This is a genomic window from Paenibacillus sp. SYP-B3998, from assembly GCF_010820665.1.
Taxonomy (GTDB): Bacteria; Bacillota; Bacilli; order Paenibacillales; family NBRC-103111; genus Paenibacillus_E.
On sequence record NZ_JAAIKC010000002.1, the window covers coordinates 460,169 to 517,839 of the forward strand.

Sequence of the window (57,671 nt, forward strand, 5' to 3'; positions counted from 1 at the left end):
TTTTTGTTGCAGCGAGACGATCGAACATTTGATCGACTTCTGCTACAGTTTCAACATAAAATCCAATATGAAATTCATTGGGATACGTTGGAGTCTCTCCTCCAAAAGCCCTTGGATTACTTAGTACAAGAGTGAAGTGATTACTGTCGCTCATAACGGCAATAGCATCTCCCTTTTGCTCTATCAGTTGGAAGTTGAAAAAGGTCTGAAAAAAATCCGTTGCTTCAGATAGGTTATCCACACACAGGTTTAAATGGTTAAGTTGCATAGCTGTCGCCCCCCTTTGATTTGCGAAACTTAGGAATGATTCATTGGGCAACATCCTCATGAAATGTTTCATTAACATAGACATGAATGAACATCGACTTGGTTGCCACATCAATCTAATTATGTTAGATTAAATTTAATATTGTTAGATTAATTCATACTGCTATATTTGTCAAGTGAAAGGAACTCTTCTTTATCGACCTGATCTGTCTTTCCTTCGCCTTAACTGAGATTACACGGAAAATAATACCCAACAGGCCTCCACACGCGTAGGCAGATCAAGGAGAATCATTGGGACCAGCACATCAACTGCTCCAACTCTTAAAAAAACATAAAAACAAAGGAAAATCTGCTTTTAGCAAATATTCCTTTGTTTCAATGATAACTCTCTTTTTTGGATAGAAAACAGCTAATTGCAATCGATGTTTATGACTTATTTACACAAATCCACCATTACTACGTATGGTTTGACCCGTAATCCACTGAGACTCCTCGCTGGCCAAAAACAGCGCAACGCTCTTCATGTAAGCTATTTCGAACGTTGTGTATGCTGTATCTGTTAACGGCCATAGTTGTACAACAGCACACATCTTGAACAAATTGGCGTTAATCCCTCACCAAGTATCTCCCTATGCTTACGGAAATTATCATTTTGAAAAACATCCTTCAACTCCGCACCATTTAGATCGCCTAATGTAAACTCAGGGAAAAACTTGCATGGATTTACTTTGCCATCAGGCATGACATCCAGGCGGTTCGCGATGGACAAGCATTGCTCCCGCTTCATCGCCGGTTTCTCAGAGCCCAGAACAAAGTCTTTGACCTCATCTAGCTCAAGAGCAGGCTGAAAACGGATTCTATTCTGCCATACTCGATCATTAACCCGCTTTATTTCAGAAATTAGCGGCTCGATATTCTCAGGGGAAACTCTGAATGAAAAGGAATGCCAGCTATAACGCTGATGCTGCTCAACCGCTTCAAGCCAAGGAAAGCGGTCTTCAAAGTAATGATCCATCTTTTCAGCAATATTGGTAGGAATGTACCAGGGAAATACGAAGTATACGGTATCCACGCCAAGATTTTCGAAATACTCCATGAAGTCGTACAGCTTCGTTACCATTGAATCACTAATGGTCAGACCGATAGAAATCCTACCCTGATATTCACCTGTCCGCTGTAATTCCAGCAGCATGTTCACTACGTGAATGACTTTCTGGAAGGTACCTTTTCCACGAATAGCATCATTCTCCGTCTCAAACCCATCGAGGCTGATCAACAGTGTCATGTCCTTCGATATTCTCAGAATGGAGTCCAGATGTTTCTCAATAAGCAACGCATTCGTGCAGATTGTCGTATTACGAGGATCTCGGGCTAGCAAATCAGCAAATTCCTCAAATTTGCTGTAAAATAACGGTTCACCGCCCCAAATGAACAGTCTTGATTTTCTGGCGCGAGTTTGTTCAAGGATACTTTCAAGTAAAGAAAAATCGATTTCCTGATTCTTAGTTTCCTTGTCCATATCATGATGAAAGCCATCATTCGCCCATTCAAAACAGTGCTTACAGCGCAGATTACAGCCGTTATTCAGCTTAATGCCGATATCGTCAGGAATATCCAGCGCGAATGTCGGGTCTGCCTTTTGCGCTCTACTCGCCATAGACATATTCTGAATCGTTCGCTTCACATTTTGAAACGTGTTCCGGTCAAATTTTATTTGCGTTTTCGGTTGCATCAGATATCCTCCTGTTCTTAATGAACTACATGGCACATTCATGCTCTCCCATCATACGCATCAGCTAACAGTGACCTTCTCCTTTTCTAGGAAAGTTACCAGTTTCTCAATAGAACTCATATGTTCGTAATCGAACGTCTCGAAGTCTATTTCCAGACCAAAAGTATCTTCTATCGCGAGTACAAAATCTATCATTTGCAATGAATCCAAACCAACTTCCTGAATAATATCCGTCTGCGGCTTTAACGTTGACATCAGCTCTGGGGATGCTTTAATCTCACTTAAAATAGTCATAACGGCTTGAATCATGTAAACTCCTCCTTTTTTTGTACGACACCTTTACTTTCATGTATATCCTTTGATCCATTCCAAATATCGAGCAGACGCTCTTCATTTACATTTTAATGTTAATTCATAAAAAGCATGGCAAGAGGTGACATCTCCTACTGCCAAGTTGTACGGACATAATTATCCTCCTTATCGTTTGGTTCGGGACTTGCCTACTCAGCACAAACTAGCCATTATTCTTGGAACTTGTAATGCACAGCTCGTCCCCCCCACCATCACCTCCCTCACGTAATATCGCTCATCAAATTACCTGCTTTATGCTTTGCATTACAGAGGTTGCGGTGAATATCCTCCAGTACGTTCACTGCGTAATCTTGTTCTTTCCAGGCATCATAGCTTATACCTAATCCAAGAGATTCCCACAGCTGCGCATTGGACCGTTCGTGATCTCCAAAGGGTTCCAGAAAAATTAAAGGCGTTGCAGAAGCCAGTGAATCTAGCAGGGTCGCGCCCCCTGGCTTGCTTATAATACCTAGACTATGCCGTATCAACTCGAATACCTTTGGATAACTGCCCCCACTTTCGAATACAGACGCCTCCCCCTGGCTCACTTCTGCAAAAGGCGGAAAATCAAATTCATCGACTGCATTGCGCTGCCATGGGCTCCATGAGGGATCCATCATAAAATACCTGTGAAACGCAAACTTATGAGACTCATATGCAATATCCTCGTTGTAATAAGCGATAATATTCAGCGCAATATCGCTGTCCGTCAGCTCAGTAATTTTGTCCTTGTATGTACCGATTCCCCAGCCGCCACCATGAATCAGATAGCGTTTCTCCCTCTCCTGAAATGGAACCGGCTCCTCCTGGCTAACCGCAATAGTTTGAATGATTCGATTCTCGCCGACCGGATATAGCCAAACGTTCTTGAACTGGTCACATGCCTCCCCATATACCGAGAATGATGGCGTATCGCTTGCATCCAGACGAATTAGGCGGATGTCTAAATCGACTGAAGCCATGATTTCCTGGTATCGCTGCAGAATCGGAATCCAGAACCCGGTAAGGGCAAGAAACCTTCTTCTGCCTTTAAGCTTCCATTCGTGTAGAAGCGTAGCTACATTATTTTCGTCCAAGCTATTTCTGCTGTCTTTGGCCATTTTGTAGCCCATCTTGGCAACAGTGAAGCTGTCATGGAAGGCCTTACGGTAGCGCGGGATATTCTCCCGCGTCTGCTGATCGTACATATGCTCCAACATAAAGATGTCAGCAGGTACGCCTTGATCGCGGAGCTGCAATTGTAAAAGCTTTGCCGGTACATATACGCCTAGCGAATTGCCTGCGCTGAGAATTGTTACGGTCTCCTTCAAGAACAGATCCCTCCTTATTATATTGGGGGTGTGACGATAAGGAATTATTCTAAGATGATTTTGAAAAATGAGTGAGGGCGTAAATTTCATTAGCTTATAAGGAGGTTTGCATCATCGTAAAGCGCTCAAACTTATTCAGCATATCTGTTAGTTTGGCCGCTTCGTTTCCGTATATCAGGATAAAAATGCGGTATAGATTCGTGTGTGGTTGATTGCAGAAGGAGAATGTGTAGATCGTAAATTGATGTTCCCCATCTGGCTGAAGCTCAGCCTCAAACCTGGATTTAATTTCGTCGAAGGAGACTTTTTCCTCTGTCTCCAAACGAATATAGCGGCTTTCTACATATTTATAGGAAAGAAGTAAAGTTTGGATGAAGGGTAGCAAGTAAGTAACCTGAGTAAATCTTCCGTTAATTTCAATGACCGGATACAGATTATTTTTAACATCAAGAATGGAGTCTATGCCGGCAATTCCTACATAACCAAGCTCTCTAAGACAAGCTCCCAACCGCAACATTTCTGATTGATAGTGCTGCATTAAGGCGGCATCATAGTTAGGTGTATAGTTCGTACCGATGTATACTCCGTAATCGTTTATTCTCTGTTCGGTAACTGCAAGCAGATGAACGGAATCTGGTCCAATCCATAGCTGTGCGTTTAAAGATTGCTTGATTGGATGCCAAGCTTCCAGTAATAATTCAAAGCACGTTGTCCGCTTACGAATAAACGTTGACAATTGCCTAAATTTATCTTCATTCTCGATTATCGTCAGGCCTCTGCCAGAAGATCCGTATGGCTGCTTCAGCACTGCCTTGGCAAATCCGGCAGCCCGTATTTCACTATACACTTCAACCAGCTCTTGCGGATTTGCGCAAAACCTGCCCTGCGTCACCCAAAATCCATTTTCTTCGGCAAGTCTTCTTGTGACATATTTGCTATTCAAATGCTTTACTAACTCCGCATTAGCATGGAGCAAGTTCCATCCATATTGTTTAGCTAGTGCAACATACTCTGAGGTCAACATAAAAGGCATAAAAGTAAGCGTCCCAGAAGAAAACGCGGCTGCTTGTACAGCCACCTGACTCGCATCTGGTGTAACACAGATTTGCGGCAGGTTTTCCCGATAACCCTTCACATACGCCAAAAATTGCGGGTCTGGCTGGTGAAGAAGCCAAACTGTGTCCTGCGGCTCGGCAATCCAGAGCAATTGCTGCTCCTGCTGCTCAATCAACATTTGCTGCTGCGGATTTACAAAAGAAGGGAATAACGCAATCTCGTTCCAGTGCTGATCTTCATTCATGTTCGCATGCCATAGAACGCATCCTTGCCTCGCCTTGCGAAATGGCTCAAAGTGAATGCTGCTGTCCTCCATCAACTCACCTACTCATCATATTCTTACAACTTTTAAGCTATCATCTATGAGATATCCAGGATGTATACCATTTGTTGGTAGGTTATTGCAGATTAAAGATTTGAACTGCTATAGACCTTCAGTGCCCGCCTCCATAGAAGGCGAATCAGCAAGAAAAAGACAATCGGCGCCAGAATACCCCAAACCAGTTCAACCCTGGTTAGTTTATCGAGTACAAGCAGTGGTGCGAAGTTTGTAATGATAAACACCGGTATGATAAATGTGCCAATACGCTGAATCCATTTGTTATAGATCAAGTGCGGCATATTGTTTGCGTCCCATACTGAGGAGAAAATCTCGGTGGCTGCCGATGTATTCACAAACCAGAACGAAAGCAGAGAGGGGATAATCATAATACAGTAAGTCATTATAGTAGCTATGCATACAAAGACAATAAATAAAGCTATGTTGACAAAGGTAAACGGAATTTCAGAAGCAATCCAGCCTATTGTGACCATGACCGACCCTGCGATGATATTCGGGATCGGCATGCCCACCTCAATGTACCTTACGGAGACCAGAAATTGCAGTGAGATGGGCTTGACCATCATTAAATCGAGCATTCCACTACGGACATAGTCGGTTAATCGTTGAAAATTGTTGTAAAAGAACCCCATATAAATGCCTGTCAGTAGAATATGTGTCCCAATAAACATCAGGATAATATCTGGCGTCAATCCATCGATATGTACATTCGTTTTGTACACAACGACCACATACAGAAGTTTGGCCATAAGGAAGGCTGTTTCCACGAATATTCCTGTAATAAAATTAAAGCGGTATTCCATCTGAGAAATGACTGAGTTTTTGGCGAATAATGCAAGGATGTACAAATGTCTTCGCAGTTCGATGACAAAGTTCAATGGTCAGCCTCCTAGCCCTAAATACCTTTTCATCCCCCACTTCCAGACAAGATGACAGATCAGCAGCAGCAGAGCAATCCACACCCCCTGCCCGATAATCCCCTGCCAGATCAACTCCCCGGCTATTTTGCCATTCAATACATTGACAGGGAAGTAAATCATATAATGAAAGGGCATGAAACGAAATACCTGCTGCAGCTTTTCCCCGAAAATTTCCAAAGGAAATATGCCACCGCTCATAATATTAACTAGCAAGCTAGTAACCACGAAGAAGTAGGATATCTCGGATAACCAGAATGCACAGGCACAAATTGCGTATGAAATCATAAAGCTTAAAATAATAGACAGGATCAAGGAAAGGCAAAAGATCATTACTCGTTCTTCTGCAGCATGAAGGTTATACAACATATTTAATGCGTAGGTTAAAACAAGGATGATGAACAGGGAGATGATGAAATAAATTAGGCGTTGTCCAATATAGGAACTGATTCGAAAACCAAAATAATAGATCGGCTGAATCATATATTTGTTCAATCCACCGCTCTTAATATCTTCTGCGATCGTGTATTCAATGTTCGTAATTACAAGTTTAGAAACAACAGCTGCTAGAATAGTGTACATAATCATTTCATGATAAGAATATCCGAATACGACATTCTCCCCGGCACTTGCATATACCGCAGTCCAAATATAATATTGCACAATCATCGGAAAGACCGCACTTAACAGCGAGAGAAAGAAATTAAATCGATACTCCAACGAACTTTGAAAACCGATACGAAAAGCAACAACGTATTTATTCCTGCTCATGCGCTACCTCTATAGAGCCCGACAATTCCATCTTCAATCGTCATATCCTCAACTGTGAAATCAATAACAGGAAACCTTTCCAATAACTGCTGCAAACATATTCGGGCTTCTTCTTTTCCCACCTCGATAACTGCGTAGTAGCCGTCAAACTCTTTCACTTCTCCGAATGCTCTCAATGGTTCTTGTGACATCTGTTCCGAAAAGATAAGCTTGATCTGTTTTCTCTCATTCTGATAGGCATTAATTTTTTTAAGTTCACCATCGTATGAAATGGTTCCTGCGTTAATAACAATGACCCTCGGACAGAGATCCTCAATGTCCTTCATATAATGACTGGTTAAGATAACGGTAGCCTGATATTGCTCATTATAATATTTCAGGAAATTACGGACAGCTCGTTGAGAAATCATATCTAGCCCAATCGTCGGCTCGTCCAAATACAGCAACTTGGGCCTGTGAATTAAGGAGGCAATCAACTCCATCTTCATCCGCTCTCCAAGGGAAAGTCTGCGTACTTGTACACCCAGTAATTCCTTCACATCCAACAATTCAGACAACTCATCAAGCGTTCTTTTATAATCCTCATCAGACACCTGGTAAATACACTTATTCAGGAAAATGGACTCTCCAGCTGGCAAATCAGGCCAAAGCTGGCTTTTCTGTCCCATAACAATTGAAAAAGTTTGTTTAAATTGTTTCTTACGCTCCCATGGCGTATATCCAAATACGTTTACATTACCTGAGGTAGGGTACAGGATACCAGATAAAATTTTGAGAGTAGTCGTCTTTCCCGCTCCATTTGGGCCTAGAAAACCAACCATTTCGCCTTCTTCTATTGAGAACGACACATCATTAACCGCTTCTTTCACCAGCTTTTTGCGAAAGAATAGGTTTTTGAGAGATTGCCTCATTCCAATTTCCTTTTTGTAATACTCAAAGTTTTTCACCAGATGATGGACTTCAATAGCGCTCCTCACGAACATTTCCTCTCTCCGGGAAAAGACTTAATAGTGCCGACATTTTAAGACAAACCATAACTTTCATTCATTGTAATAAAATGTAATAATATTTTCTATAGTCCTATAGTATTATTTTCATCCCATAGAACGATATATATATTGGAATTTTTTAAGATATATTGTCATTATTTGCTGAATTTCAGAAAAAAATAATTCAGCTTTCGCACTCAGAAACAACTAATTTGGCGAAAATCTTCAGTCGTATCCATGTTTATACATGTTTTTTAAGGGCGAAAGTTGAACTCCATTGTTCTGTGGGTTAAATTGTTGTCATCGATGTCATCGATCGAAGCTCATTTATGCTAACTTTCGCGTTCGTTACCACTTGTTTAATCATCTCGATAAAATGAATTTGAATCTGTTCTACGGTTGATAAGTCATAAACATTTGCATTGTATAGCAATATCATCTTCATCTTATCGTGGGGTTTGACGATCAAAGTAAAATCAAAACTATTGTGTTCTGCACACTCTACATTCCTGATTTCGAGAGGTTTTTCGTCATTTTTGCCCAAATTCTCCATTTGCTCTTCTACAGGGAAATTCTGATAGACAACAACATGGTTAATCAAAGCTTGCTTTTGCTTAGTTAAATTTTGAATATCATATAAGGAATACGTATCGTATGCATGAGACTCAAGCGCTTGTGCTTGGGTCCTTTTCATTAATGATCTAAAAGATTCTTCTCCTTTTGATTGAATACGAACAGGGATTGCATTTATAAATAGTCCAATCATGCTTTCTATACCAGGAATAACAGGCGGTCTACCGGATACAATACTACCGAACACAACATCGTTACATTCATTATATTGCTGTAATAAAATACCCCAAGCCGTTTGCACTAACGTGTGAATAGTAACCTGATTCTGCTCCGCTACCTGTTTCATTTGCTGGGCCAGCGCATCATCTAAATAGCAGATTAGAGATTTGGAATCTTGCCTTCCACTCTTCGTTTGGGTTTTTTCCCCAGGTAATTTCGTTTGCTCTACATAACCATCCAAGTACTGATTCCAATATTTGATTGCTCCTTCATTGTTTTGTTGTTCTAACCACTCTATAAATTGGCTGTACGGTGTGAGTAGAGTCACTTCAGGTTTTCTTTTCTCTCTAATAGCAAAGTAATTTTCAAAAATTTCTTTACTTACAAGAGACATGCACCAACCATCCATCAAAATATGATGAAAACTCCAAATGACACGGTATTGTTCATTTTCCGTTCGTAAAACAGACATGCGAATTAAAGAATCTTGTTGTAAATCAAATCCTCTTCCTTTATTTTGTTGGATATACTCGTTAACATACGCCTCACGTTGAAGCTCTTTCCTATCAAGTAAATCTTCATAGTTAAATTCGAATTTCTTCGCTTGATAAACGATTTGCAAAGGGGTGTCCATGAAGTCACAATCAAAATTAGTTCTTAATATAGCATGTCTTTGCATTAAATGATCTAAGCTCAGTTCAAAAGATGCAGCATCGAAATCTCCGCTCATATCAAACATGATTTGCACAAAATAAGCTCCCGAAATTGGATTTCGTACACTTTCAAACAGCATTTCCTTCTGTAACGGCGTTAATGAATACACATTTTCTATTTCACCTATGTGTTGTGTTTGTTTCACTAATTGATCAAGTTGTTCAATGGTTAACGTCTTGCATGAAATATCACTTGGCGTAAGCTCGGTGCGTTCTTTGGTTACGCAATGTACAATTACTTCTTTGAGACTTTCTTTAAAGTAATAAGCCAATTGCTCCATCGTTTCTCGTCGATATTGTCTTCGACTGTAGTTCATTGTGAGCGACAGCCTCCCATCTATAACGATCCCATTTATATTAAGTAAAAACGGCCTTTTGTTGTTTTCACTTACAGACGGGCCACTCACATAAGATGAAAATTTAATTCCCTCATTTTCCGTACCCTGATTCACCTGTCCCATATAGTTGAAACTAATTTCGGGATATTGCTCAAGCGTGTATGCTTCATGAGACTGAGACAAATACCTTATAATCCCGTAACCAATACCTTTGTTAGGTATCTGGCGTAATCCTTCTTTAACCGTCTTAATCCTCTTCGAAATGTCTCTAGCAGCTTCCATTGTAAGTATCACAGGATACATACTCGTAAACCATCCCACTGTGCGCGTGATATCCATATCTGGAATGATTTGCTCTCTACCATGCCCTTCCAAATTCACAACGATTTCTTCCATACCTGTCCAATCATGAATGGCCATCCCAAGTGCCGTTAGTAATATATCATTAATTTCCGTATTATACGTATGATGTGTCTGCTTTAATAATTGCTCGGTTTCCTCATCTGTCCACTGTATGGTTATCGTTTCACTATCTTTCCCTGAAGTGGTATCATAATCATAATCTTTAGGTAGCGGTTTTATTTCTACCTGCTCCTTACAATTCCAATAGTTAATTTCTGGCTCCATTGCAGGGCTATTTGCAAAAATAGACAATTGTTCTGCCCATAGCTTAAACGAAGCCGTTTTCTGTGGAAGTAGAATTTCTTGACCTCGTAAGAGTTGATCATATCCTGTTTGAATATCTTCATATAAAATACGCCATGAAACTCCATCTACGACTAGATGATGAATGACAATTAGTAAATGATCTCCTTCACGACATTGGAACAAGCCTAGTTTCATTAAGGGCCCATGATACAAATCTAAGCTGCTCTGAATTTCTTTCGCTTTATTTTCAATGAATTGTGCAGGGCTATCTTCTTTTTTAAGGTCCATGATTTCGAGACTGAATAATTCTTCGGCATCTATCCCCTGATTCCACGCTTCATACCCGCCTCCAGCCGCCTGGCCGTATACCATACGAAGAGCATCATGATGCTTAACGATCTTATTCATCACCTTGTGAATGAAACTGACTTCAAATCCTTTTTCTCGATAAAACATCATTTCCTGATTGTAATGATGTGCATCCACCATGTTTTGGTCAAAGAACCAGCGCTGAATCGGTGTGAGCATCACTTGCCCCGTAACTTCCCCTTGATCAGAAATTGTGCTTACTGATTTAACGTGTAAACTTAGTTCTGCTACAGTTGGATATGTGAAAAAATGCTTCATTTCAACTTTGTAACCCGCTTGAAACAATCGCGAGGAAACTTGAATGCATTTAATCGAATCGCCTCCGAGCTCAAAGAAATTATCTAATAGGCTAATATTTTGAACGCCAAGCACAGCTTCCCATGCTGAGGTTATCGTTTGTTCTATAAAGGTTCGCGGAGCCAGATACTCTATACCTTTTTGCAAGCTTTCGACTGGAGATGGCAATGCTTTACGGTCAATTTTCCCATTTGATGTTAGTGGTATCTGCTCTAATTGAACAAAATAAGATGGGATCATATAATCCGGGATTTCTTGAGACAGTTCCATTCTGATTTGCTTAGCTGCTAGCAAGCTATCTCCTTTGAAATACGCACACAATTGCTTCGACCCATCCTCATTCTCCCGTGCAATCACCACTGCTTCTTGAATAGAATCTATTTTCAAGAGCGCTGTTTCCACTTCACCAAGCTCAATTCTGTAACCCCGAATTTTGACTTGATGATCCATGCGTCCTAGATATTCTATCGTTCCATCTGACAGCCATCTCGCAGCATCTCCCGTTCTGTACATCTTCCCTTCCCTAACAAATGGGTTATCTACGAATTTCTCTGCTGTTAAATCAGGACGGTTTAAATACCCTCTAGCAAGCCCCTCACCTGCTACATATAACTCTCCCTGCACGCCAATAGGTTGATGTCGTTGTTGTTTATCCAAAATATAAGTCTGCAAAGTTGGGAGCGGTTTTCCAATATTGCTTTTCCCTGCTTGTATTTCTATTTCTGTTATTTCTTTATAGGTAACATGAACCGTCGTTTCGGTTATTCCATACATATTAATCAACTGTGTTAAGGGATATTTCAACCTCCAATTCATTAATAACAATGGACTGAGTGCCTCTCCTCCAAAAATAACTTTTCTTAATTTCAACTCACTTCCACGATCTTGTAATTCCTCTTGAAGGAGATGGTAGAAGTAAGTTGGTGTTTGATTTAATATCGTCACTCGTTCATTTTTTAGCAGCTGTAGAAATTGGTCTGGACTTTTTGCCGTCATTTGCGGAACGACAACTAATTTCCCGCCATAGAGTAAGGCCCCATACATTTCCCATACGGAGAAATCAAAACAAAATGAATGAAACAATGTCCATGTATCTGATGCATGAAAATCAAATAAATTTTGACTATTAAACAATAAGCGAACGACATTTTTATGTTCAATCCACGTACCTTTCGGTTTGCCAGTCGTCCCGGACGTATAAATCACGTACGCTAGTCCCGTTGGCGCAACGGCTAATTCCAAATTCGAATCATCTTCATGATAAAACTCAGGCTGGTCTAGCAAGATAACCTTACCTGCAAATGATATACGTTCTTGTAAATGATTCTGCAATAATAGTACAGGTGCGCCCGAATCCTCAAGCATATAGTGAATACGATCCTCTGGATACTCGGGGTCAATCGGCACATAGGCTCCGCCAGCTTTCATAATCGCGATGATGCCAATGATCATGTCTAACGATCGTTCTGCGATAATCCCGATTAACTGATCGGCTTGCACCCCTTCGAATTGCAGCGTTCTTGCCAATTGATTCGCTTTGTCGTTCAGTTCTTTATACGTCAAAGATTTATCTTCAAATACAACCGCCACTTGTTCAGGAGTTCGTACCACTTGCTCTTCAAAGAGCCCGTGAATCGTCTTCTCTAATGGGTTTTCAACCATGGAATCATTAAACTCTTCTAAAATTTGAGTTTTCTCTTGTGGTGTTATCAATTCAATTTCATTTATACTGATTTGTGGATTTTTGATCACTTGCTCCATGATTTGTAGCAAATGACCTCGAATTCGTTCTACGTTTGCTCGATCATAGACGTTTGCGTTGTAATAGAACAGCCATTTCAGTTCTTCACCTGGTTTTATTATCAGGTTAAAATCATAACTCGTTTGTTCATCCCCTTCTACATTCGTAATCTGAAGAGCTGTCTCTTCACGATCCCCAAATTGTTCCATAATTCCTTGTACGGGATAATTTTCGAACACCAATATATGATCAATCAAACTTTGTTTTTGCTGTGTTATAGCTTGAATGCCATATAAGGGATACGTATCGTAATGATGCGAAGCAACTGCTTGCTCTTGATTCCTCTTCATAACTTCTGTAAATGCTTCATTTCCTTGGGCGTGAATACGTACTGGAATTGTGTTAATAAATAAGCCAATTATGCTTTCAATACCTACTATGGCCGGCGGTCTGCCCGAAACAACACTCCCAAATACAACATCTTCGCTTCCATTATATTTTTGCAGTAAAATTGCCCATAGAGTCTGCATGAATGTATTAAGCGTAACTTGATTCTGACTGGCAACTTGCGCCATTTGCCCTGTCAATTGTTTACTTAGCGTAAAAATGAGATGCTCAGAACGATATTCTTCACGCTTCGTTATTGTATGTTCTTTCGGCAAAGTGGTCTGCTCGTCGTAACCTTCCAAATAGTTACTCCAATATTTCAAAGCTTTTTCATTATCTTGCCTTTCTAGCCATTCGATATATTGTTTGTACGGAATCAATTGCTTTTTCTCAGGTTTTCTTTGTTCTTGTATAGCAAAGTAACCTTCAAAAAGCTCCTTAATAACAAGCGATAGACACCATCCATCCATCAAAATATGATGATAACTCCAAATAAAGCGGTAGGTTTGATCATCTGTACGTAGGATCGATATGCGCATTAGCACGTCTTGAGACAAATCGAAACCTTTTATTTTATCTTCTTCCGTGTAAGATGCCATATACGCTTCGCGGTCTTCCTCATTCATTTCACGCAAATCCTCATAGATAAGTCCATTCTGTTTATTACGATATACGACTTGCAACGGTATATTCTTCCACTTACTATGAAAATTAGTTCTGAAAATGGCATTTCGTTGTATGAGAAGATTCAAGCTCTTCGTAAAAGACTCCATATCTAAAGGCCCATGTAGATCGAGCGTCGTTTGAATAAAATAAGCATTCGAACTTGAATGAAGTAGATGATGGAAAAACATGCCGTTTTGCATTGGCGATAAAGCATATAGATCTTCAATTTCACCAATGTGCGCTGACTGTTGTACAAATCGTTCTAACTCGTCGATGGATATTCCTTTTAACGAAACATCGCTTGGTGTTAGTTCTGACTTCTCTTTTGATACGCAATGCCTAATAATTTCTTGCAGCCGATCTCTGAATAATTTAGTTAAGTGATCTATCGTTTCTTTTCGATATTGCGTGCGGCTATAACGAAGTGAAAGTGACAATTTCCCTTCCATAATAAGACCGTTCATATCAATAAGATGATTTCTTGTATGGTTTCCACTGGCTGTTGCCCCGTTAGCGTACGGGGATATCTGCATCGTACTATTTTGAATATCTTGATCAAATTGTCCCAAATAATTAAAACTAATTTCTGGATTCGCGCTAAATTGAACATCTTCCTCGTTTCCAGTTAAATATCTCAATACCCCATAACCAATACCTTTTCTTGGAATTTGACGAAGATTTTCTTTGATTGTCTTGATGAGGTGGGACATATTTGAGCTTGCTTCCATAGGCAAGACAATCGGATACTGGCTCGTAAACCATCCTATCGTTCGTGAAATATCAAGATCTGGTATAATTTGCTCTCTTCCATGCCCTTCCAGATTTATAAGAACTTTATCAATGCCTGTCCAATCATAAATAGACATGCCTAACGCCGTTAGCAACAAATCGTTGATTTCCGTTTTATAGGCCCGGTTTGCTTGTTTTAATAGTTGTTCGGTTTCTTCAGCTGTCCATTCCATGGTTATTTCTTCACTATCTTTGACTAGCGCATGATCCTGTTCATCATCTTTAGGTAACGGCTTAAACACCACTTGTTCTATTTTATTCCAATATTCAAGCTCTTGCTTCATTGCTTCACTGCCTGCATACAACCCCAATTGCTCGGCCCATAATTGGAATGACCCTGTTTTTTGAGGGAGTTGAATAGGCGCTTCATTCCATAATTGCTCATATCCCACCGAGATATCTTCTATCAAAATTCGCCATGAAACCCCGTCTATGACCAAATGGTGAATAACGATCAATAGATGATCTCCATCTGCACATTGAAACAAAATTAACTTAAGCAAGGGTCCCTTGGACAAATTAATACTGCTTTGAATTTCAGCTGCTTTATTCGCTATCCGTTGAGAAGGATCTGCTACTTGGCTAAGATCCATCACTTCAAAGCTATATAACGGCTCCTCACTCGTCCCTTTATTCCATCCTTCAAAACCACTTTCCGTTTGACGGTATACGATACGGAGCGCATCATGATGCTCGCAAATTTTATTTAATACTCGGTGAAGCGTGCCTACGTGAAACCCTTCTTCCCGATATAACATAACAGATTGATTATAATGATGGGCATCTATCTTGTATTGATCAAAAAACCAAATCTGAATCGGGGTTAACATCACTTCCCCAGTTATAATCCCCTGTTCTGACATCGAGCTAATCGGATTAACATAGGGAATTAAGCTTGCTATCGTTGGATTTTTAAACAAATGTTCCATTTGTACCTGATAGCCCACTTGATATAACCTCGAAGAAACTTGAATGGATTTAATAGAATCCCCACCAAGCTCAAAGAAATTATCCGTAATCCCAATTTTCTCAACTCCCAATACGACTTCCCAGATGGATACGAGTTGTTGTTCTACATAAGTATGTGGTGCTTCGTACTCCGTTCCCTTTAACATATGTTCTTTTGGAGCAGGCAGCGCTTTGCGGTCAATTTTTCCATTTGGCGTAAGTGGCATCTGGTCAAGTTGTACAAAATAGGACGGAATCATGTAGTTTGGCAGCTGCTGGGATAGCTCTTCTCTCAGCTTTCCTATAGTTATTGCATCTGCCCCTACCAGGTAAGCGCATAATTGCTTCGTTCCTTCTTCATTTTCTCTTGCAATGACCACTGCCTCTTGAACAATGTTTATTTTTAAAAGTGCCGTTTCCACTTCACCCAACTCGATCCGGTATCCGCGAATTTTCTCTTGATGATCCATCCGTCCAATATATTCAATATTCCCATCTGGCAACCATCTTGCCGAATCGCCTGTCTTGTACATTTTTGCTCCAGAAACAAACGGATCATCTACAAATTTCTCCGCCGTAAGGTCCGGTCGGTTTAAGTAACCTCTAGAAAGTCCCGCTCCTGTTACACATAATTCCCCCTGGACACCAATCGGCTGCAAGGCGTTTTGCTCCCCTAATATATAGACTCTATGATTGGCAATAGGCTTTCCGATTGAAATGTTTTGATCTGCGTAATGAATAGAAAGAGCCGTTGATACAACACTATTTTCGGTTGGTCCGTACTCATTGCAAATTTCGATGTTCGTATTGATGCGCTTTAATTTGTGTATTAAGGCGGGGAGCAACTTCTCTCCTGCCGCGACGACATTTTTCATCGAAATCCAGTCTTCTGCGTTCACATTTTCTAATAAGGTCATCAAAAAACTAGGAGGACTTTGTATATGCGTGATTCCCTGCTTCTTTACCATGGTGTTGATAGCTACAGCATCTTTACATTGTTGTTGGTTTAACACATATACCGTAGATCCAGAGATAATGGGACCAAAGAAATGAGTAATAAACGAATCAAAAACGAATGGATTCAGCATTAATACCCGATCTTCCCCAGTAAATTTATAAAATTCTGATTTCCATTGAATGGAATTAACAATACTGCGGTGTTCGATCATAACCCCTTTAGGATTCCCAGTTGTTCCCGATGTATAGATCACATAAGCCAGTTCATGCGGACTCATTACGTGCTCCAGATTCAAACGATTGCTATTGTAACTTTCTTCATCATCCAAAAGAATACATGTCCCAGTAAAATTAACGCGCTCCTGTAAATGGCTTTGCAGCAACAACCATTTCACTTTCGAATCCTCTAATGTAAAATGAATGCGTTCTTCTGGATATTCTGGATCAATTGGAACATAAGCTCCGCCAGCTTTCAGAATACCGAACATACCTACGATCATCTCTAACGAGCGTTCTACCATAATGCCAACTAACTGACCAACTTCTACACCTTTGATTCTAAGCGTCCTAGCCAATTGATTCGATTGTTGATTTAATTCTCTGTACGTTAATTGTTTACTCTCAAAAACCACAGCAACATGATCAGGCGTTCGCTCCACCTGATCTTCAAATAACTGATGCATCGTCTTGTTCTGTAAATATCCTGCCGCTGTATCGTTGAAAGCAAATAATAACTTATTTCTATGGATCTCTGAAAGCAAATCCACTTTATTTATCTCCAGATCAGGTTGGTTTAAAACGACTGAAAATAATTTGTCTAGCTGTTCAATAACTTGAATCATAAATTCTTTATCATAACGATTTTCATTATAAAAGAGTTTTAAATGGATGGAATCATCTTCCAGATCAAAGTGAAAAATAGCATCTGAATTTACGCCATTTGCATAATGAAAGGAATGAATTTCATTTAATGAAACCATTGTATGAATAATAGGTAAGTGGTTCGAATCATATTGTAAATTCAAATGTTCAACCATTTTTCTAAAAGGTATTCTTTGATGTTGGATGGCTCCACTTAAACCTACCTTCACTTGATTAAACAAAGTTTTGAATGAAGTAGTACGATTTAGATTGTTTTTTAAAATTAGAAATTTATTTGAAAGCGAAAGGTCATTGTACGTTTCATCAATCGTTGGAATACCAACAATCATATTGGTCTCACTCGTGTATTTATGAAGTAGACAATTAACTCCTGTTAATAAAATCGCGAAGATCGCCATATTAGCTTTTTTGGATATCGACTTAATTTTTTGCGAAACATCGTACGACAAAGGGCTATAAATAAAATTGTGTAGATGACTATCACCCAAATGTTTTAACGTCGTTTTAGAATAAGGCAAGTGAATAAGATAATCCTCATTTCCAAACTGATTCTCCCAAAAAATCTCTTGTTTTCTAAAAACAGACATATAGCACCTCAATTTTCAATAAAATAATAACCCGTAATTAGAAATCCACTTCAATTAAATCTGCTAATGTATCCCTACTTATTAATTCTTCAACCAACTTAATCTTATTGATTTCAATATGCGGGTTCTGTAAAACAGTTGTGAATATTAACAATAAATTTTTTGACATGGCTTCAATCGTTGGCTTTTCAAATAATTTCGAGCTAAATTCAAAAGCCGCTTCCAGTCTAAGATTAGAAACCTTCGCAAATAAGGTTAAATCAAATTTAGCTATCTTATTATTTTGAACGTACGGTTTGCAGGTTACAGCATCCATTTGAATTTCCGTGACATCTGTATTTTGTAACACAAACATCGTGTCAAACAACGGATTCCGATTTGCATTCTTTGTTATATTCACTTTCTTGATTAATTCTTCAAAGGGATAATCTTGATTTTCATATGCGTTTAACATATTTTCTTTGACTTCAAGCAAGTACGCAGTAAACGTTTTTGCACCTATCGGATAATTTCTTAAGGCTAATGTATTCACAAACATGCCAATAATCGGTTCTAACTCTGCATGCGTCCTTCCTGCAATTGGTGTTCCAACTATGATGTCGTCCTGTCCGCTGTATTTGGATAAAAGGACGGTATAGACTGCCAATACAATCATGTAAAGCGTCGTTCCTGTCAGAGCTTCCATTTCTCTTAAACCTTCTAGCATTTGCTCCTCAATTACAAATTCGAATACATCTCCTTCGTAGCTTAGGGATACAGGTCTCTCATAGTCTGTTGGCATATCCAATAGAGGGATACTTCCCCTAAACACATCAAGCCAATATTTTTCCTGCTTTTTCATCTGATCACTTTGAATGAGAGCCTGTTGCCACTCCGTATAATCCTTGTATTGAATCCGAAGAGGTGGCAGTTCGGCTCCCTTATACAACTGACTAATTTCAGTCATTAGAATATTTACAGATAACCCATCTGAAATGATATGATGCATATCTACAAGCAGGATATGACGTTCAGGTTCAAGTTCAATGAACCCCGCTCTCATAAGAGGTGCTTGACTAAGATCAAATACACGAGTAAAACTCCGAATTTGAGCTTCTGCATCTCCTCCCGTTGACACTATACATTCAATTTCAAAGTTTACTTCGGGATGTATAATTTGTTTCGGTTCTCCGTGTATTAATTTAAATGCCGTTCGAAGAGATTCGTGACGACGAATTAATTGTTGAAACGAATCTTCTAACCTCATACGATCAAGCGTTCCTTCTATTATGAATTGGCCAGACATGTTATAAATGAGTTCTTTACCGCCCTTTACGCTCATAATGTACATTCTCATTTGTGCTGAAGAAATAGGGTAGTATTCTTTCTCCACAGCCTCAGGAATGGATACAAATACACTCCGCTCCATAGGATCAATGAACTGAGCCATCTGTTCGATTGTAAGTAATTCAAATACGTTTCTTACAGATATGCCGAGATTCATTTTTTGATTTATTTTAGATACTAACTTTGTTGCTCGTAAGGAATTCCCACCAACATCAAAGAAAGGATCTTTTACGCTTATTTTTTTTACATCAAGCACATCCTGCCAAATGGATAACAACTGTTCTTCCACTAGCGTTCGAGGCTCTACATATTCTCTTCCCGTTTGTATATTTTCTTCTGGAACAGGGAGCGATCTACGATCAATCTTCCCATTCGGTGTTAGCGGCATTTGATCCAATTGTATAAAGTAGGATGGAACCATGTAACTCGGTAAATCACTTGACACTTTTTCTTTAATTTCTTTAACTGTTAGCGTGTACTCCGCTGTGAAGTAGGCACATAACGACTTATCCCCGTTATCAGCCTCTTGTGCAATGACAATGACCTCTTTTACACAGGCTATATGTAACAGCGCTGCTTCTACTTCTCCTATTTCAATTCGATATCCTCGAATTTTTACTTGGTGATCCATTCGTCCTAAATACTCAATGTTTCCATCGGGACGCCATTTTACTAAATCGCCCGTCTTGTACATTTTTTCTCCCTGCACAAACGGGTCGCTTACAAACTTCTCAGCAGTAAGATCCGGTAAATTTAGGTAACCCCTACCTACTCCATCGCCAGAAATGCACAATTCCCCTGCTACTCCCACAGGCTGTAATTGTTCATTTTTATTCAAAACGTACAGACGATTATTTCCTAATGTCCTACCAACAGGGACGTAAGCTCGACTATTCTCTGACTCTAGTTGCTCTGGCACTGCTTTATATGTAGCAGCATCCACACAACATTCTGTTGGACCGTACACATTTATAATCGTTGGCGGCGTTATGTGGTTTATAGCAAATAACGATGTTAATTCAACCACACTTTGCTGAGGAAGAGCCTCTCCTCCAATCAGCATGTATTTTAGCGAAATCCCTTGAACGTCGTAAGATTTTAAAAGTAATTTCAAGTGTGCAGGCGTACCATCTGTTAAATCAATTTGGTTGTTTCGATAGTAATTCAATAAACCTTGTCCATCAAGTATCGTTTCTTGATCCACAATAAACAAAGAGTGACCGGCCAGTAATGCGCCGAAAATTTGCTTAACCGATGCATCGAAATAATAAGGCGCCAGTAACGCGATATGCAAATTTTCATCATGATCATCAATAACTTGGCTGTACAACCCTTTAATTAAGTGATGAACCTGACGGTGCTCAATCATCACACCTTTCGGCTTTCCTGTTGTACCTGAGGTATAAATCACATAAGCCAATTGTTTAGAATTTCTTGCTACCTCCAAGTTTGATAACTCATCTGCGTAGGATTGTTTATCATTTAAATCCACATAAGTTCCATTGAAAGATACAACCTGTTTAAGATGTCCTTGAGTGACTACCAACTTTGCTCCCGAATCATTCAAGATATACTGGATACGCTCTTCAGGAGCATCCGGATCAATCGGCACATAGGCCCCACCCGCTTTCATAATCCCAAAGATGCCGATTATCATCTCTATCGAACGCTCTGTCAGGATACCTACTAATTGATCTGCATCTACACCTTCCGCTTTTAAAGTTCGCGCTATCTGATTCGCTCGTTCATTCAGCTGTCGGTACGTCAATTTCTGCTCCCCAAATACGACTGCCAATTGATCGGGTGTTCGCTTCACCTGCTCTTCGAACAGCTCTTGTATCGTCTTATCTCGTGAATAGTCTAGCTTTGTGTCGTTAAACGCATAGAGAAGATAGTTTTGTTCACTTTGAGACAACATTTGGATGTTTGACAACGAAACGTCTTGATCGATGACAATGCTTCTAAGTATGTTGATAAAATGGGTTTTCATCCTCTCGATTGTGTCTTGTGCAAATAATTCCGTCTTATAATTAAAATGCATATCCATGGACTGGTTGTCATCTTCAACGATTAACATGAAATCATACAACGATACGCCAACATTCAATTCTTTAACCCGAAACGTGCAATCATCTTCTTCTCTTTGATTTAGCGCTGTATTTAAATAGATATACATCGTATTAAAGAGCACTGTCCCCGTTGTATCACGATGTGTATTTAATTTCTCCACAAGCCTATCAAAAAGGTAGTCTTGGTTATCCAATGCATCAAGGGATTGTTTTTTAATTTCTTCGAGATACATTCGAAACGATTTATTCGCAACCGGCTGCGATCTAATCGCTACTGTCTGAATAAATACACCTATCATTTTTTCTACATTTGGGTGATTTCTTCCTGAAGTAGGCGTACCTACAATAATATCTTCCTGGCCCGAATAATTGTGAAGTAACACATTATACGCTGCCAGTAAAACCATAAATAACGTTGTTCCTGTTTGCTTTGCAAGCTTTTCCAACGACGCCTTCAAAGGATTGTCTACCAAGAATGAAAGTCTTGACCCTGTAGAAGTCAAATATGGCGTTCGTACAAAATCAGTAGGCAGATTAAGGTTTGGAATCTCTCCTTTAAATTGATCCAGCCAATATTGTTCTTGCTGCCTAAAAGACTCTTCCGCCATAATATGTTTCTGCCAAGCTACAAAGTCTTTGTAGGTAACCTCAATTTCCGCAATCGTTTTTCCGTCATAATCATCCATAAGTTCATTAGCGAGAATGCTAACGGAATATCCATCTGAAACAATATGATGCATCTCGATGAGCATTTCGACATGATCATGGCCTACTCGAATAAATTCAGCACGAATTAATGGAGCACTTGATAAATCAAATGGTTGTGCAAACTCTTTAACATAATGATCAAATTGACTAGCACTCATTTGAGACCTTTTTACTTCAAAATCAACGGATGGAGCAATCTTTTGGTAAAGTTCTCCGTCTACAAGGTGAAAACTTGTTCGAAATGCTTCATGACGCTGTATCATTTTTTGCAATGATGCAATCAATTTGCGTTCGTCACTATTTCCGGTGATTGTGATATGCCCGCACATGTTTTGAAAAATGCTGTTAGGCTCGAATTCATCTAGAAAGTATATCCGTTGCTGGGCAGGAGATGTTTCATAGAAATCCTTACCTTCTAGTATCTCAATAGGTATGAATTCTTCTTTGTCGCCCCTAATTAAACTAGCAAGTTCCTTCAGATGTTGATTCTTAAAAAATTGCACAATCGAAATTTTATGATTTAACTGTTCATGTACTTTTGCAAGCATAACCGTTGCCTTGAGCGAATTCCCGCCTAAATCGAAGAAATGATCATTTCTCCCCACTTTATCTACGGTTAACAGTTCTCCCCAAATAAGTGCCAACTTTCTCTCCGTATCATTTACTGGCTTTTCAAACAAAGTTATATCATTGGAGATCCGCTCACGCTCATTAACAAAACGGCTGTACTCTTCATGTAAACTCTCTTGTCGTTCACGCGAAAATAACGATAAGGACGAAATTTCAGCCAATGGATTAGTCACCATCTTTTGTAGCAGACCAACAAATCCTTCTGACCACAATTTCATGATCTCATATCCAATGACATCGGTATTGTAATCAAAATCCAAACATAGATCATGGCTAACATCTGTAATATTAAGAAATAGATCATAAGAAACGTGTTTAATGGGATACGCGATAAACTCGGTCTTGATACTTTCAAAATGAAAATTATGAATCGTTCTGTCCATATTAAATAAAATGCGCATATCCGGTATTGGCATATTAGAAAGCTGCTCTGAGACGATTGTCAACGGAACACCCTGATGCTGCATCACACGGGCTAGCGTTTCCTTGATATGAATGATATTGTCCAAAATGGATTGCTCCGTTTGAACAGTCGTGTGAACAGGTAACATGTTGACGCAATTGCCAATAAGCAGATTTTTACTCATATGGGACTGCCCCGCTGTAGGAATACCAATAACAAGCTGAGACTGACCTGTTAGCTGATGCAAATATAAATGAAAAGCTGCAAACATGGTTACAAACAAACTATTCTTATTCTTTATACTTAATGTTCGCAATGATTCTGTTAATTGACGATCCAATTTCAATGAATATCTTTCTCCAGAATATCCTTTATTAACATCATGAGATCGCACCGTGGGTAAATTTAATTGGGGGAATGATAAGGAAAATTGCTCTTTCCAATACTGAAGTCCTTGCGTAAAAGCACCTTTTTCATGTTCAATCTGTTGCCATTTTAAAAACTCACGGAAAGGCGTGGCTTCGGGAAATAAAATAGGAACCCCTCGAATAAGAGCAGAATAGGTTTTTTCTAACTCTTGAATGAATACAGCAATTGACCAACCATCTACAATAATGTGATGAAAGGTAAGCACCATGAGATATTGATTCGTTGCTTTTTTAAGCAAACTGATTCTAAATAGAGGCTCCTCAGACAGTAAATCAAATGCTTTATTTGCATCGTTAGATAACCAATTGGAAATATCCAGTTCTTGATCCACATTACTGTCTTCTGAGAAATCTATGCATGCACACTGAAATTCCATGACGGATCTAACTTGTTGTGTTTCACTCTCTACATGAATCCTCGTTCTCAAAGCATCATGACGATGTACAAGATGGTTCACTGCCTGATTCAATATTGGAGCATCTACATGCCCTGTCATCTTTAAAATAATGCTTTGGTTGAATGAAGCACTAGCATCTTCACCATGTAATGATGTCAGTAAAAGATGCTTTTGCTCTAAAGAAAGCTGATATTCTTGTGGTTCTTTTAACAAAGAAGCAGCCTGAATAGTTTCATTTCCCATCATCCGAGTTTGGATAGGCGTGTCCACGGATATAAATCCAACCTCGCAAAGTTCGTACACCGTTTCTTTCACAATCTTAATGATGGTGTTCATATCATCCATCGTATGCACGGTGGAGACAAAACAGTTACGCCCTTCCCATATATATAAACCTTTATATATTAAATGATAAAAAAACATCTCCAAATCCCCAAACGAAATAAATCTAAAAAGCGATCCATAGTTTACCATATATATGGGTACATTAGACTTTTTGAAAAACTCATTTAGCTCTTTCACAAGATAATCCGTTGTTTCATTTAATTTTTTATATAATTTCTCTCCTTCTGATTGAAGATATTGCAGCACAGTTAACGTTGCTCTCATCGCAAGGGGGTGGGTACAAAATGTGCCACCGACAAAAGTTTTCTTATCCGCAGCTGACGGATAGGACTGATCACCAAAATGCCAGATTCCGCCATCCACCGCATTCATGAATTCGGCTTTGCCTGCAACGATTCCAATAGGCATCCCGCCACCTATCACTTTTCCATACGTAATGAGATCTGCTTGAACGCCGAACCATGCTTGCGCTCCACCTAACGATATTCTAAATCCAGTTATCACCTCATCAAAAATAAGTGCTATTCCAAATCGTTGTGTAATCTCTCTAAGTTCCTGCAAAAATTGTCTTGGCTGCACATCAGGTCTTCGACTTTGCACCGGTTCCACAAGTACAGCAGCCAATTCATCACCAAGTCTTTGAATGATATCTAGTGACTCTGGATGATTATAATTAAGAATAATTAAGTCATCCATGAAGCTTTTTACAATACCTGGAGCCATTGAAAGCGCAGGAGATAAAACATTCTCAGGATTTGCTACACCCAGCACACCGTCATGCGTACCGTGGTATGACCCTGAAAACAATACAATTTTAGAGCGTCCCGTTACTGCTCTCGCTAAGCGTAAAGCAACCATTACAGCCTCTGTACCTGAATTATAAAATGCGACACGTTCTACACCTGTCATATCGCAAATTTTTTCTGCGACGTCTCCTGCTAAGTCTGACATTGGGCCTAATGGAGGCAAATTGTCTTGAATACTTTCTACCATTACACGTTTAATAAATGATGGATTGTGACCGAATAAATTGACACCAAATCCCATCGTTAGATCCAAATACTCGTTCCCATCCATATCCCATATCTTCGAACCATCCGCATTTATAGAAATAATGGGATAAACCATTTCTTTCCAATAAGAACGAAATCCAGCTACATTGCGATTATTAGCATGAGCAAACCGAGTTTGATCTGTTCTTAACTTAGAACCTTTTGTTTTTGCGGTATACTTCGCAATGAACTGTTCTGCATACTGCTTCTGAAGATTTGAAAATCCACTTTCTTCATGAATTTTTAATGATTGATAAGGTATAAATGGCTTGGCTCCCTTAGATTGCGCAGATTGTTTGATTTCTTTGATTTCTTTGCCCTCATTATTTTTAACTTCCAAAAAAGGGGGTTGAATAGCATTTATTTGGTCGCCTACTAGTAAATTCAAACTTTTTAATTGCGATTCCATCAGATGAATGGCAGAAAGAACAATTTGTTCAGAAACATTTGCAGATGCCTGTACAGTCGTATTGTTCACTATTGCATGATTTTCTGTATATTCCTCTTCATTTTTAACATATACATTCTCAGAAACATATTTAACTAACCGATTAATGTTAATCAACGTTTCAAAAAACATATCCATTGGGATATCCAAACCGAACAATTCTACTATATCTGTCCGAATTTGCATGAGAATAATCGAATCTAATCCCATTTGGAGGAAATGAGTATGCTCATCTAAATCATTCAACTTAATTCCAGAAGCATGACTGATACTCGCTTTAATTTTTAATTCAATGCCATTTGTATGCTTCTCCGTTTGAACCCCCTTTTGAACCTCCTTTTTCTCTGCAAGGATGACTGTTGGTATCGGATGTTTAACTTCAATCCAACACCGTGTCTGTTCAAATGGGTACAACGGCAGTGGAATTTTGCGAATGACCGTAGAACCATACAATTTCTCCCAATCCACAACTCTCCCTTGGGTAAACAACTCCGCTAATTGATTTAATGATTCTTTAGTTGCCTGTTTATACAAATGATCGGAAATCAACTTTTTATCTTTTTTTCCATAACCAAAATAAACATCTGTAAGATTACGCTCTCCAAGTTCGATCCGTTTTAATTTTTCATTTAGTTCTTGTGTATGGGTTACAATGATTGCCAAGCGGTAGTCTAAATTAGCTCTTCCTATACTTGCTGTATAACAAATTTGTTGAATTGGTACTTCATTGTGATTGGTTATAAATTGCTGATAACTTCTAACTAGCTCATCAAGTGCCCGTTCATTAGCGGCAGAAAGGACAAACAGATTATGCTCATGAACAGTCAGGTTAGTTTCCGTTTTCAAAGGTACAAATTCTTCTACAACAATATGCGCATTTGTACCACTAAAACCGAAAGAACTAACCCCGCATCTTAAAGGCTTGTCTTCCTCCGTAAACGCCATTAATTTTTGATTAACATAAAAAGGTGAAGCTTCAAATTTAATTAATGGATTAGGTTTATCAAAATGAACCAGCGGAGGAATTTGCTTATTTTGAAGCATGAGTAAAGATTTTATGAATCCAGCTATTCCTGCTGCTTCAAATAAGTGCCCGATGTTTGTTTTTACAGATCCAATCGAACAAAATTGTTTCCTATCCGTATATTTCTCAAAAGCTTTACACAGTCCATTAAACTCAACGGGGTCACCTAGCTTAGTCCCTGTTCCATGGGCTTCAATAAAACTTAGCGTATCAGGAGAAATTCCTGCTTCCTTCCAGGCAAGTTCAATAACATTCGTCTGCGACTCAGGATTAGGTGCAGTAATTCCGACCGTCTTCCCATCTTGATTAATCGCACTTCCCTTAATCACCCCATAAATGTGGTCTCCATCATCCATGGCTTGCTGTAGCGATTTCAGTAATACAGCACCCACACCCTCGCCGAATCCTGTGCCGCTTGCATTTTCGCTAAAGGTTCTTGTTAATCCATCTAGAGATTCCATATCTAATCCAATACTTATAGGTAGCAATGCAGTTCTAATGCCGCCGGCTATTGCCATTTCACAATCACCACCGAGCAATCCTTTACATGCCATATGAATAGCGACAAGTGATGACGAACAAGCGGTATCAATCGTAATTGCAGGACCTTTTAAATTTAAGAAATAAGCGATTCTGCTTGCCAACACTGATGGCAAATTCCCAATAATATAATTTTTAAGCTCCTCGGGATAACTAGCCGTTACTAGCCGTTCATAATCATATCCCACTTTAGAGTAACCCACATATACGCCTACATTTTTTCCATTTATATCTTCACCTGCATATCCTGCGTCTTCAATCGTGTGCCACGCCGTTTGTAAAAACATTCTTTGATTCGGATCCATAAATTGGGCTGTTTTCGGTGTTAAACCAAAAAATGAATAATCAAATTGATCAATTTGATCTAAATAACCACCCTTGATAAACTGACTTTTATTTATTTCACTATTAATGGATTGTACATAATCCATTGCGTCCTTTACCCTTATCTTTGGATAATCTTGAATGCGATTCGCACCTTTTTCTAAAATACCCCAAAACTCATTCACATTGGATGCTCCGGGGACATTTAGTGCCATGCCAATAATGGCAATATCTTTTGATGATGTTTTTGATGGCGGATGCTCCCCCACGACGTTATTTACATGTTTGATTTCATCATAATTTCTAGCCAGATAGCTTGCTAATTCGGATATGGACGGATAGGTAAAGAGGTCAGTAATAGCAATCTCCTTTCCATATTTTCGTTCTATACGTTCAGCAATTTGAGCCAGTTGTAAGGAAGTTGCCCCCATTTCAAAATAACTATCTTCAATATCGATCTTCTTCCCTACCAGCACTTCAGAAAATATTGAAATTAATTCGGTCTCTATACTAAGAGCTGCTATAGGAGCCATTTGCTTTGTTTTATCATTCGCTAAGCTATCATTAATTAATGAGGACTCTGTTAAAAATATCCCATCTTCATATTGCTTGGCTAACTGATATCGCTGTACTTTCCCGCTCGTTGTTTTTGGTAACTTTTTAATGGGAATGATTTCTTTGATACTCCAGCCACCGTGTATAGATAAGTGTTTTTTAATTTCTTTAATTAGGGGTACAAATTGTTCAATCGGTTTTTTATAAACCACAAACACGACAATTTCTTCACTATTGCTGTTAGAATCATAGACACCACAAGCGGCAACTCTTCCTAATTCGATACCATCCAATTGAATCGCTACACGTTCAATGTCATGGGGGTATACATTTTTACCATTGATGAAAATAATGTCTTTTTCCCGCCCTGTTACAACGAGATTACCATTCATTATAAAACCTAGATCCCCTGTATTGACCCAACCATCTTGAGTCAACAAGGTCTCCGTTGCTTGTGGATTATTATAGTAACCTTGGGTAACGTTATCCCCTTTGATTTGAATTTTTCCAATAACATGATCTGGAACAATTGCATCTTCTTCATTACTGATTCTTAATTGACAATAATCAATCGCCTTCCCAACTGCAACAAAAGATGCTACCTGCTTTGCATCTTTTTCTATTTCAACCACATGCTCACCGAAGTTCAGATGTTCTCTGTGTACATACACAGAAGTAAATTCTTCATCTACGTTTGGAAAAGCAACCGCTACAGAAGCTTCCGCTAATCCATATACGGTAAACATAACCGTGTTCTTTAATTGATATTTGGATAATACGTTTAAAAACTCGTGGCATACGTCAGGTAATATAGGTTCGGCACCATTATAGATGACTCTGACACAAGACAAATCCCACCCAATGGTTTTTTCTTCTCGAAAGAAATTCAAGAAATACTTATAACCAAAATTAGGTGAGGATAGTATTGTTGCTTTGTGTTCATTTACTTTTTTCATCCAAAGAACGGGTTTTCGAATAAATAATTCGGTTGGAATCGAGTACTGTTGAATACCTGCCACCAACGGTACGAGGTGAAATCCAATTAACCCCATATCGTGAGTAAGCGGCATCCATGAGAGGAACGAATCGCTTGAAGTGATCTTTGTACCATTTATAGCAGCACATGCATTGTAAATTAAATTCCGATGCGTGAGCATCACGCCTTTGGGATCGCCTGTTGATCCAGAAGAGAATTGAATGAATGCCAATTCCTCTGACTTAGGCTCATATAATTTGATAGGATTAAAATCATAGATTTTATTTTGGATACGGTCCGATTTAGCCCCTAATTCATGATGAAAATCTAATAATTCATGTTCTAAAGCGAACTTTTCTATTTTATGTAATATCTTTTCAGATGCAATCATGAATGGGTTCTTTAATAATTTCCAAATACGGCATACTTTCAACTTATGCTCATCATCTTCGCCAACACTTACAGGTACGGGTATCATTCCGCCAATTAAACAAGCCCAGAATGCTACTAAAAATAGTTTATTTTCTTGTATTTGAAAAATAACTTCTTGTCGTGGTTTAATCCCTATTTCTTGCAAATAACCTAAATATCCTTGTGCTTCAATAAATAGTTGACCATACGATATAAAGGTTTCTACTTTATCAGCCTCAATAAAAAGAATTCCGCGATCCGTTATTTTACTTCTCTCTTGTATGACATCTACTAATGTTAGAAATTGATTAGTATACATATCTCTCCTCCAAATACAGCTTATCCTCTATATTTAATTACTCGAGCTAAACGTTCACAATTCAGTGAAGGTACGCCCATATATGTAGTAAAATATGTAATACTCAACTCATTTGACTTTGTAAAAAAGATTCTTCCATACCAAACTCAGTTTCATGGCATCTTCATCAACCCCCTTTATACCTCATATTATAAGTAAAATTTTACCATGATAATATATGGAATATCAAGAAATACAATGTTAATTTTATATTTATTAACTATATTAAACTTTATTTTACATTTTAACCAAGATATAAACGTCTCTTATTTATCGCGTAACGTTAAAGGAAATTATCAGTGGACTTCTTTAATATGAACATTCACTTCAGTAAAATAAAAAAACAAAGACCAAGGTACTTTAATGATGAATAAGCACCTTGGTCTTTGTTTTTTTTATTAAGCACTTATCGTTTCGCGAAGTTCAACAATACGTTCTGATAAACTGTCTAATTTATTCTTGATAATAATTGCCTTCGAGTAATGACGAGGTATACCTTCATATCCGTAATATACACCCGCAATTCCTCCAGCAATTGCAGCAATTGTGTCGGTATCTCCACCCAAGTTTGCTGCCTGCTGTACAACTTCTGCAAACGAGTTCGTATGAGTAAGAATATGAATGATCCAATTAAACGTATGGACGACAAAGCCACTTGGCTCACAATTCGGATCCTCAGTAAGAACGTACGCATACCGTGTACTCATAACTTCATTTTCAATAGCACTAAGCAGGTCTTCATTATTTAGGAGCCTATGCACAATTCGATTGTAAATTTCACACGCTTCATTGCAGCGTTCATCATAATGAGTCATTTTGGATTGCATGCGAGACATATGTTCAATATCTGAAAGCTTAGGATAGCATAGACCTATAGGAAGGCAGCGCATTAAAGAACCATTTCCAGCACTTAGGCCTAGGTCTAAATCGGCTAAAAATGCAGATTCAAACCAATTACCTTCATAAGAACTTAATACTCTTCTAATCATTATTCCCAATGTCTTTGGGGTCGGAACGATACCACTCCAAAAACTTTTCCCCGATGGATATCATGGGATCAGATGGGTTAGCTAGAATCCCTTCTGCGACGCACAGAGTCATCATCGTATCGTCTGTAACTTCCCCAGGTTCCAAATCCCAAACGCCGCCGCCGATAATTTCGGTTAGAAAACCATGCTTTTGTTGTATTTCTTTTCGAGTGAAAAATTCTGTTGTACCGCCCAGTGCATCCCCGATAGCAACCCCATACAATCCACCCTTGATCTTATTACTAAGGTCCATGTAATCGCCCCTTTGGTTTACTTAACAAATGATGCTCGAAAAAGCATTCTTAGTATGCTTGTTCTCCGATTTATCAAATATAGCAAATACGATCTTTTCAAATAATGCCGAGTAACTTTCTTCTATTAATACCTGTTTGAATATTGTTGCTATATCCTTCGGATCATTTCGGAATACCCCACAGCCGAATGCGCCAAGAATAATTGCTTTATGTCCATGCATAGCAGAAACTGCGAGAATATATCTGATACGATCTAACATCACTTTCCGAATGTTGGCCACATTCTCAGGCTCCCGCTCTTTTACAACCCCTGCATTTACGGCTGGTGCTGTAATCATAGAAACGCGGTAAGGTGAATCTAATAAATTCCCTCTGTCTTCACGGAATACGGGAACTTGTGGGGAATAGATCATATAGTCGGAATATAAACATGTTTTCCTTCCGCGGTTGTAATTGTACATTTCATTCTTTTGTGCGATACAAGGGTATAAAGCAGATGACCGTGCAAGACTTTCTTCTTGTGCCTGACTTCCCCCCAGGAAACCTCCACCTGGATTTTTGGCAGATGCGAAGTTGAGGCAAATCGTATCTTCAAAACCTTCTTCTGTAACGAGTCGCCTTGCTGCACCAAGTGTAGTCTCATCAGTTACTTTAATATTAGGTACAATACCTTGATCATATTTAATTAACGTCTTAGCATCCTTCTTTAGCTTGGGAAGCATTTCCGGTGAATAAAGAATCGAACCAGCGATAGATTCTCTCACTTCCTGCTCTATCCGATTTCTCTTACCAAATGAGTTCATATAGAAACCACTCTCAAGAATCTCTAACGTTTCTTTTGCCATTCTGGATCTTACTTCTCTATTATTAGATTGGATATTCATAATGCATCACTCCATGTTGTTTTTCTCATTTTCTCTGAGGATGTCCTCCCTCAATTGCGTTAAGATTTCCCCTAACCAGTTTTTCCCAAGCCAAGATTTTCTGTTTTTAATTTTCGGGTCATCCTCCAACAAGCCTACGCCCCAAATCCGATCAGTAGGACTTGCTTCCACCAATGTTGTGCCACGGGTTTCTAGTAGTATTTCTAATAGTCCCTGATTTTGCGTGAATTTAGCGTAATTCGCATCGTAGACGAATTGTTTACAATGTCTATCCCACTTTTCCTTCTCAAAGTCCTTTACTAAGCGTCCAAATTCCTTCTGTTCTCTTGGCGTTTTTGCGTTCAGAATCCTTTGGCTCATTTCCAAATCATGAAATAAAACCGCTTTTTTGTACATCATGTACTGTTCAGCGCTATTGAACGTTAACCCCTCTATGATAAAACGGGTAGGATGCCATTGTGAAAAAGGGGATGGGGTTCTATAAAAAAAGGTGTATCTTTCCATAAGTTTCATTCCTCGCATTCTTTTAGATTCGATCATGTTTAGGTGTATAGCGATACAACTTGGAAGGACGATGTCCCGCATCTTTGGTATATTCGTTGGTTTCAGCAACCATATCAGCAATTTTCCTGCGAAACGCCGCGGCTAAAAGTTCTTTCCCAAGAATGACTTCGTAAACTTGTTGCAGCCCTGATAACGTAAATAAAGGCGGCACCAGGTTAAATATGATTTCTGTATATTCAATTTTGTTTCGTAAACGTTCGATTGCATATTGAATCATTTTCGCATGGTCAAAGGCAATGCCCTGTGAATGAATAACCTCCCGAGTCAGTTTTCTAGCTTTGCCAATTACCGTTTCGCTAACTTTAATTGTTGCAGACAAAATCTCAGTCTCATTCCGCAAATTTATCAAAATCAGCCTCTCGATTTCATAACCCAGGGGAAGCATCGTTTTTTTCTCTTGATAAACACTTTGAGTTACATCGAACCAGCTTGCATCATCTGCGTCATCCCCGGCTTTAACCTCTAATGAAGTGCGGTCAATAAGCGCCATGTAAGAACAGCTAATAACACGGGTACGAGGATCACGCTCTACATCTCCCCAAGTATATAACTGCTCCATGTAAATATCTTCGATATTCGTTTCACTCATTAGCTCCCTGCGAGCAGCTTCATCCATGCTTTCATGTACGGACACAAAGCCTCCGGGTAAAGCCCACTGCCCGATAAACGGGTGCTCCCCCCTCTTAATCATCAGTAGTTGTAAGTTTTTTTCAGGGAGCTTTCTATAATTTTCTTGTTCCTTATTCATCACGGTGAAAATAAGCATATCGACGGTTACTGAAGGCCGTTCATAGATACTTACATTATAAGTTTGTAAGAATTGCTGTTCGGTCAAACCATTTCGGTCTCGAATAGACGTGTCTGTCATAGTTATCTCCTGGAAAATATGTTTTGATTGTTTTGTTATTATCATATTGTTAATATCATTTTGTTATTATATACCATCATCCGACTAAAGTTCAACATCAAAATCCTAAAATGGATGTAACGCTAAGAGAAACCAGCTAAATCTTGTTAGCGAATCGATCGCCGCCACCTTTTACCATAAAAAAAAGGCTAACCAGCTATTTCTGGCTAACCTGATACTACGAAAATCCGTTGTGATAAATTACATTTTTCATTTGTACCAAAATCATGAGGTCGTTCAATATTTTGTCGGCTCCATATTTCCTACATTTCTCTTACAAAAGTTGATCCTCCACGCTATCCAGCCAGTTCTCAATCTGCCCGATAACAGAAGCTACACAACCATTCTCGAATGGAGAGATTAGACCTGCAACCTTAACTAGCCCTGTAAAAGACTGACTTCCTCCTGATTGACACAATTTCAAATAATCTTTCCATGCTGATTGCCAATCCTCATTCATGCGTTTCCAGAATTGCATGGCGCAGATCTGAGCAAGCGTGTAATCAATATAATAGAATGGCGTTTCGAAGATGTGAGCCTGTTTCTGCCAAAATCCACCGCGTAATAAATAATCATTGTTCTCCTGATCACGGTAAGGCAAGTATTTCTTCTCAAGAGAACGCCAAGCACGCTTGCGTTCCGCTGGTGTAGCCTCTGGATTCCCATATACATAGTGTTGGAATTCATCCACCGCTACACCATAAGGTATAAATAATAATGCTTCTGCGAGATGGTTGAACCGATATTTTTCTGCATCTTCCTTGAAGAAGATCTCCATCCAAGGCCAAGTGAAGAATTCCATACTCATCGAGTGTATTTCTGCTGCTTCAAAAGTAGGCCAATTGTATTCTGGCACTTCATAATGTCTACTCTCATACACTTGGAAGGCATGACCTGCCTCATGTGTTAGAACGTCAATATCACCAGAAGTCCCATTAAAATTGGAGAAAATAAAAGGTGAACCATAATCGCTTAAGAACGTGCAATAACCCCCGTCTTCTTTCCCTTTCTTACTCACAAGATCCATCAATTCATTATCAACCATATACGTAAAAAACTCGTTCATTTCTGGTGAAAGTTCACTGTACATCTTCGAACCATTCTGAAGAATCCATTCGGGATCTCCCTTTGGCGTAGCATTTCCTGATTTGAAGCTGAAGCCATCATCGTAATAGTACATTTGCTCTACACCGATACGCTTCTTCTGACGTTCCTTCAATTTAGCCGCTACAGGTACAATATGTTCCAACACTTGGTCTCTGAAATTAGCGACCATCTCTGCGTTATAATCTATACGATTCATACGTGCATAACCCAGCTCAATATAATTGTCAAAACCTAGCTTATGAGCCATCTTCGTCCGTACTTTGACCAAATCATCATAAATACGATCGAACGTCTCTTCATTCTCCGCCATAAATCCGAATCTGGCCTCCGCAGCGCGACGTCTCATGTCTCGATCCTTGGATTCTTCGAACGGAATCAGTTGAGGTAATGTACGTTCCTCACCTTCAAACCTAATTTTAGCAGATGCAATAAGCTGTGAATATTCTGTTGTTAGCTTGTTCTCAAGTTGCAGGTCTTCAATGATCTCAGGTTTGAACGTCTTGAGTGAAAGCTCAGCTAACTGAAAAAGTTGACTTCCCCATCTCTTCTCAAGGTCCACTCTGAACTTAGAATCGACAAGCCCTTGGTAGAATTCCGTTATGTATTCCTGAATGATCGGTCCAGTCTCATCCATGTAATCCCGTTCTGCCTTATAGAAAGCATCATTGGTATCGATAGAATGGCGTATGCCTACGATTTCTCCTTGCGTCTCAATTTCGCTGCGCAGTTTATTGATAGATGTCATAATCTGATCCTGCTCATCGAAGCTATTAGCATGATTAAATTTACTTAGCAATGATTTGAATTTCTGTTCCACTTCTTCTAAGTTAGGACGTTCATAAAGATATTGGCTAAATTTCATACGTGCATGCATCCTCTCTTTAAAAACAATCTATCTTCTATACTAATGCAAAGTGGCTCCGAATTCGCCTTCTCCAACGTTTCTTATCAGTCCTCGGTGTTCCCCCGAATTTATTGAACTACATGTGGGACTTGGGGGCCAAATATATCTGTCATGTTGGATGTTTTTTGCTTGCCCATGAATGTAACAGAGGGCTGCCCCTAGGCAGCCCTCATGCTATTGAACTACAATTCCGCGTAGTCGCTATCCATATAATCTTGAATAATAGCCTCTGCGTTCAATAAGCTCTTGATGAGTGCCTTTTTCTACAACTGTTCCCTTGTTCATCACAAAGATAAAATCAGCTTTCTCGACCGTACTTAATCGATGAGCGATCAGAATAGTCGTTCTCCCTTTCATCAATTGGTTCAAAGCCTGCTGTACCCAATATTCCGATTCGGTATCCAATGCCGACGTAGCTTCATCCAGCAATAATATCGGAGCGTTCTTCAGCACTGCCCTTGCAATGGCAATTCGCTGACGCTGTCCGCCCGAGAGGGACGCTCCTCGTTCCCCCACTTGGGTCTTATACTGTTCAGGGAATTCCTGGATAAAATGATCGGCATAAGCAGCCTTAGCCGCTTCTATCACCTCGTCTTCTGTCGCTTGCGGATTACCGTAACGAATATTGTCTTCAATCGTCCCGGTAAACAGAAAAGCGTCTTGGGGCACATAGGCCATTTGTCTCCGAAGCTCATCTACCGTGTAATGGCCTAACGATTTGCCTTGAATCAGAATGGCTCCGCCATCCATGGGGTAAAACCCCAGCAGTAGTTTTATGATTGTACTCTTGCCGCTTCCGCTTGCGCCAACAATGGCCGTAACTTGCCCTGGATGAATCTGCATGGACATCTCGCATAGCACTTTTTTATCAGATTGATAGGCAAAATCCACGCCTTGAAACTCAACCATAGTGGATGAAGTCCGGTCATGCTCTAAAGTGCCGAGGCGCTCAGGCTCCTCGTTCTCATCAAATATTTCTTGTACGCGATGAGCGCCTGCCAACGATTTTTGAACAAGGGACAGAAGCGTACCCAAATTCATAAAGGATTGTGACAAATAGACTTGAAGAACGGCCAATGCCGCTACGTCTCCCATCCCAATGATGCCATAAGCATATAACAAACTGCCAATAACAATAATTCCACAGAACGTAATGTAACTGACAAAATGATTCACTGCATTCAGCATGCCATTTTTACTGGCAATTTGCGTGGAAACCTCTGTCACCTGCTCATTTAGTTTCCCATACTGGGCTAAGATCGGGCTGATATGAAACAATTTAACAAGGCGAATGCCTCCGATAAAATCTGAAAATTTCTCGGTCATCTTAGCAGTAATTTGAAGCGACTCATTAAACATGACACGAATGTATCCAACAAACCGTGTGCTGATCAGAAATGCGCTGAGCAGAATCAGAAACGAGGCGCAGGCAAACTGCCACTGAATAAAGAACATCATCACGATTGATCCTATGCAGACCATAATTTCCAACAATATCGCCATAAAAAAACCACCATATGTCACTTCCATGGCCAATACATCGTTATTCATCCGTGAAACTAAATCCCCATTGTGATTTCGTTCCAAATAGCCAACCTGAAATTTGCAAATTTTTCTGTATAGGCGTTCCTTAATGTCTACCATCGTAAGTTCCACACTGCGGTGAAACATATACATAAACGTTGGAGCGACCAAGTTTAGTAGCACTAACGAACCCGCTAATACGAAAAGTGCTTGGAACAGCAAGGATGCATCTCGGGACTCCGCATATTTGACCAAACTCTGAACAACCAAGCTAAATGACAAGGGGAATAAGGTTTGAATAATCGTGCTTACACCAATGCCTATGGAGTACTGGATTTTTCGCTTTCTGTCCATAAAGCTCATCATGTACTTGATTTCTTTCGCGTATGCGGTCAATTCTACGACTTTCACGAGTAGGCGACCTCCTTGCCATAAGAAAGATTGCTTGTGAATTCTTGGTTGTACGCTCTGGCGTACAACCCTTTCTTTTCTAACAATTGATGGTGATTTCCAGCTTCCGCAATTTCACCATTCTCCATCACCCAGATTTCGTCCGCTTCTTCAATCGTAGACAACCGATGCGCAATGACGATGGTCGTTCTTTTCTTCATCAGAACGTTCAGCGCTTCCTGGACCAACGATTCAGACTCCGTATCCAAAGCAGATGTGGGTTCATCCAACAGCAAGATCGGCGCGTTCTTCAGAAATGCACGTGCAATGGTGATGCGCTGCCGCTGCCCGCCGGATAAGATTCCTCCTCTTTCTCCCACTTCTGTCTGGTATCCTTCGGGAAGATCCACAATGAAAACATGCGCATTAGCAAACTTTGCCGCTTCCATAATTTCTTCCATCGAAGCGCCCTCGCGCCCGTATGCAATGTTCTCGGCAACTGTACCGCTAAACAAATACGCATCTTGCGTAACGACAGAAAAGTGTGATCGCAACTCATTCGGATTACAGTTAAGGATAGACTGACCGAACACATTAATCGTTCCTTGGCCAGCTTCCAGCGAGTAAAATCCGCACAAGAGTTTGATTATCGTGCTTTTTCCCCCGCCGCTTGCCCCGACTAATGCCACAGTCGCCCCTTCGGCTACTGTAAAGCTCATATTTCGCAGGATAGGTGCATTGTCGTCGTAAGCAAAACTAACGTTATCAAACTGAATAGGGGGCTGGTCTGTTCTCACAATGGATTGCCCTTCTTGATTCTCTACAGGTTCATTTATGATTTCGGATACTCTCTTTAACGCTCCGACCATTTCAAACGTATTCGTAATGAGATTGGGTATGTGCTGAAGCGGCTCCAAGCATAAATTCAGCAAGTAAAGAAATGCAATGAGCTCGCCTGTGCCGAACAATCCTTTGGAGATCAGATAGCTTCCGTATATGACGGAGAAAATAATCGGACTGACCATAAGGGTAAATAAAACGGGATTCATCCATGCCTCTCGTCTTTTCACAGCCAGTTTTTTTTGTAAAGTCAATTGAAGCAGAGACTGATAGGAGCGAAACATGATCCCCTGCAACAAATAGCTTTTAACTATCGACATCCCACCCAATGTATCCTGTAAATTTACATTCATCAGGCCCATATTCTCTTGAGCTTCCTCCGTTAGCTGCAGCAGTTGTTTACCGATCCATTGCGAAACGAGCAAGGAGACGGGAACTAGCAGCAAACTGAACAGTACTAGCTCCCATTGCATCCAGATCAAATACGTCAAACAGCCGATAAGCACAAGCGGATGATAAAACCACCCCGCCAAGTCTCGAATCATAAATTGGTAGACGAGCTGCAGATCATTGGTTAACCGTGAAACAAGATCTCCAGAATGTTGTTTTTCAAGATAATGAACAGGCAGTTTCCCTATATGGTTCATCATGTGATTGCGAATATCTCGCATCGCTTGGGCACTGCTTCTTTGAATGCCGTAAACCATGAAGAATTTCGCGGGGACTCCTATCAAAATAACAATAAGAATCGTATAAACAATTCGCAGGACCGACTGACCTTCCCCATGGTCGGTCTTCGTTGTTAATTGTTGGATTAAACTGCCCGTCCATACCTCGATAAGCGATGCGGCAATTGCGGATAGAATGCCAACGATCATCCATCCCCTGTGCGATTTCGTAAACGACAGCAGCCAAAGGACTGACTTCCGTAGGGGTGATACAACTTTCCGTTCTTCTACCACCAAATTGGCCCCTTTCAAGGTATGCACGGTATGGATAAGCTTACGACAACACCTTTTGATTCGTTTGTTCTCTGATTTGATGAACGATCCGCTCAATCACTTTAGCATTTTCTTCAAGATATTCGGCAGCGAGCAGCTTTTCATGAACCCCGACGAGTTGATATTCGCGATAGTTTAGCGCCGTAGATTCATTCCAATATTTCACATGAATATCATCAGGCGTTCCTACTTCAGACTTTTCTGCAATTAACCCGTGAATGTTTGCCTGAACGGTGCCTGAATTGATGACTTGCGAAACGTAGGTCCAATAGGAACGCATTTTATGTTTGACGCGGTTACGAATAAACGGATTGGCCAACAGTTCTTTTTCCGATTCTCCCGCACCTTCAAGTATTTGATCGATGCTGCTTTCCAACTGATCCAATGGAGCGATGGTTTCTTTTTTGAGAGAATCAATCATGATAATATCCGATATCTGATAGCCTCTCTTCTCCATTGCTTTGGCAACCTCAAATGTTAAATTGCCGCCCAATGAGTATCCCATGAATACGTAAGGGGACTGATCCTGAATGCTGACGACCGCATCCACATAACGATTGAGCATCGTTTCGTAGCATTCGGTATCATCCATATAATCGGCACCATAGAGGATGCAGTGAGACTCCAGTTTCTGTGCTAGCTCCAAATAACTTAAGCCGTACCCGAGGCCGGGAGGGAAGCAAAAGACATTCATGAATCCATGTTCATTAAGTTTCATAAATTGGTTGCTCTTTTTCTCGTCGAGATCGGATTCCCAAATGCCATACGCCATCGCTTCAACAGTTGGACTCTGGAACATTTTATGGAAGGAAATCTCCACTCCGGTTTCAGTAAACACTCGCTGTATCAATTGCATCAGGCTTAGAGAGTGACCTCCGAGATCAAAGAAGTTATCCTTCACCCCGACTTTCGCAATTCCGAGCACATCCTCCCAGATTCGTGCGAGCTGCTCTTCCTGTGGCGTACGCGGCGCTACATATTCCACACCCGATTGTAGACTTCCCTCTGGTGCTGGCAGCACTTTGCGATCTACTTTACCATTCGGTGTTAATGGCAGCTCTGTAAGCTGCACCAAGTAAGACGGAATCATATAAGCGGGCAGCTCTTGAGAAAGCATGCTTCTTAATTCGCTAGCAGGAAGCAAACGCTCAGCCACGTAATAGGCACACAACACCTTCTGGCCAGCCCCCTCCTCGCGCGCAATGACAACCGCTTCTTGAACCGACGCCATTTTCAAAAGATACGATTCCACTTCGCCAATTTCAATCCGGTAACCGCGAATTTTCACCTGATGGTCGATCCGACCCACATACTCAATGGTTCCATCCGGCAGCCATCTTGCCAGATCTCCCGTTCGATACATCCGTTCTCCCGGTGCAAAAGGATTGTCTACGAACTTCTCCGCTGTCAGCTCCGGTTGGTTCAAATAGCCGTGAGCCAGTCCGTCTCCTCCTATGTACAACTCGCCGATCACGCCTACTGGCAGCAGCTTGCCTGCTCCATCCAGCACGTACACCTGCGTATTGCCAATCGGACGGCCAATCGGAATGGACGCTTTCTCCACATCCGCCATACGGATCTCATGACAGCACGTGAACGTCGTGTTTTCCGTCGGTCCGTAGCCGTTGATGAGCCGCAGCCCACTGCAGCGCTCCATCACTTTTTTCGCATGCGGTTTGGAGACGACGTCTCCTCCGACCAATAATTGTTTGACGCCCTGCAGCGCCTGAATTTGATTCTCTACCATAACATGGAACAATCCGGCCGTTAACCACAAAACCGTTACCCCATGTTGCCCAATCACCTGCGACCATTCGCTGAGCGACAAGTTGCCAGGAGGCAAAATAGCCAGGGTTGCTCCGTTCAACAAACTGCCCCAAATCTCAAAAGTGGCTGCATCAAATGAAAGGGTCGAGCCTTGCAAAAACACGTCCTTATCGCTGATGTCCACATAATTAGCTGCAGTGACAAGCCGCACGACACCTCGATGTGTGACACAAACACCTTTCGGCGTGCCCGTAGAGCCGGAGGTATAAACGATATACGCCAAATCGTCTCCAGTCGCTTCATGCGTCGGATTCGACCAGCTTATCTCCCTTGATCCCTCATCCACAGCATCCAACAAGACGACTTGCATATTCTCAGGCAGGTTTGCCCGTAGATGTGTCTGAGTCAACAACACTTTAATACGGGTATCGTCCAAAATCACAGCAATTCGCTCCTGCGGATAGGACGGATCCATTGGCACATACGCGCCTCCAGCTTTGAGAATTCCCAGTAGCCCGATCACCATGTCCAATGATCTCTCAACGAATATACCAACGAAATCGCCCGCGCCCACTCCTCGATCTTGCAGCAGATAGGCGATTCGATTCGCTGCGGTATTCAACTCCGCATAGGTCAATCGCTTGTCTTCGAATACGACGGCTACCGCATCAGGATTGCGTTCCGCCTGCTCCTCGAACACCTGATGAATGGTCTTCTCCCTTGGGTACGCCACACCCGTATCGTTAAACACATTTAAAATCTCATTCTGCTCGCTTGCTGTCAGTATGTTTAAAGAAGAAAGGTTTATCTGAGGCTCCACTGCAATGACTTCGACCAGTTGTTTGAAATGCAGCGCCATACGCTCCACCGTTTGCCGCTTATATAAGGCGGTTGCATAAGTTAAGCTATATGCGATGCCTTCTTCCCTTTCTTCAACATGAAAGATCAGATCGAATTTGGCCACGGAATGGTCATTGGGGTACGGCCTCAATTGCAATCCTTCGATCTCTACATTCCCATGCTCTGTGTTTCCGAGACTAAACATCGTGTCAAACAGCGGATTGCGGCTCAAATCCCGCGGTACCTGAACCTTCTCTACCAGCTCTTCGAACGGATAGTCCTGATGTTCAAAGGCCCCTAAGGTCGCTTCCTTAATTTCGTCCAAATAGGAAAGGAAAGTCTTGTCTCCTGACGGAAAGCTGCGAATGGCAAGCGTGCCTACAAACATTCCGATAAGCGGTTCTAAATCTGCATGTGCTCTTCCGGCAATTGGCGTGCCTACGATAATGTCTTCTTGTGCTGAGTATTTATGAAGCAAGACCTTATATGCGGCCAACAGCACCATATACAAGGTGCTTCCCGTTTCCGACGCAAGTTTGCGTAATAACTCGCTCGTCTGCGGATCAAGCATACTTAAGTTCGTATCTCCTTCATACCTTTGGATCGCAGGACGCGCATAATCCGTTTGTAGCTCCAATGCCGAAATTTCTCCATTGAGCGTATCCAGCCAGTACGCTTCCTGCTGCTTCAGCCGCTCACTATGCGTCTCGGATTGCTGCCAAGCCGCGTAATCCTTGTACTGAATCGCTAGCGGTATCAGTTCCTCCCCGCCGTACATTCGGACAAATTCCTCTACCAAAATATTCATCGAAACGCCGTCCGAGATGATGTGATGCATATCGAACATCAGGATATGACGATCCTTCGCCAGCTCGATCAACCCTACTCGCAGCAGCGGCGGCTTCGCCAGTTCAAACGCGCGGATGAATCCGCTCACGATGTCCCCAGCTTCTTCTTCGCTCGCTTGCGTGTACTCCACCGCGAATTCGACGTGACTGTGCACCCGCTGCACGGGTTCGCCGCTGAGCATTTCAAACCCCGTTCGCAGCGTCTCGTGACGCGCGATCAGTCCCCGGAACGCCGCTTCAAAGCGCTCCCGATCCAGCGCACCGCCAAGCGTCATCACCCCTGGCATGTTGTAGCTCATCTCCGCTCCTTCAAGCTGATGCATGATGTACAACCGTTTTTGCGCCGAAGACAGCGGGTAAACCTCCCTCTCTTCCGCACGCGGGATCGCTTCATACGCCTTGCGCTCCATCCCCCCGATGGCCTGCGCCATCTCCTCTATCGTCGGATAGCGGAACACGTCACGCAGCGGCAAATTCACGCCCAGCTCCTTGTACAGCTTGCTCACTAGCGTCGTCGCCCGCAGCGAGTGTCCACCGAGTTCGAAGAAGTTGTCCTTCACGCTGGCACTCGGCAAGCCGAGCACCTCTTGCCAGATGCGCGCCAGCTGGGCTTCCAGGCGGGTGCGCGGCGCTACGAATTCCGCTCCCGTCTGCTTGTTCGCCTCCGGTGCCGGCAGCGCCCTTCGGTCGATCTTCCCGTTCTGCGTCAGCGGCATGCTCGCCAACTGCACAAAGTACGACGGGATCATATACCCCGGCAGCTCCTGCGACAACGCGCCTCGCAGTTCGCCCGCCGTCAGCTCCGCTTCCGCCACGAAGTATGCGCACAGCTGCTTCTGTCCGGCTTCATCCTCCAGCGCTAGCACGGTCGCTTCGTGGAGCCCCGCCACTTTCAGCAGTTGCGCCTCTACTTCCCCTAGCTCGATGCGGAAGCCCCGAATCTTCACTTGGTGGTCGATCCGGCCCAGGTACTCGATGTTGCCATCCGGCAGCCATCTCGCCAAATCTCCCGTTCGGTACATCCGCTCCTCTGGCGCAAACGGGTTCTTCACAAACTTTTCGTCCGTCAAATCGGGACGACCCCAATAGCCGCGTCCCACGCAATCCCCGGATACGTAAAGCTCCCCACCGATTCCGATAGGCTGCACCTGTAGCCCCTCGTCCAAAATGTACAGCTTCGTATTGGCAATCGGCTTGCCAATCGGCGGAAGCCCAGCCGCAATCGCTTCTGGCTGCATCGTGAACGCTGTCACGACATGCGTTTCCGACGGGCCGTAGTGATTGTGCAAATAGATGCCTCGGCTTCGCAAGATCGCCTCAATTTGCGGCGTCACGACAAGCTGCTCGCCAGCCGTGATGATATGGCTGACGCAATGTGGGAATTGCTCGGCCCACTCCGCTTCGGTGAAGATGAACTTCAGGAACGCTACAGGCAGATACAACACCTCAATCTTGCTTTCCTCGATGCGCGCAAACAATCGTTTCGGGTCTTTGCGCACCTCATTGCCAATCAGGCACAGGCATCCGCCGAACAGCAAGGCGGAGAACATCTCCTGATAGCACACATCAAAACTGCCTGACGCATACTGCAAAACAGGCGACGGGAACGGGATATTCGTTGCCGTGAACTGATACTGCAATAAGTTCGCCAGATTGCGATGCTCCAGCATCACGCCCTTGGGATTCCCCGTCGTTCCCGACGTATAGATAATATAGAGCAAATGCGAAGCGTCGTTTTCGTTCGGCAAGTTCTCCTCACGGCCTTCGTATAACGAAGCATCGTGAACATCGATCTTCTCCACTTCTGGCGGAATCGACGCAAACCACGGCTGCTCCGTCAGCACGAGCCTTGCTCCGCTGCTTGCCAGCATGTAATGGATACGCGTTTGCGGGTACTCTGGATCGATCGGCACGAACGTTCCGCCCGCCTTGAGCACCGCAAGGACGCTGACGACCATCTCGATGGAGCGGTCGACCATGATGCCGACAGGCTGCTGTGCCGTAACGCCGCTTTCTCTCAGCGTCCACGCCAGCTGATTCGCTCTCGCGTTCAGCTCCCGATACGTCAATTGTTGGTTCTCGAAGTCGACAGCCGTCGCTTCTGGCGTGCGACCTGCCTGCTCCTCGAACAGCTCGTGGATCGTCTTCTCGCGCGGATAATCCGCTGCCGTGTCATTGAACACGTCCATAATCTGCGCCTGCTCCGCTGCCGTCACCATTTGAAGCTGCGCAAGGCTGGCTTGCGGATGGCCGATCACCGCGTCGATCAATTGCTCAAAGTGCCCCGCCATCCGCTCCACGGTTTCTTTCTTATACAAAGCAGTTGCAAACTCGATGCTGCAAATGAGTTCATTTTCACTTTCCATCACAGTCACGTTCAGATCAAACTTCGCCATGGTGTACTTGCTCGGGTATATGTTCAAACGCAGCCCTTCCAAGTCAAACTCCGCGTTCTCCGTATTTTCCAAAGCAAACATCGTATCAAACAACGGATTGCGACTGAGATCCCGTGTCACCTGCACATTCTTCAATAATTCCTCAAATGGATAGTCCTGGCAATCGAACGCACCGAGCGTCGTTTCCTTAACTTCCTCCAGATAAGACAGGAACGTCTTCTCTCCCGCCGGATAACTGCGGATCGCCAATGTATTGACGAACATGCCGATAAGCGGCTGCAGATCCTCATGGGTTCTCCCCGCAATCGGTGTGCCCACGATAATGTCTTCCTGACCCGTATACTTTCGCAGCAAGATCGTATAGACCGCAAGCAGCACCATATACAGGGTGGTTCTGCTTTCGGCCGCAAGCTGCCGCAGCCCTTCGCTCTTCACAGAATCAATGGCAAATTCGTAGATAGCCCCCTCATAGCTTTGGACGGAAGGACGCGCATAGTCCGTTGGCATTTCCAATACGGGCAGCTTCCCGCTGAACGTCTGCAGCCAGTACGATTCCTGCCGATTCATTTGATCCTTTTGCGATTCGGAATGCTGCCATGCGGTGTAGTCTTTGTACTGAATGCGCAGAGGCGACAACTGCTCGCCGCTGTACAAGCGGACAAATTCCTTCATCATGATACCCAACGATGTTCCGTCCGAAATAATGTGATGCATGTCAAACATCATAATATGGCGATCCTTCGCAAGTTCGATCAAGCCTACCCGCAGAAGCGGCGGTTTCTCCAAATCAAACGCACGAACGAATCCGCGCACAACATCTCTGGCTTCTTCATCGTTAGCCTGCATATAAGCCACCGCAAAATCCAATTCATGATGTACCTGCTGCACAGGTTCGCCATCCACCATTTTAAAGCCGGTGCGCAGTGTCTCATGGCGCGCAATCAGCCTGCGGAACGCCTCTTCAAATTGCTTGCGATCCAGCGTTCCTTCGAGAACCATCGCTCCAGGCATGTTATAACTTTGTTCCGCTCCTTCAAGCTGATGCAAGATGTACAACCGCTTCTGCACGGATGAAACGGGGTAATAGTCTCTCTTCTCGATAGGTGATATGGACACATAGACTTGTTGTTCCATTCTGGAAATGAGTTCGGCCATCTCTTCAAGAACCGGGGACAAGAATACGTCCCGCAGCGACAGGCTGATGTTCTCCTCTTTATGCAGCTTGCTTACCATCATGGTAGCGCGCAAGGAGTGTCCGCCAAGATCGAAAAAGTTATCCTTTGCGCCGACTTTCCCAAGTCCAAGCACAGCTCGCCAAATCCGTGCTAATTTCGCTTCCGCTGGCGTTCGAGGCGCTATATATTCGATTTCTGCCTGTAAGCTTTCTTCCGGCGCAGGCAGCGCTTTACGATCAACCTTACCGTTCGGCGTTAGCGGCATACTCTCCAACTGTACAAAAAAGGAGGGAATCATGTACCCCGGGAGCTCTTGCGACATGATCAATTTCAGTTCGCTTGCCGGAATCGTCCGCTCTGCCGCGAAATACGCACACAACTGCTTCTCGCCTGCTTCGCTTTCACGAACGACGACTATCGCTTTCTCGATAGCGTCCATCTTCAACAAATAGGCCTCCACCTCGCCCAGCTCAATTCGGTAGCCGCGGATTTTCACCTGATCGTCGATCCGTCCTACATATTCAATGCTTCCGTCCGCCAGCCATCTCGCCAAATCCCCCGTTCGATACATCCGTTCCCCTGGCACGAACGGGTTGTCCACGAACTTCTCAGCGGTCAGTTCGGGACGATTCAAGTATCCTCGAGCCAATCCGTCTCCCGCCACGCATAGTTCACCGGCTACGCCAAGCGGCTGAAGCCCGTTCTCTCCATTTACGATATAAATCGCCGTGTTGCTGATTGGACGCCCGATCGGAATGGTTACGGCATCTTCCTCCACTTCATTCACGTCATAACAAGTCGCAAATACCGTGCTCTCCGTCGGACCGTAAACGTGCTTGATTTTGCCCGATCCCAGGTAATCTAACGCTTTACGCACGTGGCTGACAGAAACACGTTCGCCTCCGAACAGAATGGTGCGAATATGGCGCATGCATTCTACACCCACGTCAATAAGGACGTTAAAAAATGCAGTCGTAATAAATAAAGTCGATATTTGCCGCTGTTCAATCAATTGTGCTAATTTCACGACATCCAGCATCGTTTCCTTGGGAACGAGAATCAGTTTGGCTCCGTTTAATAAAGCTCCGAAGATATCGAATGTCGAACCGTCGAAGGCGTAGCTGGATAATTGCAGCACGTTGTCCTGGGCGGTGATGTCTATGTAGTTGGTCGTTCGAACAACTCGTACGATGTTGCAATGCGTCGTTAAAATCCCTTTGGGCTTCCCCGTCGTTCCAGACGTGTAAATAATGTACGCCAGATTGGCAGAGACGTTAGCGGCATCCAAATTAGAGCCGTCATCGTTGTAAGACTCCTCATCATCAAGCGGCACAAAGGTGCTCTGGAGTGGGATTCGTTCCTGCAAATGACGCTGTGCCAGCATCACTTGCGTTCCCGAATCCTCGATCATGTACCGAATGCGCTCTTCTGGGTATTCGGGATCAATCGGCACGTACGCTCCCCCTGATTTCAGAATCGCCAAGATGCCAACGATCATATCTAGGGAGCGATCCGCCATAAGACCTACTAAGTTGTCAGCCTGCACGCCCACAGTTCTTAGCGTCCTTGCCAACCGATTGGCTCGTTCGTTCAGCTCGCCGTATGTCAATTGCTGATTCTCGAATACGACGGCCACCGCGTCCGGGTTCCGTTCTGCCTGCTCCTCGAACAACTGATGGATCGTCTTTTCCTTCGGATATTCCGTGTGTGTGTCATTGAACAGGGTAAGCAGTTCATGCTTCTCGGGTTCAGATAAAACATCTACTTTACCGATTTCCAGTTCCGGTTGAAATAATGCAACAGAAAGTAGTCGGAAGAAATGATCCGTCATCTGTTCCATAAAATCTTGATCATAACGATTGTTGTCAAAACTTACGCTCAATCGGATCAAGCTATTTTCCGAATCAAATTGAAACAAGGTATCTGTCGATACACTTTTTTCAAAAGCCAGTGTATGTGTTTTTGTATAGGAAACCATCGTGTTTACAATCGGCGAGCCGTCGGGAGTATATTGTAAATTCAATTGACGAATCATTTTCCGGAAAGGGATATGTTGATGTTCCAGCGCTTCGCTGACCGAAGTTTTAATTTGACCCAGCAGGGATTTAAATGTACTTTCATTGCTTAGTTTATTTTTGATGATTAGAAAATCATGGATAGGCGGATTATCGTCATCGAACTCCGTTTGAGCAGGAATTCCTACTAACGTATTTTCTCTGCCTGTATATGTATAGAGCAAACATTTGACACCGGTTAATAAAATAACGAAAACCGCCATATCAAATCCATTTGCCAGGGAGTTAATCCTTTCTGAAAGATGATGCGGCAGCGTACGATTTATAATGCTTACGTCGTTAGTGCTTACTTTGCTGGACGATTTGCTATAGGGCAGGAAATTCATACTGTCTTCGGTATCAAACTTTTCGTTCCAATACATTTCCTCTTTTTCAAACACCGACTTCATTCGTAAGCCTCCCCTTCAACATATGATGCAGATGAAATATTCCGTCGTTCTATGTACCCCGGTATAAACCCGGAGAGTGTGTCGTCCAAATAATTGCAGACACGCACTCTCTCAGGCGTAAACCTTGCTTCGAAAGTTCTGTTTAGAATATAAATTCCATTGTTTCTAATGAACTTTTGCTGCTAGTCGATTGGTCATTGAACTTGATATGGCTTAATTGGGTTTGAGGATTTTCACAAATTTGCGATAATACAAACAAGAAATCCTTCAAAATTTTGTTAATCATCGTTGCTTTGAACAGCTTCGTGCCGTATTGGATGTCGCCTCTGATCAAACCGTTATCCTCGCTCATCGACACGATAAGATCAAATTTCACATCGTTCGAATAGTCGTGAACATATGGAGTCAGGTTTAGAGAATCAAACTCCACTTGACGATCCTCTGTATTTTGCAGCGCAAACATCGTGTCGAACACCGGATTACGGCTTGCATCTCGTTTCACATTCAATTGTTCTACGAGCACTTCAAAAGGATAATCTTGATGCTCAAAGGCTCCCAGTGTCGTTTCTTTCACTTCATTCAGGTAGGAAAGGAATGTTTTCGCTCCTGTCGGATAGCTGCGAATGGCTAGCGTCCCCACAAACATCCCAATGAGCGGCTCCAAATCCGCATGCGCTCTTCCAGCTATAGGAGTTCCCACAATAATGTCTTCTTGTCCGCTGTATTTGGAAAGCAGCACGGAATAGGCAGACAACAGAACCATGTACAGCGTACTTTCCTGATTCGCCGCCAGCTCATTCAACTGCTTTGAAACAGCTGGCTCAACTTCAAACTGGATACTCGCTCCTTCAAAGCTTCGGATCTGCGGTCTCTCATAATCGGTTGGTAAATCCAGAATCGGCAAGTCTCCTTCTAACGTATCCAGCCAGTACGCTTCCTGCTGCTTCAGCCGCTCGCTGTACGCTTCGGATTGCTGCCAAGCCGCGTAATCCTTGTACTGAATCGCTAGCGGTATCAGTTCCTCGCCGCCGTACAAGCGGACAAATTCCTCTACCAAAATATTCATTGAAACGCCGTCCGAGATGATGTGGTGCATATCGAACATCAGGATATGACGATCCTTCGCCAGCTCGATCAACCCCACTCGCAGCAGCGGCGGCTTCGCCAGTTCAAACGCGCGGATGAATCCACTCACGATGTCCCTGGCTTCTTCTTCACTCGCTTGCGTGTACTCCACCGCGAATTCGACGTGACTGTGCACCCGCTGCACGGGTTCGCCGCTGACCATTTCAAACCCTGTTCGCAGCGTCTCGTGACGCGCGATCAGTCCCTGGAACGCCGCTTCAAAGCGTTCCCGATCCAGCGCACCGCCAAGCGTCATCACCCCTGGCATATTGTAGCTCATCTCCGCTCCTTCAAGCTGATGCATGATGTACAACCGTTTTTGCGCCGAAGACAGCGGGTAAACCTCCCTCTCTTCCGCACGCGGGATCGCGGCATACGCCTTGCGCTCCATCCCCCCGATGGCCTGCGCCATCTCCTCTATCGTCGGATAGCGGAACACGTCACGCAGCGGCAAATTCACGCCCAGCTCCTTGTACAGCTTGCTCACTAACGTCGTCGCCCGCAGCGAGTGTCCGCCGAGCTCGAAGAAGTTGTCCTTCACGCTGGCGCTCGGCAAGCCGAGCACCTCTTGCCAGATGCGCGCCAACTGGGCTTCCAGACGGGTGCGAGGCGCTACGAATTCCGCTCCTGTCTGCACGTTCGCCTCTGGTGCCGGCAGCGCCCTTCGGTCGATCTTCCCGTTCTGCGTCAGCGGCATGCTCGCCAACTGCACAAAGTACGACGGGATCATATACCCCGGCAGCTCCTGCGACAACGCGCCTCGCAGCTCGCCCGCCGTCAGCGCCGCTTCCGCCACGAAGTATGCGCACAGCTGTTTCTGTCCGGCTTCATCCTCCAGCGCTAGCACGGTCGCTTCGTGCAGTCCCGCCACTTTCAGCAGCTGTGCCTCTACTTCCCCTAGCTCGATGCGGAAGCCTCGAATCTTCACCTGGTGGTCGATCCGGCCTAAATACTCGATGTTGCCATCCGGCAGCCATCTCGCCAAGTCCCCCGTTCGGTACATCCGCTCCCCTGGCGTGAACGGGTTCTTCACAAACTTTTCGTCCGTCAAATCGGGACGACCCCAATAGCCGCGTCCGACGCAATCCCCGGATACGTACAGCTCCCCGCCGATTCCGATAGGCTGCACCTGTAGCCCCTCGTCCAAAATGTACAGCTTCGTATTGGCAATCGGTTTGCCAATCGGCGGAAGACCAGCCGCAATCGTTTCAGGCTGCATCGTGAACGTCGTCACGACATGCGTTTCCGACGGGCCGTAGTGATTGTGTAAATGGATGCCTCGGCTTCGCAAGACCGCCTCAATTTGCGGCGTCACGACAAGCTGCTCGCCAGCCGTGATAATATGGCTGACGCAGTGCGGGAATTGCTCGGCCCATTCCGCTTCGGTGAAGATGAACTTCAGGAACGCTACTGGCAGATACAACACTTCGATCTTGCTTTCCTCGATGCGCGCAAACAATCGTTTCGGGTCTTTTCGCACCTCATTGCCAATCAGGCACAGGCATCCGCCGAACAGCAAGGCGGAGAACATCTCCTGATAGCACACATCAAAGCTGCCTGACGCATACTGCAAAACAGGCGACGGAAACGGAATGTTCGTTGCCGTGAACTGATACTGCAATAAGTTCGCCAGATTGCGATGCTCCAGCATCACACCCTTGGGATTCCCCGTCGTTCCCGACGTATAGATAATATAGAGCAAATGCGAAGCTTCGTTTTCGCTCGGCAAGTTCTCCTCGCGGCCTTCGTATAACGAGGCTTCGTGAACATCGATCTTTTCCACTTCCGGCGGAATCGACGCCAACCACGACTGCTCCGTCAGAACGAGCCTTGCTCCGCTGCTTGCCAGCATGTAATGGATACGCGTTTGCGGGTACTCCGGATCGATCGGCACGAACGTTCCACCCGCCTTGAGTACTGCAAGGACACTGACGACCATCTCGATGGAGCGGTCGACCATGATGCCAACAGGCTGCTGCGCCGTAACGCCGCTGTCTCTCAGCGTCCACGCCAGCTGATTCGCTCTCGCGTTCAGCTCCCGATACGTCAATTGCTGGTTCTCGAAGTCGACAGCCGTCGCTTCTGGCGTGCGATCTGCCTGCTCCTCGAACAGCTCGTGGATCGTCTTCTCGCGCGGATAATCCGCTGCCGTGTCATTGAACACATCCATAATCTGCGCCTGCTCCGCTGCCGTCACCATTTGAAGCTGCGCAAGGCTGGCTTGCGGATGGCCGATCACCGCGTCGATCAATTGCTCAAAGTGCCCCGCCATCCGCTCCACGGTTTCTTTCTTATACAAAGCAGTTGCAAACTCGATGCTGCAAAGGATACCTTCTTCGACTTCGCCGGCCTGGAAAGTCAGGTCGAATTTGGCCACCGTATGTTCATTCTCATACGGCTTGAACTGCAGCTCATGAATGTTCATATCGCCTTGTTCCGTGTTTTGGAGAATAAACATCGTGTCGAACACCGGGTTGCGGCTTAGGTCCCGCCTTACCTGCACGTTCTCCACAAGTTCCTCAAACGGATAATGTTGGTTCTCGTAAGCGCTGAGCGTCGTTTCCTTGACTTCCTCCAAATAAGAGAGGAACGATTTCTCTCCCGCCGGATAGCTGCGAATCGCCAATGTGCCTACGAACATGCCGATCAGCGGCTGCAAATCTCCGTGCGTTCGTCCCGCAATCGGCGTTCCGACGACGATATCTTCCTGCCCGGTATATTTATGCAGCATCGCCGTATAGGCGGCTAACAGCACCATGTACAACGTCGCTCCGTTTTCCACCGCCATGCGCCGTAATCTCTCGCTCTTCTGAGCATCGATCATAAATGGCAGCACGTCGCCCTCGAAACTTTGCGCCGCTGGACGCACATAGTCCGTCGGCATTTCCAGTACAGGCAGCTCCCCGCCGAGCGCCTTCAGCCAGTAGGCTTCTTCCTGCTGCAGGTGCTCCTTCTGCGCTGCGGACTGCTGCCACACCGCATAGTCCTTGTACTGAATGCGAAACGGCTGGAGCTCCTCTCCCCCATACAGACGAACAAAATCATTGATGAGAATCCCCATCGATGCTCCGTCGGAGACGATGTGATGCATGTCAAACATCAGGATATGACGATCCTTCGCAAGCGCGATCAGGCCTACCCGCAAGAGCGGCGGCTTCGCCAGATCAAACACGCGAACGAATCCACGCACCATGTCGGGAGTTTCTTCCACGCTCGCCTGCATATAGGCGACCGCGAAATCCACTTCCTGGTGTATGCGCTGCATCGGTTCGCCATCCACCATTTCAAAGCCGGTGCGCAGTGCCTCATGACGCGCGATCAGTCCGCGGAACGCCCTCTCCAAGCGATCCCTATCGAGCGATCCTTCGAGCAGCATCATTTGCGGCATGTTGTAGCTCAGTTCCGCGCCTTCCAATTGATGCAAAATGTACAGCCTCTTCTGGGCGGAGGAAACCGGGTAGTACGCCTGATCGGCAGCCTGAGGAATAACACTGTACGCCATCTGCTTCGTCTCGTTCATAACTTGAGCCAGTCCTTCCACCGTAGGGAAACGGAACACGTCCCGCAGCGGAACACTGACACCCATTTCCTTGTGCACCCTACTGACCAATGTGGTGGCGCGCAAGGAGTGTCCGCCGATTTCGAAGAAGTTGTCCTTCACGCCGACCTTCGCCAGTCCAAGCACAGCTTGCCAGATGATTGCCAGTCCAGCTTCCAGTTCGGTGCGAGGCGCGACATACTCGCCTCCCGTATGGATGCTTCCTTCCGCCGCTGGCAGCGCCTTGCGGTCGAGCTTTCCGTTTGCCGATAACGGCATCTGCGCCAGCTGCACAAAATACGACGGGATCATGTACCCCGGCAGCTCTTGTGACAGCGCATCCCTGAGCGCGCCCACTGTGAGCTCGCTGTCCGCGACGAAGTACGCGCACAGCGCCTTCTGGCCGCTTTCGTCCTCGCGGGCGACGACGACTGTTTCCCGAATGCCTGCTATTTTCAGCAGTTGCGCTTCCACTTCCCCAATCTCGATGCGGTATCCGCGAATCTTCACCTGATGGTCGATCCGGCCTAAGTACTCGATGTTGCCATCCGGCATCCATCTGGCCAAGTCGCCCGTTCGGTACATCCGCTCGCTCGCCGCAAACGGAATGGTTACGAACTTCTCTGCCGTCAGCTCGGGACGGTTCAAGTACCCTCTCGCCAGCCCCACGCCTGCGATGCATAATTCCCCTGCCACGCCAATCGGCTGCAATTGGTTTTCACTGCCTACGATATAGATTTGCGTGTTGTCGATCGGTTTCCCAATCGGCACGCTGCTGTACGCCTGATCGGCCTGACAGTCGAAATATGTCACATCCACGGTCGCTTCCGTAGGTCCGTACAGGTTAATGAGCCGCGCTCCATTCACTGGCGCGATGTAACGATAGAATCTCTCCACCTGCGTAGCGATCAACGCTTCACCGCTCGTAAACACTTGCCGCAGCGTTGACAGCTTGCTTCTCAGCTCCTGCTCTGGCTGCTGCTCCACGTACTCCAAGAAGGCGTGCAGCATTGATGGCACAAAATGCATCGTGCTGATATGCCCGCGCGCAATGGTTTCCACAATCGCAGCTGGGTTCTTTTCCCCGCCAACAGGCAGCAAGCATACTTTGGCGCCTATGAAAGCCCACCAGAACAACTCCCACACAGATACGTCGAACGTGATGGCCGTTTTCTGCAGGATCGTGTCCCCTTCGCCAATCGCGTATTGCTTCTGCATCCACATCAAGCGGTTGATGACCGAACCGTGCTCGACCACTACCCCTTTCGGTCGTCCCGTCGTTCCTGACGTATAGATGACATAGGCCGCATCTCCCGCGTCGTTAACGGCAGCCAGATTGGAGCCGTCAGCACGATAGACATGCTCGTCATCCAAGTTCAGCACAGTGCCTGCAAACGATACGCGCGACACGCTCTCTTGCAAATGGCCCTGCACCAAGAGCAGCTTCGCTCCCGAATCCTCCAGCAAGTAGCGGATGCGCTCTTCCGGGAACTCTGGATCGATCGGCACATAGGCCCCGCCAGCTTTCAGAATCGCCATGATACCGACCATCATGGCAAGCGAACGCTCAGTCATGATGCCAACGAGCTGATCCGCTTCTACGCCTGCTTCGCGCAGCGTTCGCGCCAATTGGTTCGCCCGCTCGTTCAATTCGCGGTACGTAAGATGCGCTTCTTCGAACACGACCGCTACCGCATCCGGGCCAAGCTCCACCTGCTCCTCGAACATCCGATGGATCGTCTTCTCCCGCGGATAGTCTGCTACCGTATCGTTAAACGCGGTGACAAGCTCCGTCTTCTCTTCCGCAGTCGCCAGTTCCAGTTCGCCTACAGCGACTTGCGGGTTAGCCGCGATTTGTTCCAGCACATGCACCAGATGTCCCTTTAACCGCTCCATGCTCGCCCGTTCAAACACCTGCGCGTTGTAATCAAAACGAATGACGATCTCTTCACCGGGGACGATCATCAGGTTGAAGTCATAGTTCGTTTGTTCCGCCACTTGGACATCCGTTATTGCTAGATTGCCGCTGCCGCCATCATCCTGGCTTCCAGCCTGCTCCATCTGCGCCTCGACAGGATAGTTCTCAAACACCATGATGTGGTTGATCAGGTCTTGCTTTTGCGTGCTTTGCGCCTGAATTTCATATAGCGGATAATAATCATAGCTGCCGGAATCCAGCGCCTGTCTTTGCAGGCTGCTCATCACCTCGGTAAAGCTCGTCCCCGCATCGCAAGAGACGCGAATCGGTATCGTGTTAATAAATAATCCGATCATCTCTACAATCCCCGGTATTTCTGCCGGTCTTCCCGATACGACGCCGCCGAATACCACATCGCTGGTGCCGTTGTATTTCTGCAACATAACGCCCCATGCCGCTTGCATCAACGTATTCAGCGTTACCTGATGCTGCTTCGCCACCCGGCTCATTCGTCCGCTCAGGCTATTACCCAATCCATAAACGACGTGTTCCGCCGCGTACGCTTCGCCTTGCCCTAACCCCTTCGCCTGCGTCTTCCCTTGCGGCAGCGCCGTCTTCCCTTCGTACCCGGCCAAATAATCGGCCCAATATTGGGACGCGGCTTCCCCGTCTTGCTTTTCCAGCCACTCGATATACTGACTGTAGGACGGTACCGCCGTCCATACAGGATGATCGTGCTTCACGTATGCAGCGTACGTTTCAAACAATTCCTGGGTAAGCTGCGGCAAACACCAACCGTCCATCAGAATATGATGGGAACTCCAGAGCACCAGATAGCTTTCTTCTCCAGTACGGATCGCCGTTACGCGCATCAGTTCATCCTGCTCCAAATCAAATCCCCGCGCCTTGTCTGCGCTCGCCATATTCTCGACGCACACTTTACGCTCGTCCTCCGACAGATCGCGCAAGTCTTCATAGGCAAATCCAATCCGCTTGCTTCGGTATACAATTTGCAGAGGCTCTCCTTTGAAGCCATCGTAGAAGTTTGTTCGCAATACGGCATGGCGGCTTGCCAACAGGTCAAAGCTTTTGATGAAATGATCCACTTCAAGAGCTCCTCGCAGAGCAAACCGCGTTTGTTCAAAATACGTGCCCGTATGCTGATCCAACTTGCTATGGAACCACATACCTTTCTGCATCGGCGTCAACGTGTAGATGTTTTCGATTTCCCCGATATGACGCGTTCGTTCCGTCAAAAGCTCCAGTTCCTCCACGTTCAGTCCCTTGAGCAGCACGTCGCTCGGCGTCATTTCCGTCCGCTCTTTGGCTGCGCAATGCGCGATGATCTCCTGGAGGCTTTCTCGCAGCCATTGGGTCAATTTGGCCATTGTCTCTCTGCGGTATGCTTTCCCGTTATAACTCACGTTGATGTTCAATAAGCCGTCCGCAATCATCCCGTTGATGTTCAAAACATATTGATGAACCTGATTGTCGCTAACATCCGTGCCGCTGGAGTAGGGTGAAATTCCCATCTCATTGTTTTGCAAATCCTGATCGAACTGACCCAAGTAATTGAAACTAACTTCCGGCTTTGCACGCCTCACAGCTTCATCTGTATGTTCGGATAAATATCGGCATAGGCCATATCCGATCCCCTTGTTCGGGATCTGACGCAAATCTTCCTTCACCTTCTTGATTCGGTAAGATAGATCCATATTCGCTTGCATTTCAATTGCGACGGGATACAAGCTTGTAAACCATCCCACGGTGCGTGTGATGTCGATATCCGTCAGGATGGATTCGCGTCCGTGTCCTTCCAAATTGACCAACATGCGATCATGTCCGCTCCACTTCTGTACAGCTATCCCTAGCGCCGTTAACAGAATGTCGTTCATCTCCGTGTTATACGCCCGGTGTACTTGCTTGAGCAGCTGCTCCGTTTCTTCTCGGCTCCACTGAACACCAATGGACTCGCTATCCTGATGCAACCAGCCGTCTGCTTCCCAATCCCTGGGTAGCGGCTTCGTTTCGACTTGCCCAATGCGCTCCCAGTACGCCCGTTCGTCCGTTATCGTCGTACTTTGCGCATACGCCGCAAGCTGCTCGGACCATGTGCGGTACGCATCGGTCTTCGCTGGCAGGCGAATCTCTTCGCCTTGCACGGCTTGCTCATAGCCGATTGCGATATCTTCCAGCAAAATCCGCCACGATACACCGTCGATCACGCCATGATGAATGACGATCAGCAAATGATCCCCGTCCGCACACTGGAACAGCCCAGCCTTCACCAGCGGACCCGTCTCCAGATTCATACGGCTTTGAATCTCGTTTGCTTTCGCTTCGATGGCCTGTTCA

At 43.8% G+C, this 57,671-nt stretch carries 20 protein-coding genes (2 of these 20 running past the window's edge); all 20 read right to left on the reverse strand.

The window, feature by feature from the left end; translation table 11 throughout:
* Positions 1-268, reverse strand: the 5' portion of a protein-coding gene (locus GK047_RS10230) for a VOC family protein (RefSeq protein WP_163945120.1). The gene continues 101 nt to the left of window position 1, outside the view; the window shows 268 of its 369 coding nt (coding positions 1-268); it begins with the start codon at positions 266-268; the stop codon falls past the left edge of the window.
* 558 nt (positions 269-826) lie between these two features.
* Positions 827-1,999 carry a radical SAM protein gene (locus GK047_RS10240; protein ID WP_163945123.1) on the reverse strand — a complete coding sequence of 391 codons (1,173 nt, stop codon included), beginning with the start codon at positions 1,997-1,999 and terminating at the stop codon, positions 827-829.
* Positions 2,000-2,059: 60 nt separating this feature from the next.
* Positions 2,060-2,308, reverse strand: a complete 249-nt coding sequence (locus tag GK047_RS10245) for an acyl carrier protein (protein ID WP_163945126.1) — start codon at positions 2,306-2,308, stop codon at positions 2,060-2,062.
* A gap of 263 nt (positions 2,309-2,571) precedes the next feature.
* A complete protein-coding gene (locus GK047_RS10250; RefSeq protein ID WP_163945129.1) occupies positions 2,572-3,660 on the reverse strand; it encodes a hypothetical protein in 1,089 nt (362 codons plus the stop codon).
* Positions 3,661-3,754: 94 nt separating this feature from the next.
* Entirely contained in the window at positions 3,755-4,960 is a 1,206-nt protein-coding gene (locus GK047_RS10255) for an ATP-grasp domain-containing protein (RefSeq protein WP_163945132.1), read from the reverse strand.
* A 164-nt stretch (positions 4,961-5,124) separates the two neighbouring features.
* The gene (locus tag GK047_RS10260; protein WP_163945135.1) at positions 5,125-5,934 is read right to left on the reverse strand and encodes an ABC transporter permease; all 810 of its coding nucleotides are present in this window, start codon (positions 5,932-5,934) and stop codon (positions 5,125-5,127) included.
* 3 nt (positions 5,935-5,937) lie between these two features.
* Positions 5,938-6,744, reverse strand: a complete 807-nt coding sequence (locus GK047_RS10265) for an ABC transporter permease (protein ID WP_163945138.1) — start codon at positions 6,742-6,744, stop codon at positions 5,938-5,940.
* On the reverse strand, positions 6,741-7,727 hold the full coding sequence (locus tag GK047_RS10270) for an ATP-binding cassette domain-containing protein (protein ID WP_163945142.1): 987 nt from the start codon (positions 7,725-7,727) through the stop codon (positions 6,741-6,743). The genes GK047_RS10265 and GK047_RS10270 overlap by 4 nt, the downstream gene beginning before the upstream one ends.
* Positions 7,728-8,022: 295 nt before the next feature.
* A complete protein-coding gene (locus GK047_RS10275; RefSeq protein ID WP_163945159.1) occupies positions 8,023-17,847 on the reverse strand; it encodes a non-ribosomal peptide synthetase in 9,825 nt (3,274 codons plus the stop codon).
* 37 nt (positions 17,848-17,884) lie between these two features.
* Positions 17,885-29,803, reverse strand: a complete 11,919-nt coding sequence (locus GK047_RS10280; protein ID WP_163945177.1) for a non-ribosomal peptide synthetase — start codon at positions 29,801-29,803, stop codon at positions 17,885-17,887.
* A 437-nt stretch (positions 29,804-30,240) separates the two neighbouring features.
* Positions 30,241-30,831, reverse strand: a complete 591-nt coding sequence (locus GK047_RS10285; protein WP_346010313.1) for an ADP-ribosylglycohydrolase family protein — start codon at positions 30,829-30,831, stop codon at positions 30,241-30,243.
* Positions 30,824-31,123, reverse strand: a complete 300-nt coding sequence (locus GK047_RS30335) for an ADP-ribosylglycohydrolase family protein (RefSeq protein ID WP_346010314.1) — start codon at positions 31,121-31,123, stop codon at positions 30,824-30,826. The genes GK047_RS10285 and GK047_RS30335 overlap by 8 nt, the downstream gene beginning before the upstream one ends.
* A gap of 21 nt (positions 31,124-31,144) precedes the next feature.
* Positions 31,145-32,008, reverse strand: a complete 864-nt coding sequence (locus GK047_RS10290) for a TIGR02452 family protein (RefSeq protein ID WP_163945180.1) — start codon at positions 32,006-32,008, stop codon at positions 31,145-31,147.
* A 6-nt stretch (positions 32,009-32,014) separates the two neighbouring features.
* Entirely contained in the window at positions 32,015-32,512 is a 498-nt protein-coding gene (locus tag GK047_RS10295) for an NADAR family protein (protein WP_163945183.1), read from the reverse strand.
* A 22-nt stretch (positions 32,513-32,534) separates the two neighbouring features.
* On the reverse strand, positions 32,535-33,440 hold the full coding sequence (locus GK047_RS10300; protein ID WP_163945186.1) for an NUDIX hydrolase: 906 nt from the start codon (positions 33,438-33,440) through the stop codon (positions 32,535-32,537).
* 313 nt (positions 33,441-33,753) lie between these two features.
* On the reverse strand, positions 33,754-35,448 hold the full coding sequence (locus tag GK047_RS10305) for a M3 family oligoendopeptidase (RefSeq protein WP_163945189.1): 1,695 nt from the start codon (positions 35,446-35,448) through the stop codon (positions 33,754-33,756).
* 243 nt (positions 35,449-35,691) lie between these two features.
* Positions 35,692-37,380, reverse strand: a complete 1,689-nt coding sequence (locus GK047_RS10310; protein ID WP_163945361.1) for an ABC transporter ATP-binding protein — start codon at positions 37,378-37,380, stop codon at positions 35,692-35,694.
* A gap of 41 nt (positions 37,381-37,421) precedes the next feature.
* The gene (locus tag GK047_RS10315; protein WP_346010315.1) at positions 37,422-39,206 is read right to left on the reverse strand and encodes an ABC transporter ATP-binding protein; all 1,785 of its coding nucleotides are present in this window, start codon (positions 39,204-39,206) and stop codon (positions 37,422-37,424) included.
* A 40-nt stretch (positions 39,207-39,246) separates the two neighbouring features.
* The gene (locus tag GK047_RS10320) at positions 39,247-48,735 is read right to left on the reverse strand and encodes a non-ribosomal peptide synthetase (RefSeq protein WP_163945192.1); all 9,489 of its coding nucleotides are present in this window, start codon (positions 48,733-48,735) and stop codon (positions 39,247-39,249) included.
* A gap of 142 nt (positions 48,736-48,877) precedes the next feature.
* Positions 48,878-57,671 carry the 3' end of a non-ribosomal peptide synthase/polyketide synthase gene (locus tag GK047_RS10325; RefSeq protein WP_163945208.1) on the reverse strand. The gene runs 10,550 nt beyond the window's last position, so 8,794 of the gene's 19,344 nt are visible here — the last part of the coding sequence; its start codon lies off the right edge, out of view; its stop codon occupies positions 48,878-48,880.

Bases quoted from the DNA above. Each gene is read 5' to 3' on its own strand.
- GK047_RS10320 (WP_163945192.1), bottom strand. From the start codon at position 48,735: ATGAAGTCGGTGTTTGAAAAAGAGGAAATGTATTGGAACGAAAAGTTT.
- GK047_RS10240 (WP_163945123.1), bottom strand. From the start codon at position 1,999: ATGCAACCGAAAACGCAAATAAAATTTGACCGGAACACGTTTCAAAAT.
- GK047_RS10245 (WP_163945126.1), bottom strand. From the start codon at position 2,308: ATGATTCAAGCCGTTATGACTATTTTAAGTGAGATTAAAGCATCCCCA.
- GK047_RS10300 (WP_163945186.1), bottom strand. From the start codon at position 33,440: ATGACAGACACGTCTATTCGAGACCGAAATGGTTTGACCGAACAGCAA.
- GK047_RS30335 (WP_346010314.1), bottom strand. From the start codon at position 31,123: ATGGACCTTAGTAATAAGATCAAGGGTGGATTGTATGGGGTTGCTATC.
- GK047_RS10305 (WP_163945189.1), bottom strand. From the start codon at position 35,448: ATGAAATTTAGCCAATATCTTTATGAACGTCCTAACTTAGAAGAAGTG.
- GK047_RS10280 (WP_163945177.1), bottom strand. From the start codon at position 29,803: ATGTATACTAATCAATTTCTAACATTAGTAGATGTCATACAAGAGAGA.
- GK047_RS10270 (WP_163945142.1), bottom strand. From the start codon at position 7,727: ATGTTCGTGAGGAGCGCTATTGAAGTCCATCATCTGGTGAAAAACTTT.
- GK047_RS10275 (WP_163945159.1), bottom strand. From the start codon at position 17,847: ATGTCTGTTTTTAGAAAACAAGAGATTTTTTGGGAGAATCAGTTTGGA.
- GK047_RS10290 (WP_163945180.1), bottom strand. From the start codon at position 32,008: ATGAATATCCAATCTAATAATAGAGAAGTAAGATCCAGAATGGCAAAA.
- GK047_RS10285 (WP_346010313.1), bottom strand. From the start codon at position 30,831: ATGATTAGAAGAGTATTAAGTTCTTATGAAGGTAATTGGTTTGAATCT.
- GK047_RS10310 (WP_163945361.1), bottom strand. From the start codon at position 37,380: ATGATGAGCTTTATGGACAGAAAGCGAAAAATCCAGTACTCCATAGGC.
- GK047_RS10295 (WP_163945183.1), bottom strand. From the start codon at position 32,512: ATGGAAAGATACACCTTTTTTTATAGAACCCCATCCCCTTTTTCACAA.
- GK047_RS10265 (WP_163945138.1), bottom strand. From the start codon at position 6,744: ATGAGCAGGAATAAATACGTTGTTGCTTTTCGTATCGGTTTTCAAAGT.
- GK047_RS10255 (WP_163945132.1), bottom strand. From the start codon at position 4,960: ATGAATGAAGATCAGCACTGGAACGAGATTGCGTTATTCCCTTCTTTT.